Below are 57,671 nucleotides of genomic sequence, written 5' to 3' on the forward strand. Positions count from 1 at the left end.
CCAGATGAAGGAGATATTATTGCTCCAATTGGGCGTTCAAAAGATAGTATTATTACCAGGGCAGTTGACCCTATGGGCAAATATGCCAAGACTAGCTATAAGGTTGTGGCGCGCTATTCAGAAAATGTGCATTTAGTGGATATCAAATTGCATACAGGACGTACCCATCAAATCAGAGTTCATTTTGCCCATATTGGTTTTCCACTTTTAGGGGATGACCTTTACGGAGGTCGTTTGGACTTAGGAATAACAAGGCAAGCTTTACATTGTCATTATTTGAATTTCAAAGATCCATTTACAGAAAGTGATTGTAGCTATGCAATACACTTGACAGATGACTTTGATAGCGTTATCATAGGTTTACAGAAAAAAGATAGAGGTTATTAAAGAATGAGTATTCGTAGTTTATTCGGTGGTTTAAGAGAAAAAATTCTTGGTAAAAACATGAAGATTGTTTTCCCAGAAGGTAATGATGAGCGCGTCGTCCGTGCAGCTGCTCGTTTGAAATTTGAAGGACTCTTAGAACCGATTATCCTTGGACAGTCAGAAGAGGTACGCAACCTTTTGACAAAATTAGGTTTCGCTGATCAAGACTATACTATCATTAATCCAAATGAATATGCGGATTTTGACAAAATGAAAGAAGCTTTTGTTGAGGTCCGTAAAGGAAAAGCAACGCTTGAAGATGCAGATAAAATGCTTCGTGATGTTAATTACTTTGGTGTTATGTTGGTTAAAATGGGATTAGCAGATGGAATGGTATCAGGGGCTATTCATTCAACAGCTGACACTGTTCGTCCAGCTCTTCAAATCATCAAAACTAAACCAGGTATCTCAAGAACTTCAGGTGTCTTCTTGATGAACCGCGAAAATACGAGCGAGCGTTACGTGTTTGCTGATTGTGCTATCAATATTGACCCAACAGCACAAGAATTGGCAGAAATCGCTGTTAACACAGCTGAAACAGCTAAAATCTTTGATATTGATCCTAAAATTGCTATGTTAAGCTTCTCAACAAAAGGTTCTGGTAAAGCGCCTCAAGTTGATAAGGTAAGAGAAGCAACAGAAATTGCTACAGGGTTGAACCCTGATTTGGCACTTGATGGCGAGTTGCAATTTGATGCAGCCTTTGTTCCTGAAACAGCGGCTATCAAAGCACCAGATTCAGCGGTTGCTGGTCAAGCTAATACTTTCGTTTTCCCTGACTTGCAGTCTGGAAATATTGGTTACAAAATTGCACAACGTTTAGGAATGTTTGATGCTATTGGACCAATCTTACAAGGATTGAACAAACCTGTTAATGATTTATCTCGTGGCTCAAGCGCTGAAGATATTTACAAACTAGCCATTATTACAGCAGCACAAGCTATTGAAAGCCAAGGGTAACTCAAGACCCCTTGATATAGGATTCTAACTGCTAAGTGATGTGTTAGAATTTGTCCTAAGACTAATTGACATTATTAAAAACGAGTTGGCCAGACCATCTCGTTTTTTTTGAAGGTGAGGAAATGTATGGGAAATATTGCCTTAGTAACAGGGGCTTCAGCCGGTTTTGGCAGAGCCATTGTCGAACACTTAATTGCAGATGGGATAAAGGTTATTGGTGCTTCTCGTCGTCTTGAGAAACTCAAGGCCTTAGAAACGAGCTTTGGGTCGGACAACTTTTACCCTTTGCAGATGGATGTCACAGATACCAAAGCGATTGATGATGCTTTGACAAGTCTACCAAATCAGTGGCAAGATATTACTATTTTAGTGAATAATGCAGGCTTGGCATTAGGACTTGATAAGGCTTATGAAGCCGATTTTGAGAATTGGATGACGATGATTAATACCAATATTGTTGGGTTGATTTATCTCACACGTCAATTATTACCACATATGGTCTCCAAAGATGATGGTATTATTATTAATTTAGGGTCAACCGCAGGGACAATTCCCTATCCGGGAGCTAATATTTATGGGGCTAGCAAGGCTTTTGTTAAGCAGTTCTCACTCAATTTACGAGCTGATTTAGCAGGTAGCCATATACGTGTGACCAATATTGAACCCGGTCTATGTGAAGGGACAGAATTTTCAAAGGGACAGAATTTTCAAAGGTCCGCTTTAATGGTGATGAGGAACGGGTGAAGGCCATTTATCAAGGAGCACATGCCATTCAACCTCAAAATATTGCGTCGACCGTATCATGGGTGATTCATCAGCCCCCTCATGTTAATGTTAATCGTATTGAGCTGATGCCAGTGTCGCAAAGTTATGGACCGCAACCAGTTACTCGTGACTAGCAAGGGATGAGTCCATAAGAATAATAATCTTTAGAAAAATGGTTTACTGGGATGGCTTATTCTTTATAAGTGAGACTTACCGATTCAGTCATCAAAAAAAGCAGTCAAGAAGAAGGTTTTGAGGTCTTCAAGCGTTCATGATTGCTTCTTGTGCGTTGATGATTTAGGCTGAACTCCCTATTTAAAATCAAGTTTAGTGATCTAAAATGGAAGGGCCTGATGTGACATCGGACCAGCCAACAATGGCTTGTCCAGTTTCTTCTAAATACTGGTTTAATAACGGTTTAATGTCTTGAACGGTATCCAAAACTCCCACCAGCTGACCTTGAGGATTTTTAAGAGCTTGATAATGCTGCATGTAAATATGATCCAATGAACCCGAAGGAAGTAGGAAGGTTTTACAAGGGTTATCTGATAAACGCAATTCAGCAAGAATCCAATCTTCTATTTCTTTATCAGTAGTTGGCAAAAAACTTCCATTAAAAGCATGATTATCGACTATGATGTTTCCATTTGCATCAGATAACCTTGCTTGCAAAGGAAGGTACTGTAAAAAATGTCCATCAAATTTTTGGTAAAATCCAGTGAGGTATTGGCTTAACGATAAGACTGCTGTTGCTTGATCAAAGACACTTTCTGTCACTAAAAAGCCCTGACCATGTTGAGAAGTTTTGAAATAGAGTGTAGGCAAGTCAATGTCATGCTCATGGAAACTGAAAATTCCTTGGAAAGTCGACAATTGATTTGACTGAATGTTGGCTTTGCTAGTGAGAATAGTCACCTCAAAAAGGTGTGAGAAGTGGTGGGAAAGCTCTCTAATAAACGTCTCTTCAAGTTGGTTTTCAGGTGTTAAGAGCGCTAAAATGGAAATGGCATTTTTCATAATTGTATGATAGCTGTATTTTCTAGAAAAGACAATTAATCTGCTTATCTATCATCATAGGCAAGTCTAGGATTTTTGATAAGGTAATTTTGGAGAGATAGGCTGACCCAGTGACCTGTTTTTCTATAAGGGGGTAATAGTCTCATTATTTGACTTATAGTGGGAAACTTTTTATAATGGTCAACAACAAACGACAAGAAAATAATGAGAGAAAAAGTTTTTGAGAATTGGTAGTTTCTACCTTACTGAGGATACCTAAGAGTCCCTTTAATTAGTAGATGCGTTTGTCTAAAAATGGTAGGGCATGCAGTGATTCCTTGTAGTTACTCAGAACGTTTTGAGAAAAAATGACAGAGAGACAGGTTGAATGAACTCATCAGCTTTTATGCTGTTACTTTAACCAATGAATTGGAGAAATAATGATACGTTTTAATAATGTTTCTAAAACTTTTGGTCAGACAAAGGTTTTGCAAGAGCAGACCTTTCAAATTAATGATCGTGAATTTTTTGTGCTGGTTGGCCCCAGCGGATCGGGCAAGACCACACTTTTAAAAATGATTAATTGCCTTATTGAACCAAGCTCTGGAGATATTTTACTAAATAACGTCCCACAGACAGAGTTAGATTTACGTGAGATGAGGCTATCTATTGGATACGTATTGCAGCAAATTGCTCTGTTCCCCAATCTCACAGTAGCTGAAAATATTGCGATTATCCCTGAGATGAAGCAATGGTCAGCTGAAGAAATTAGACAAAAAACTGAAGAATTATTGGATAAGGTGGGCCTACCTGCTAAAGATTATCTTGATCGTTACCCAAGTGATTTATCGGGAGGTGAACAGCAACGTATTGGTATTGTACGTGCTATCATTTCTCATCCTAAAATTCTATTGATGGATGAACCATTTTCAGCCTTAGATCCTATTTCACGTAAACAATTGCAAGAGTTAATGTTGAGTCTTCACAAGGAATTTGACATGACGATTGTATTTGTGACACATGATATTGATGAGGCCATTAAATTAGGAGACCGCGTAGCTATTTTAAATGAGGGAGAAATTGTGCAACTGGATCGCCCAGAAATGATTAAGACCCACCCTGCTAATGCTTTTGTGGTCAATTTATTTGGAGGTGATGAGCATGCCTAGTTTGTTTGTAACTTTCCAAAACCGTTTTAATGAATGGCTGGCGGCTCTGGGGGAACACCTGCAAATTTCCCTTTTATCTCTTATGATCGCCTTGCTAATAGGTGTGCCTTTAGCAGCCCTTCTCAGTCGCAGCAAACGTTGGTCAGACATTATGTTACAGGTAACAGGTGTTTTTCAAACCATTCCCTCACTGGCTTTGCTTGGTCTTTTCATCCCTTTAATGGGAATTGGAACGTTGCCTGCAGTGACAGCTTTAGTTATCTATGCGATTTTTCCGATTTTACAAAACACCATCACAGGATTAAATGGTATTGACCCAAGTCTCGTGGAAGCAGGAATAGCTTTTGGGATGACCAAATGGGAGCGATTGAAAACATTTGAGATTCCAATTGCCATGCCTGTTATTATGTCAGGTGTGCGGACGTCAGCAGTCATGATTATCGGCACAGCTACTTTAGCTTCCTTGATAGGAGCCGGTGGACTTGGCTCTTTCATCTTATTAGGGATTGATCGTAATAATGCTAACCTGATTCTGATAGGGGCTATTTCTTCAGCTCTGCTAGCTATTATTTTCAATAGTTTGTTACAGTACCTTGAGAAAGCTTCCTTGCGACGGATTATGATTAGTTTTGGAATTACCTTACTTGCACTGCTAGCATCGTATACTCCTATGGCGCTTAGTCAGTTTTCAAAAGGAAAAGATACAGTGGTTATTGCCGGTAAATTGGGAGCAGAGCCCGATATTCTGATTAATCTCTATAAGGAATTAATTGAAGACCAATCAGATATAAGTGTTGAGTTGAAATCTAATTTTGGGAAAACTAGCTTCTTATATGAAGCCCTTAAATCTGGAGATATTGATATGTATCCTGAATTTACAGGAACCATAACATCAAGTCTTTTACGCGACAAACCACCTTTGTCTAATGACCCTAAGCAGGTCTATGAGGATGCTAAAAAAGGCATTGCTAAGCAAGATAAACTGACCCTTCTCAAGCCATTTGCTTACCAAAATACGTATGCTGTTGCTATGCCAGAAAAATTGGCTAAGGAATATCAGATTGAAACCATTTCTGATTTAAAAGCGCATGCTGATACTTTAAAGGCCGGTTTTACTTTGGAATTTAAGGACAGAGCAGATGGCTATAAGGGAATGCAATCTCAATATGGATTACAGCTATCTGTGGCGACGATGGAGCCAGCTCTTCGTTATCAAGCAATTCAATCAGGAGATATCCAAGTAACAGATGCTTACTCTACGGATGCTGAAATTACGAAATACCATTTGAAAGTTTTAAAGGATGATAAACAGTTGTTTCCACCTTATCAGGGAGCTCCTTTGATGAAAACTTCCTTATTAACAAAACATCCAGAATTAAAAGGCATTCTTAATCAATTAGCGGGAAAAATTACTGAAAAAGAGATGCAGGACATGAACTACGAGGTATCTGTTAAAGGAGCAGATGCTAATAAGGTCGCTCGAGATTATCTGTTGAAAACAGGCTTAATCCAGAAATAAACAGAAATGTTGGTCCGTAGGACTGGCATTTTTTCGTCTCTTAAGTTCAAGAAGTAACAATTCATAAACACAAAAACCGAACTTTAAAATTAAAAATAGCATATAAATTTGACAAAACATAAACAAATAAGTAATCTATAAAATGAAAGGTAAGTTTTTACCTAAAGATACCTCTAATCATCAGAGGTCATAGGAAGATTATTTTGTATAGAGGACTTAGAGAAGAAGGTGAGAACTAACTTGTTTTTCTTAATCTATGTTAAAAGAGGAGAAACTTATGTTTAATGACATCCCTGTATTTGATTATGAAGATATTCAACTGATTCCTAACAAGTGCATTATTACTAGTCGTTCACAAGCAGATACAAGTGTGACACTCGGAAAATACCAGTTCAAGCTACCAGTTATCCCAGCAAATATGCAAACCATTATTGATGAAACAATTGCTGAGCAGTTGGCAAAAGAGGGTTATTTTTATATTATGCATCGTTTTGATGAAGATAGCCGCAAACCTTTTATCAAACGCATGCATGAACAAGGCTTGATTGCATCAATCTCTGTTGGGGTTAAAGCTTGTGAATATGAATTTGTGACCTCTTTGAAAGAGGATGCTCCTGAGTTTATCACCATTGATATTGCTCATGGTCATGCTAACAGTGTTATTGATATGATTAAGCATATCAAGACTGAATTACCAGAAACATTTGTCATTGCTGGAAATGTTGGTACGCCAGAAGCTGTACGAGAACTCGAAAATGCAGGTGCTGATGCTACTAAAGTAGGCATCGGTCCAGGCAAAGTATGTATCACTAAAGTTAAAACCGGTTTCGGTACAGGTGGTTGGCAGCTAGCAGCACTGCGCTGGTGCGCAAAGGCAGCTCGTAAACCTATCATTGCTGATGGTGGGATTCGCACACATGGTGATATTGCTAAATCCATCCGCTTTGGAGCTAGTATGGTCATGATTGGATCGCTTTTTGCAGGACATTTTGAAAGTCCTGGAAAAACGGTAGAAGTGGATGGTGAAACGTTTAAAGAATATTATGGCTCGGCGTCAGAATATCAAAAAGGCGAGCATAAAAATGTAGAAGGCAAAAAAATCTTATTGCCTACAAAAGGTCACTTATCAGATACCCTGACCGAAATGCAACAGGATTTGCAATCGTCCATTTCTTACGCGGGTGGTAAAGATTTAGACAGTTTGCGTCATGTTGATTATGTTATCGTCAAAAATTCTATTTGGAATGGTGATTCCATTTAAATGATATGGAGTTAGCTAGGACCAGTAAAGAATTTTTTAGCTTAATGCTGGAGATGCTTTTATCATATCTCTGTAGGTATTGAAAAAAATAAGAAACATGGTAAAATAGTAAATTATTATAATGAATTCAATAATGACATACTTATTTATGCTGTGAATTGGCGCAGCGTCTCTACAAGACACCTTAATGTCTAACAATAAGTAAGCTTTTAGGCTTGCTTGGTTTTTAACCTTGCAAAGTGAGAAACTCTTATAGTTTCTGGCTTTGCGGCAGGCTTTTTCTATTTGAATCAAAAGGAGATTTATGCAGTTACTTGAAGAACGCATCTTAACAGATGGCAATATTCTAGGAGAGAATATTCTAAAGGTAGATAATTTTTTAACTCATCAAGTTGATTACCGGTTGATGAAAGCAATTGGTAAAGTGTTTGCTCAAAAATATGCTGAGGCTGGCATTACAAAAGTGGTTACAATCGAAGCTTCAGGTATTGCACCAGCCGTATACGCTGCAGAAGCAATGGATGTTCCTATGATTTTTGCGAAAAAACATAAAAACATTACCATGACAGAAGGCATTTTGACAGCAGAAGTTTATTCTTTCACTAAACAAGTGACGAGCACGGTGTCTATCGCTGGTAAATTCCTATCTAAAGAAGACAAGGTTTTGATTATTGATGACTTTTTAGCTAATGGTCAGGCAGCCAAAGGCTTGATTGAGATTATTGGTCAAGCAGGGGCACAAGTCGTCGGCGTTGGTATTGTGATTGAGAAATCTTTCCAAGATGGTCGTCGATTGATTGAAGATATGGGCATTGAAGTGACCTCATTAGCCCGTATTAAAAACTTTGAAAATGGTAATCTAAACTTCTTGGAGGCTGACGCATAATGACACATTCAACAAAGCAGGAACATTCTCACTCGCAATCAGCTGTCCTTGGCTTACAGCATGTGCTTTCGATGTATGCCGGATCTATTTTAGTACCAATTATGATCGCAGGTGCTTTAGGTTATTCCGCTAGAGAGTTGACCTACCTGATTTCGACAGATATTTTCATGTGTGGTGTGGCTACTTTCTTACAGTTAAAGTTAACCAAGCATACGGGAGTGGGATTACCAGTTGTTTTAGGATGTGCTTTTCAATCAGTGGCACCTCTATCCATTATTGGAGCGCAACAAGGTTCAGGTGCCATGTTTGGAGCCCTCATTGCGTCAGGAATTTATGTCATTTTAGTGGCAGGTATTTTTTCTAAGATTGCTCGTTTCTTCCCACCAATTGTTACAGGATCGGTCATTACCGTTATTGGCTTAAGTCTCGTAGGTGTTGCTATGGGGAATATGGGAGATAACGTCAAAGAGCCTACGGCACAAAGCATGATGTTATCATTGTTGACGATTGTCATTATTCTTTTAGTCCAAAAATTTACCAAAGGTTTTGTGAAATCCATTTCCATTTTGATTGGGCTTGTAGCGGGAACTTTGGTTTCAGCTATGATGGGATTAGTAGATACAACTCCTGTTGTAGAGGCTTCTTGGATTCATGTGCCAACCCCATTTTATTTTGGCATGCCAACTTTTGAAATCACTTCTATTGTGATGATGTGTATCATCGCAACGGTTTCTATGGTTGAATCAACAGGTGTCTACTTAGCGCTTTCAGATTTGACTAATGATCAATTAGATGAAAAACGTTTGCGCAATGGTTATCGCTCAGAAGGGATCGCAGTCTTTCTCGGTGGGTTATTTAACACCTTCCCTTACACTGGTTTTTCTCAAAACGTTGGACTTGTCCAAATCTCAGGTATTAAAACCCGTCGTCCGATTTACTACGCAGCAGGTATCCTTGTGGTCATTGGCCTACTCCCTAAATTTGGAGCAATGGCACAAATGATTCCAAGCCCAGTTCTTGGTGGAGCCATGCTTGTTCTCTTTGGTATGGTTGCTCTTCAAGGAATGCAAATGCTTAATCGTGTTGATTTCCAAAAGAACGAGTATAATTTTATTATTGCTGCCGTTTCCATCTCAGCAGGTTTAGGCTTTAATGGCACTAATCTTTTTGCCAGCTTACCAGAGACAGCTCAAATGTTCTTAACGAATGGTATTGTGATTGCCACTTTGACATCTGTTGTCTTAAATTTAGTTTTAAATGGCAAAGACAAACAAGATGAATAATTAAAAAACGGCTAATTGAGCCGTTTTTTCTGTGATCAGTTTTGAGCAAACCGTTAACCCCTTTTAATGATAGTATGGTTGAAAATAGTGTCTCAAACCATTTGACATAAGGACATGGTGCTTTCTTGTTACTAGAAGACCTTCAATATTATCAAAGGTATTTAAAAGTGTGATAATCATTGAGCTATCAAGACCAAATAAACGGGTAGTCCATATGTCACAATAAAAAGAAGAAGGAGCCATGATCGTTAAGCTAAGCATATCTGTTTCTATAGGGTAGCCTGTCTGACGATCTAAGATATGATGATACTGTTTCCCTTTGGATGTAAACTGCCTTTCATAAATTCCAGAAGTCACAACAGAGTGATTGTTAACCTTGATGACACCAAGATGTTGCCCACGTTTAGCATCTGGTTTTTGAATGCCAATTCGAAAAGTCTTGTCAGGGCTTTTCGGATTAGGTCCATGAACGCGTACATTTCCACCTAAATTAATAAGGGCAGAGTCAATACCATCTTCAATCAGGTAGGCCATAATCTTATCAGTAATATAACCTTTTGCTAAGGCTCCTAAGTCTAAAGCCATTCCTACTTGTTGTAAAAAGACAGTCTGTTTTTTGTCATCTATAAGAACCTGTCTAGGATCTGTTAGAGCTAACTGTTGTGAGATAAGGTTATGACTAGGCACTCTAGCATCTTCAAATCCAATTCGCCAGGCTTGAACAAGTGGCCCAATGGCGATATTAAGATTACTTGGTGTTGACAAGCTATGAGCTTTACCAATTTGGATTAGGTTAAATAAATCAGAGTGAACGCTGACGGGTTTAACACCAGCCGCCTGATTAATAGCCATCAATTCAGAGTTTGAATCATTAGCTGAAAAACGATTTTTGTAAGTATATAATAAGTCAATGACTCTACTTAGTTGTTGGCAAGCTTTGTCAGATTCGATCTGAATATCAATAACTGTTCCCATTAGCTTTAATTGTTGCGTAACAAACATAATTAGTCCTCTTTTTAGCAGAATACCCCCACTAAGGAGTGGGGGAAGGTCATTATGATTTTTGTTTCATTTCACCTTGAGGATAGTAAGTTCCTTCAGGCATATCGTTGATAAAAACATGGATATTTTCTTTAGGTGCTTTTGCAATGCGTGAGACTACTTCGGTAACCTCGCGAGCTAATTGATTTTTTTGTTCTTGTGAGCGTCCCTCAAACAAGTCAATTGTTACAAATGGCATAATGTTACTCCTTTATGTTATTGGGCATCATTGTAACATAATGCTGTGAAAAAGTATACACTGTTTTCAATGGCTGGGAAAACTTCAGCCTTTGTGGTAAAATAGGTAGAATACTATAGAAAGTAGGATTTTCCGCTTTGGCTCAACTCTATTATAAATATGGGACAATGAATTCTGGTAAAACCATTGAAATTTTAAAAGTTGCTCATAACTATGAAGAACAAGGCAAACCTGTTGTCATTATGACAAGTGCTCTTGATACACGTGATGGTTTTGGCATCGTCTCAAGCCGTATTGGTATGCGACGAGAAGCTATCCCCATTTCAAATGACATGGATATTTTCACATTTATTGCCCAATTGGAGGAAAAACCTTATTGTGTCCTGATTGACGAAAGCCAATTTTTAAGCAAGCAAAATGTTTATGATTTGGCGCGTGTGGTGGATGAGCTAAATGTTCCTGTCATGGCTTTTGGTTTGAAAAATGATTTCCAAAACAATCTTTTTGAAGGTTCAAAACATTTGCTATTATTGGCCGATAAGATTGATGAAATCAAAACAATTTGCCAATACTGTAGTAAGAAAGCAACCATGGTTTTAAGGACAGAAAACGGAAAACCTGTCTATGAAGGTGATCAGATACAAATTGGTGGTAATGAAACATATATCCCAGTTTGTCGAAAACATTATTTTAATCCAGATATTTAAAAGGTAATCGGTTTTAAAGGAGATACAAAGAAAAATGAATATTTATGATCAATTGCAGGCAGTTGAAGATCGTTATGAAGAGTTAGGTGAGTTACTTAGTGATCCAGATGTTGTTTCAGATACAAAGCGATTTATGGAATTATCACGTGAAGAAGCTAATACTCGAGAAACTGTCACAGCTTATAGAGAATATAAGCAAGTCATTCAAACCATTTCAGATGCTGAAGAAATGATCAAAGATGCCAGTGGTGATCCTGAATTAGAAGAAATGGCTAAAGAAGAACTTAAAGAATCAAAAGCAGCTAAAGAAGAGTATGAAGAAAAATTAAAAATCCTTCTATTACCTAAAGATCCTAACGATGATAAAAACATTATTTTAGAAATTCGTGGTGCTGCTGGTGGCGATGAAGCAGCGCTTTTTGCTGGTGATCTTTTAACAATGTATCAAAAATATGCTGAAACTCAAGGATGGCGTTTTGAAGTTATGGAATCATCCGTTAATGGTGTTGGTGGTATTAAAGAAGTGGTTGCCATGGTTTCTGGTCAGTCAGTTTATTCTAAGCTTAAATATGAATCAGGAGCTCATCGTGTTCAACGTGTCCCAGTGACAGAGAGTCAGGGTCGTGTTCATACTTCAACTGCAACTGTTTTGGTAATGCCAGAAGTTGAAGAAGTAGAATACGACATTGATCCTAAAGACCTTCGCGTCGATATTTACCACGCGTCTGGTGCTGGTGGTCAGAATGTCAATAAAGTTGCTACTGCAGTTCGTATGGTACACATTCCTACAGGAATCAAAGTTGAAATGCAAGAAGAGCGTACTCAGCAAAAAAACCGTGATAAAGCGATGAAAATCATTCGTGCTCGTGTTGCTGACCATTTTGCGCAAATTGCTCAAGATGAACAAGATGCTGAACGTAAATCAACAGTTGGTACTGGTGATCGTTCAGAACGTATTCGTACTTATAATTTCCCGCAAAATCGTGTAACAGATCATCGTATTGGTTTGACACTTCAAAAATTAGATACTATTTTATCTGGAAAAATGGATGAAGTTATTGATGCACTCGTTATGTATGATCAGACAAAGAAATTAGAATCTCTCAATAACTAATGAACTATGCTACATTAATCAGAACTTATGAAGATAAACTAGAACAAATAGATGAGGATCGCGAAAATCTCGCCTATGTTTTTAGAGAAATCAAAGAATGGTCAAGTCTAGATATGTTGATTCACCAAAATCAAGCTGTGACTCCTGAAGATGCTGTTCTTTTGGAACATATTTTCTGTTCTCTAAGTCAGCATTTATCTCCTCAATATATTACAGGTAATGCTTATTTTCGTGATTTGAAGCTTGCAGTCGACAAGCGTGTATTAATTCCAAGGCCAGAAACAGAAGAATTAGTTGACATGATTTTAGCTGAAAATCTTGATGCACCGTTGAATGTTTTAGATATTGGTACAGGTAGTGGAGCGATTGCTATTTCTCTCAAAAAAGAAAGGCCTAACTGGCAAGTAACGGCATCTGATATTTCTAGAGCTGCTCTTGACTTGGCAAAAGCCAATGCTGATGCTTACCAGCTTGATATAACGTTTATTGAATCAGATGTTTTTAGTCTCATTTCAGAAACATTTGATATTATTGTGTCAAATCCTCCCTACATATCCTACGAGGATAAGGAAGAAGTCAGTCTAAATGTTTTGCAATCAGAGCCTCATTTGGCACTTTTTGCTAAAGAAAATGGCTATGCTATTTACCGTAAGATTATTGAACAAGCTGACAATTACTTAACTAAGGAGGGGAAGCTTTACTTTGAAATTGGTTATAAGCAAGCTGAAGGTATAAAAGATATGTTACAAGCCTATTTTCCTCAAAGACATATACGAGCCGTAACGGATATATTTGGCAAAGAAAGGATGGTGGTTGTTGATTATGGAGTATCTAGCTAGTATCATTGAATCAGGTGATGCCCTTGTTTTACCAACAGAAACGGTTTATGGTCTTTTTGCCAAGGCTTTAGATGAAAAAGCAGTAAATGCTGTTTATGACTTAAAACAAAGACCCCGAGATAAAGCAATGAACCTTAATGTGGCTGATTTTAATAGTATCTTAGCCTTTTCAAAAGAACAGCCGAGATACCTCAAGAAATTATACCAAGCCTTTTTACCAGGTCCGTTAACGATTATTTTAAAAGCTAATGACCAGGTTCCTTATTGGATTAATTCGGGACTTTCAACGGTTGGTTTTCGCTTACCCAGTCATCCAATTACCGCAGCTTTAATTCAAAAAACAGGCCCTTTAATTGGTCCTTCTGCAAACTTATCTGGCAAAGCTAGTGGTCGAGTTTTTGATCATATTATGCAAGATTTTGACTTTCAAGTGTTTGGTTATGCAGATGATCCTTTTCTAACAGGTAAGGATTCAACCATCTTAGACTTATCAGGTGAGCGTGCTGTGATTTTACGTCAAGGTGCTATCACCAAAGAAGAATTATTAGCTAACGTGCCTGAACTTCGCTTTTAAGAGAGGAGCCGCTTGGAATGTTGAGACCATTAAGTAAAACGGACTGTCCTATGCTACAAGAAATTAATGCCAAAGCCCTTGGCTATTTAGTTTCGCTTGACTTGTTAGAAAGGCAATATGAACGATTGATTGAGGATTGCCATCACTATTTTTTAGCTTATGCCGACAAGGATACCAATCAATTATTAGGCTATGTTCACGCTGAACGGTATGAAACCCTTTATGCTTCTGATGGTCTTAATCTCTTGGGCTTGGCTGTTTTACCAGCCTATCAGAGAAGGGGAATTGGGAGTGCCTTACTAAGGGCCCTGGAATCCCAAGCTAGGCAGGAAGGCATTGCCTTTATTCGCCTCAATTCTGCCAGTCATCGTAAAGAAGCGCATGCTTTTTACCGAAACCTCGACTATGCAGATGATAAAACACAATTACGATTCATCAAAAACTTACAAGGAGATGACAATGATTTTTGATAAAGGTAATGTTGAAGACTTTGATAAAGAGCTTTGGGATGCCATTCATGCTGAAGAAGAAAGACAAGAACATCATATCGAATTGATTGCATCTGAAAACATGGTTTCAAAAGCTGTCATGGCAGCTCAAGGTTCTGTTTTAACCAATAAGTATGCAGAAGGCTATCCAGGTAATCGCTATTATGGTGGAACAGAATGTGTGGATATTGTCGAAACGCTTGCTATTGAACGTGCTAAGAAACTTTTCGGTGCCGCATTTGCCAATGTTCAAGCCCATTCCGGAAGTCAAGCCAATGCAGCAGCTTATATGGCCTTGATTGAGGCTGGTGACACCGTATTAGGAATGGATTTGGCTGCAGGTGGTCATCTCACGCATGGCTCTCCAGTAAATTTTTCTGGAAAAACCTACCATTTTGTGGGTTACTCAGTAGATACTGATACTGAAATGTTAAATTATGAGGCGATTTTAGAACAAGCAAAGGCGGTCCAACCAAAGCTTATCGTTGCAGGGGCTTCGGCCTACTCTAGAAGCATTGATTTTGAAAAGTTTCGTGCCATTGCTGATCACGTAGGTGCTTACTTAATGGTGGACATGGCTCACATCGCTGGCCTTGTAGCAGCAGGTGTGCACCCGAGTCCTGTCCCTTATGCGCATATTGTGACATCAACAACCCATAAAACCTTACGTGGTCCTCGTGGAGGCTTGATATTAACCAATGACGAAGCTCTTGCTAAAAAGATTAATTCGGCCGTTTTCCCTGGTTTACAAGGAGGACCTCTGGAACACGTGATTGCTGCCAAAGCGGTTGCCTTCAAAGAAGCCTTGGATCCAGCCTTTAAAGACTATGCACAAGCTATTATTGATAATACTGCGGCTATGGCAGCAGTTTTTGCACAAGATGATCGTTTCCGTCTGATCTCAGGTGGTACAGATAATCATGTCTTTTTAGTAGATGTCACTAAGGTTATTGCTAATGGTAAACTAGCGCAAAATCTTCTGGATGAGGTTAATATTACCCTTAATAAAAATGCCATTCCTTTTGAAACCTTGTCGCCATTTAAAACCTCAGGTATTCGCATTGGTTGTGCTGCCATAACCAGCCGTGGTATGGGTGTTAAAGAGAGTCAGACCATTGCCCGTCTTATCATCAAAGCCTTGGTTAATCATGATCAAGAAACTATTCTTGAAGAAGTCCGTCAGGAAGTGCGTCAGTTAACCGATGCCTTCCCACTCTATAAAAAGTAAGGAATCATGTTAGATAGTTATATAAAACGTATTGTCATTCATCAATTTTCTCCCAATGACACTGAGTTACTGTTATCAGATCGTTTAGTGAGCATTACACCGCGAATTGATGAATATTTCCGAAAAAAATTGGCCAAAGTGTTCTCGGACGAAGCCAAACGTGGTCAGTTTGAGGCTAATAATACCTTTTTTACAACCATTGGTGATGATTTGTTGGAAACGTCTGTTACCATTGCCCAGTTATGGAAGGAAGCCTTTGTTATTTCAGAGGATCAAAAAACCAATGACTTAGTCTTTGTTCAGTTTGATAAGGATGGCGAACCCTTTTTTGCTTTCTTGCGAATTGCTTTGAAAGAACAGTTTGCTCACCTTTCTGACAATTATGAACATCCATTTACGGTGACGCAGAATAATCTGCCGAGTCCCACCCAGACACCAGATGAAGCACTAGTCATTAATCTCAAATCTGGTCAGTACTACTTGATTGAAAAGCGTGTGAAGCATAATGGCAGTTTTGCTAATTATTTTTCAGAACACCTCTTGAAAGTTACACCTGAGCAATCTGTTAAAAAGTCTATCAAAATGATAGAACAAACCGCTCAAAAAATTGCAGAGCATTTTAATCAAGATGATTTTACTTTTCAGTCAAAGATGAAATCCACTCTTTTTAAGCAGTTAGAAGCAGACGACGTTTTATCACCAGAAAAATTAGCTGACCAACTCTTTGATGATAATTTAACAGCCCGTTTAACCTTTGTGGATCAAGTCAAAGATGTCATTCCAGAACCTATAAAAATTAGCGATATTGAACATTCTAGACAGATAAAAAAACTAGAAAATCAAAAGCTATCGTTATCAAACGGGATAGAATTAACAGTACCAAATGCCATTTATCAGGATGCTGAAGCGGTTGAATTTTTGTTAAATGATGATGGGACTTATTCAATCTTGATTAAAAATATAGAGGATATTAAAACCAAATAGATGTTTAGACTTTTAAAGCGTGCCTGCAGTTTTCTTCTTCTTTTTGTCATTTATCAATCCTTTGTTATTCATCACAATGTTCAACGTGTTTTGGCATATAAGCCTATGGTTGAGAAAACATTAGCAGAAAATGATACAAAGGCAAATGTAGACTTAGTCTTAGCTATGATATACACCGAGACAAAAGGAGGAGAAGCAGATGTCATGCAATCCAGTGAAAGCAGTTCAGGACAAAAAAACTCGATTACAGATAGTCAGGCCAGTATTGAGCACGGGGTGAATTTACTGTCTCATAATCTTGCTCTAGCTGAGGAAGCAGGAGTAGATTCTTGGACGGCTGTTCAGGCCTATAATTTTGGAACAGCTTATATTGATTATATTGCTGAACATGGAGGTCAAAATACCGTTGATTTAGCGACTACCTATTCCAAAACCGTTGTGGCGCCAAGCCTAGGCAACACTAGTGGTCAAACCTATTTTTATTACCACCCCCTCGCCTTGATTTCTGGAGGTAAGCTTTATAAGAATGGCGGCAATATCTATTACTCACGAGAAGTTCATTTCAATCTTTATTTAATTGAACTGATGAGCCTTTTTTAGAAAGTTATCATGAAACGATTACGTCCATATGTGAAAGGGTACCTAAAAGAAAGTATCTTAGGTCCTCTTTTTAAATTATTAGAAGCTTTATTTGAATTATTAGTCCCTTTGTTAATTGCTAACATGATTGATATATCGATTAGTCAACACAACAGCCAGGGAATTTTGAGGGTTGTTTTAACATTATTTGGTTTAGCAACCATTGGCTTATTGCTTTCCGTTACAGCCCAGTATTTTTCTTCGAAAGCAGCTGTTGGTTTTACAAGACAAATGACAGATGACTTGTTTAAAAAAATCATGTTTTTGAGCAAGGAGGACCAAGACCATCTTGGTTATGCTAGTCTGTTATCACGATTGACCAGTGATAGTTTTCAAATTCAAACTGGTATCAATCAATTTTTGCGTCTTTTTCTAAGGGCCCCTATTATCGTATGTGGTGCTATGGTAATGGCTTATTGGATTAGTCCAAGTCTAACCCTATGGTTTGTGATGATGGTGATTGTCTTACTAACACTTGTTTTTGTTATGTCACATTTATTAGGTCCCCTTTATCTCTTAATCCGCCGAGAAACAGATCACTTGGTTCGTTTGACTAGCCAACAGTTACAAGGAATCCGAGTAATTAAGGCTTTTAATCAAACCCAAAAAGAACTCCAAGCATTTAAGCAGCAAAATATGCTCTTAAGTCGCCACCAATATCAAGCTGCTACCCTAGCCAATGTCTTGAATCCTATGACTTTTTTAGTGGTCAATCTTACCCTGTTAATCTTGATTTGGCAAGGAAGTTGGCAAGTAGCTCATAGATCGCTTAGTCAGGGCATGTTGGTTGCTTTAATTAATTACCTCTTGCAGATTTTGGCAGAACTTTTGAAAATGACCATGTTGATGGGAACCATCAATCAAAGTGTAACAGCCGCAAAACGGATTAATCAGGTGTTTGTTTTAGCTGATGAAGCGCCTTTGCCCTTACTTAAAGATGGTCCTATTTCAACTCATCTGTTGACCATCCGGCACTTGACCTTTACTTATCCAGGAGCAGCAGAGCCAAGTCTGTATGATATTCAGTTAAGTGCTGATCAGGGAGAATGGATTGGCATCATTGGTGGTACTGGAGCAGGCAAAACGACTTTGATTGACTTGATCTGCCAAACTTATTCACAATATAGTGGTGAGATTAGTCTTAATTGGCAAGGAGAAGTGCCAAAAACACTAACCGAGTGGCGAAATGTGATTGCTCTTGTTCCTCAAAAAGCTCAATTATTTAAAGGAACGATTAGAAGTAACCTCCTACTGGGACAATCAATGCCTATTAGTGATGAGGAACTGTGGCGGGCTCTTGAATTGGCTCAAGCAAAAGAGTTTGTCGCTGCCTTACCAGAACAATTAGAGGCACCTGTTGAAGCCTTCGGCCGTCATTTTTCAGGAGGGCAACGGCAACGTCTAGCTATTGCCAGAGCACTTCTGAAGCCAAAACCCATTTTGATTTTGGATGATGCCAGTTCCGCCTTAGACAATGAGACTCGAGGACGACTTTTTAAAGCTCTAAAAGAAGAGTTATCAGATGTTTTAGTGATTCTAGTCACGCAATCTATTAAGAATTTGCAGTTTGCTGATAAGATTTTAGTGTTGGAACAGGGCCATCAATTGGATTTTGCCAGTCATGACCAGTTAAAAGTAAGCAATGCACTTTATCAAGAAATGCTAGCGCTTTACGTGAAGGGGGAGCAAAAATGATTAAAACAGATCATCACCTCCTAAAGCGAGTGCTTCAGGATTTGTTAAAAAAACCTCTACCTGTTTGTATTCTCGTGATCGCTAGTTTTGTACAAGTTGGTTTAAGTGTTTACTTGCCTGTTCTTATCGGTAAAGCCGTTGATATGAGTTTGTCAGTCAATTCTTGGCAAACTTTAAAATGGCTGTTGGGGCAAATGTTAGTTATTATTGTGGTCAACACATTGATTCAATGGGTGATGCCTCTTGTCTATAGTCGTTTGCTATATCAATATAGCCAGCAATTGAAAGATAAGCTTTTGGAAAAAATTCATCGTCTTCCTTTTGCATATCTAGATCGTCAAACCATTGGAGATTTGGTTAGTCGAGTGATAACCGACACTGAGCAACTGATCAATGGTCTACAAATGGTTTTTAACCAGTTTATACTTGGACTATTGACGATTCTGTGTACCATTATAGCTATGGCACAGATTGACTGGCTCATGTTAATCTTGGTTTTGGTGTTAACACCAAGCTCCCTCTTTTTAGCTCGTTTTATTGCTCAAAAGAGTTTTCATTATGCACAAGCACAGACCAAAAGCAGAGGAAATTTAGCTCAGTTTACTGAAGAAATCCTTCGTCAAGAAGGTTTGGTTCAACTGTTTAATGCTCAAGAGCAGTCTATCTGTGATTATCATGTTTTAAATAAAACCTATTGCGAGGCTTCACAAAAAGCCATTTTTTACGCCTCAACAGTCAATCCAGCCACTCGCTTTATTAATAGTGTCATTTATGCTTTACTGGCAGGTTTAGGGGCTGTTCGTATCATGGCTGGACTTTTTTCAGTAGGTCAGCTAACCACTTTTTTAAATGTTGTTGTCCAATATACCAAACCTTTCAACGATATTTCATCTGTCTTGGCAGAGATACAGAGTTCTTTAGCTTGTGCGCAAAGGCTTTATGACCTTTTAGATATTGAAATAAAAGAGCAAGAGCACTTTCTAACATTTAAGGCATCAGCGGTTAAGGGGCAAATTGACTTTGAAGAAGTAAGTTTTTCTTATCAAAAAGACAGGCCCTTACTGAAAGATATTAATTTTTCTGTTCCTGCGGGTTCCAAGGTAGCGATTGTAGGGCCTACAGGTGCAGGTAAATCAACTTTAATCAATTTACTCATGCGCTTTTATGAACTTGATGCTGGTAGCATCAAGTTAGATAAAGTTCCTATTAAGTGTTATGCTAAGGAAGAACTTAGGTCCATTACTGGCATAGTATTGCAAGAAACCTGGTTGAAAGATGCGACTGTTCATGAGTTGATTGCTTACGGCAGTGAAGAGGCTAGCCGTGATGAAGTAGTGGCAGCAGCCAAAGCAGCTCATGCACACTTCTTTATTATGCAACTTCCTAAGACTTATGATACTTACTTAAGTGCTTCTGATGATGCTTTGTCCCAAGGGCAGCTCCAGTTATTAGCTATTGCCAGAATGTTTTTGAAAAAACCAAAAGTCTTGGTTCTAGATGAAGCCACCTCCTCTATTGATATTAGAACAGAAGCTGTTATTCAAGAGGCACTAAAAGAACTCATGAGAGGAAGGACCAGCTTTATCATTGCCCATCGTTTATCAACGATTCAATCAGCTGATTTGATTCTTGTTATGGATCAAGGTCGATTGGTTGAGTGGGGAACACATGCCAGCTTAATGTCAAAAAACGGCTGTTATGCTAGATTACAAAAGATAGAATAAAGTTCGTCTTTTAACAAAGGTTAACTTTTTAAGCCTTCCTAAAGTTAGTTAATTAACAAACTTTAAGCTGTTATATAAAAAAATAACAGCGAAAAAGCGGACGATCTTTTTTTATAAGTGAGAAAAAACAGTTGACTAAAGAAGAAATAACTCAAAAAAGTGAGCAATATATTTGGAAGCGTTTTTTGACTGTGGTATAATAGAGCCCTATATAATATTGTGAAATGAGGAACAAAATATATGAGTAAAATCGTTGTTGTTGGTGCAAACCATGCTGGTACGGCCTGTATCAAGACTATGTTAACAAACTACGGTGATGCTAATGAGATTGTTGTATTTGACCAAAACTCAAATATTTCATTTTTAGGCTGTGGTATGGCACTTTGGATTGGTGAGCAAATTGCTGGACCAGAAGGACTTTTCTATTCAGATAAAGAAGAATTAGAGTCTTTAGGGGCTAAAGTTTACATGGAATCACCTGTTCAATCAATCGACTACGATGCCAAAACAGTGACAGCGCTTGTTGATGGTAAAAACCACGTGGAAACTTACGACAAGTTGATTTTTGCAACTGGCTCACAACCTATCTTACCACCGATTAAAGGTGCCGAAATCAAAGAAGGATCACTTGAATTTGAAGCAACTCTTGAAAATCTTCAATTTGTGAAGTTATACCAAAACTCAGCTGATGTGATTGCAAAGCTTGAAAACAAAGACATTAAACGTGTAGCCGTAGTTGGTGCTGGTTACATTGGTGTTGAGTTAGCTGAAGCTTTCCAACGCAAAGGCAAAGAAGTGGTTCTGATTGATGTCGTGGACACTTGCTTGGCAGGTTATTACGACCGTGATTTGACTGACTTAATGGCTAAAAACATGGAAGAACATGGTATTCAACTAGCCTTTGGTGAAACAGTTAAAGAAGTAGCTGGTAATGGTAAGGTTGAAAAGATCATTACTGACAAAAATGAGTACGATGTGGATATGGTTATCCTCGCCGTTGGTTTCCGTCCAAACACAACTCTTGGAAATGGTAAGATTGATCTTTTCCGTAATGGTGCTTTCCTTGTCAATAAACGCCAAGAAACTTCTATTCCAGGTGTTTATGCTATCGGTGACTGTGCAACTATCTACGATAATGCTACTCGCGATACAAACTACATTGCTTTAGCTTCAAATGCCGTCCGTACAGGAATTGTAGCAGCACATAACGCTTGTGGTACAGACCTTGAAGGTATTGGCGTTCAAGGCTCAAACGGTATTTCCATTTACGGATTGCACATGGTTTCAACTGGTTTGACACTTGAAAAAGCAAAACGTCTTGGTTTTGATGCTGCAGTGACTGAGTATACTGATAACCAAAAACCTGAATTTATCGAACACGGTAACTTCCCAGTAACCATTAAGATTGTTTACGATAAAGACTCACGTCGTATCTTGGGTGCTCAAATGGCAGCCCGTGAAGATGTGTCAATGGGAATTCACATGTTCTCACTTGCTATCCAAGAAGGCGTAACCATTGAAAAGTTGGCATTAACTGATATTTTCTTCTTACCACATTTCAACAAACCTTACAACTACATCACAATGGCAGCACTTGGTGCCAAAGACTAGTATCTGATAGGAAAAAGCCAGAGCAGTTCAGCAGCACTGGCTTTTTTGCTTTTTAATTGTTGCAACCTGAAAAGTTCTAAACTTATGATTATCCTCTTATAGCACGTTGGAAAAGGAATATCAGGCAAAACAAAAAGAGACCGAAGTCTCTTTTGTGATTAGTTTTTAGCAGCAGAAGCAAATTCTTCCTTAGCAAAGGCTTCATCAATGATAGCTTTCAATTGATTTGCAGAGGCTTGCATTTTTTGTAATTCAGCATCGTTAAGTGGAATGTTTACTGGACGAACAATTCCATACGCTCCAACGATAGCTGGTTGACCAATATAGCAATCTTCAACACCTTCGTATTGACCTTCTTGGAAAACAGAAAGCGGAAGAACAGCATTTTCATCATCAAGAATAGCTTTTGTAATACGAGCTAGGGCAACTGCAATACCGTAGAAAGTAGCACCTTTTTTATTGATGATTGAGTAAGCAGCATCACGTACAGAAATGAAAAGATCAACTAGGCCTTGCTCATCAATGTCACGATTAGCTTGGAGCCAGTCGTAAAGACCTACACCAGCAACGTTAGCGTGTGACCAAACAGCAAATTCAGAGTCACCGTGTTCTCCCATGATGTAAGCGTGAACCGAACGCGCATCAACACCGATTTTAGCAGCCAGAGCTTGACGGAAACGGGCTGAATCTAGAGATGTACCTGAACCAATGACACGCTCTTTAGGGAAACCTGAGAATTTCCATGTTGAGTAAGTCAAAACGTCAACTGGGTTAGCAGCAACAAGAAAGATTCCTTTGAAACCAGATGCAACGATTTGTGTAACAACCTCTTTATTGATACGAAGGTTTTTTTCAACAAGGTCAAGGCGTGTTTCACCTGGTTTTTGAGGAGCACCAGCTGTTAAGACAACAAGATCAGCATCATGACAGTCTGAGTAGTCAGCTGCATAGATTTTTTTAGGTGATGTAAAAGCTAGAGCGTGGCTTAAATCTTCTGCATCTCCTTGAGTTTTTTCTTTAAAAATATCAATAATACCAAGTTCTTGAGCAATATTTTGTGTTACCAATGCAAAAGCGTATGATGAACCGACGGCACCATCACCGACCAAGATTACTTTTTTGTGTTGTTTAGTTGCAGTCATTTCTAAACATCTCCTTAATTTTATTAGAGCAAAAGCTCATACGGTCTTATTTTAACATATTGATAATTGTTTGTCATTGAATTCAGAAAAATAATGAAAATAGTTTACTGATAACGCTTCCAATAAGAAAAAATAAGGAATTTATGGTATAATGAAATCTAGTATTGACTAGAAAAGGAGCATTCCTTAAATGCAAGATCGAAATTTAATTGACGTCAATCTGACAAGTGAAATGAAAACGAGTTTCATTGACTATGCCATGAGTGTCATTGTGGCAAGAGCTTTGCCAGATGTGCGTGATGGTCTGAAACCTGTGCATCGTCGTATTCTCTATGGGATGAATGAACTCGGTGTGACACCTGATAAACCGCATAAAAAATCTGCTCGTATTACGGGTGATGTCATGGGTAAATATCACCCGCATGGGGATTCTTCTATTTATGAAGCTATGGTTCGTATGGCTCAGTGGTGGAGTTATCGCCATATGCTTGTTGATGGGCATGGCAATTTTGGTTCTATGGATGGTGATGGTGCTGCCGCTCAACGTTATACTGAAGCGCGCATGAGTAAAATTGCGCTTGAATTATTAAGGGATATCAATAAAAATACCGTTAATTTTCAAGATAACTACGATGGAAGCGAAAGAGAACCAGTAGTATTACCAGCTCGCTTTCCTAATTTATTAGTCAATGGAGCGACAGGGATTGCCGTTGGGATGGCAACTAACATTCCGCCTCATAATTTGGCAGAGTCTATTGATGCTGTCAAGATGGTAATGGAACATCCAGACTGTACAACAAGAGAGTTGATGGAAGTGATCCCTGGACCTGACTTTCCGACTGGTGCCCTTGTTATGGGGCGCTCAGGTATTCATAGGGCTTATGATACTGGTAAAGGTTCTATCGTTTTACGCTCTCGAACAGAAATTGAAACAACTCAAACAGGTCGGGAACGTATTGTGGTTACTGAATTTCCCTATGGCGTCAATAAAACGAAAGTGCATGAACACATTGTTCGTTTAGCACAAGAAAAAAGACTAGAAGGTATTACAGCAGTTCGTGACGAATCTAGCCGTGAAGGAGTGCGTTTTGTTATCGAGATTCGTCGAGAGGCATCCGCGACAGTTATCTTAAATAACCTCTTTAAATTAACAAGTCTTCAGACGAATTTCAGTTTTAATATGTTGGCTATTGAAAATGGTGTGCCTAAAATATTGTCACTCAGACAAATCATTGATAATTACATTAGTCATCAAAAAGAAGTTATTATACGTCGCACCCGATTTGATAAAGATAAAGCTGAAGCCAGAGCTCATATTTTAGAAGGCTTACTGATTGCCCTTGATCATTTAGACGAAGTGATTGCTATTATTCGTAACAGCGAGACAGATGTCATTGCTCAGACAGAATTGATGTCACGTTTCGACTTGTCTGAACGCCAAAGCCAAGCTATTTTGGATATGCGTTTGCGTCGTTTGACTGGTTTGGAACGTGATAAGATTCAATCAGAATATGATGATTTGTTGGCCTTGATTGCTGACTTATCTGATATTTTAGCCAAACCAGAACGTATTATCACTATCATCAAAGAAGAAATGGATGAGATCAAGCGTAAATACGCTAACCCGCGCCGTACAGAATTAATGGTCGGTGAAGTCCTTTCTCTAGAAGATGAAGATCTAATTGAAGAAGAAGATGTTTTGATTACCTTGTCAAATAAAGGTTATATCAAGCGTCTTGCTCAAGATGAATTTCGTGCCCAGAAGCGTGGTGGACGTGGCGTCCAAGGAACTGGAGTCAACAATGACGACTTTGTACGTGAATTGATATCAACAAGTACCCATGATACTTTGCTCTTCTTTACGAATTTTGGGCGTGTCTATCGGTTGAAAGCTTACGAAATTCCAGAATATGGTCGTACAGCAAAAGGTCTTCCAATTGTTAATCTATTGAAATTAGAAGATGGTGAAACCATTCAAACTATTATCAACGCACGTAAGGAAGAAACAGCAGGTAAATCCTTCTTCTTTACAACGAAACAAGGCATTGTCAAACGTACAGAAGTTTCAGAATTTAATAATATCCGTCAAAACGGTCTCCGTGCTCTTAAGTTGAAAGAGGGAGATCAGCTGATTAACGTCCTTTTGACAAGCGGTCAGGATGACATTATCATTGGAACTCATTCCGGATATTCTGTTCGTTTTAATGAAGCAAGCATCCGCAACATGGGCCGATCAGCTACGGGTGTTCGCGGGGTTAAGCTTCGTGAAGATGATCGCGTTGTTGGCGCGTCACGTATTCAAGATAACCAAGAAGTTCTTGTAATTACCGAAAATGGCTTTGGTAAGAGAACAAGTGCTACAGACTATCCTACAAAAGGTAGGGGGGGAAAAGGAATAAAAACAGCTAATATTACCCCTAAAAATGGTCAATTGGCTGGATTGGTTACCGTAGATGGTACAGAAGATATCATGGTGATTACAAATAAAGGTGTCATTATTCGCACAAATGTTGCAAATATTTCGCAAACAGGTCGTGCTACTTTGGGTGTTAAAATTATGAAACTAGATGCTGATGCTAAGATTGTAACATTTACCTTGGTTCAGCCTGAAGACAGTAGTATCGCTGAAATCAATACTGATCGTGAAAATAGTATTTCAAAAAATAAAGATAATTAATCATAATAAGGAGTAAAAAATGGTAAAAAAACAAAAGCGTCGAAAAATAAAATCCATGTCTTGGGCAAGAAAACTACTAATAGCTGTACTTTTAATTCTAGGTTTAGCATTGCTTTTTAACAAACCTATCCGAAATACATTAATTGCTCGAAACTCTAATAAATATCAAGTAACGAAAGTTTCGAAAAAACAAATCAAAAAGAATAAAGAGGCTAAGTCAACATTTGATTTCCAAGCCGTAGAGCCAGTTAGTACAGAGAGTGTCTTGCAAGCACAAATGGCGGCTCAGCAACTTCCTGTTATAGGGGGCATTGCCATACCAGAGCTTGGCATTAATTTACCAATTTTTAAAGGTTTAGGAAATACTGAGCTTATTTATGGCGCAGGAACGATGAAAGAAGAACAAGTTATGGGAGGAGAAAATAATTATTCTCTTGCCAGTCATCATATTTTTGGAATTACAGGTTCATCTCAAATGCTCTTTTCGCCGCTTGAAAGAGCACAAAATGGGATGTCCATCTATTTAACAGATAAAGAAAAAATTTACGAATACATCATAAAAGATGTTTTCACGGTAGCTCCTGAACGCGTTGATGTTATCGATGATACAGCTGGTCTCAAAGAAGTGACTTTAGTGACTTGTACAGATATCGAAGCAACAGAACGTATTATTGTCAAAGGAGAACTAAAAACAGAATACGATTTTGATAAAGCGCCCGCCGATGTATTGAAAGCTTTTAATCATTCTTATAACCAAGTATCTACCTAGATATATCTTAAATATAATATTTAAAAAGTAGGACCATAGAGAAAATTTATCTCATCCTACTTTTTTTGAAAGGAGAAATATGATGAAACTAAATGCCATTCATCACGTTGCTATTATTGTATCTGATTATCATCTGTCAAAAGATTTTTATGTGAATAAACTCGGATTTGAAATTATCAGAGAAAATTATCGTCCTGACAAGCATGATTACAAATTAGATTTATCTTGTGGTCGTATTGAATTGGAGATTTTTGGTAAGGTGACAAGTGACCCCAACTATCAAGCTCCTCCTAAACGTGTAAGTGAACCAGAATTTAAAAGTGAGGCCTGTGGTTTGAGGCACCTTGCATTTCGTGTTACCAACATTGAGAGTTATGTAGATGATCTAAAGAGCTTAGGAATTCCAGTGGAGCCTATCAGGCATGATGATTACACAGGTGAGAAAATGACTTTCTTTTTTGATCCGGATGGTTTGCCTTTAGAATTACATGAATAGACTTATTAGGTTAACGACTGGATCGTGCTATAAAACTCGTTAAAAATAGTTATTTGTTGTATCTTCATTTGCTTGATTAATCTCTTTTGATCGTTAAATGATTTGGTTAACTTTCAAAGTGAAGAGCAATTTTTGGAGTAATCTTGTCGAAGTTTTTTAATAGAATAACTATAGGAAAAGCAAAATATTTGACGATAAACTCTTACAGTGTTATAATGACAATATAAGTTAATAACTGTGTTGTCACTTTGTTGAAATGTTTTCGTATTAATGTTTTTTTATCTATTGCGATAGATAATTTTACTTCAATTTTTGATTGAAAATACTAAAATAAGTGATGTGGTCACTTTGACAACCATTTATTGGTCCTTTTAGATAAGACAATTTTGTGGCTCTTCAGTTGAAAGGATGTGTTGTTGATGTTAGAGGAAACAATCATGTTAAATTAACTCAGGCTTAAAGACCAAAAAAGGAGTGAAGTCTATTATGAAAAAAAGAAATTTTAAACTTACAGAAATGTTACAATTGGTTTTATTAGTGGTTCCTGCTGTAAAACTTGCTAAAAAAATGTTTAACGATAGTAAAACACCGTCTAAAAGAAAGTAGGTCTACAATGACTAAAAAAAATCATGGCGTTTTTTGGGGGTTGTTGCTTGGATCAGCAGCAGCTAGCATTGCTTACTTAAGTTTATCGTCTTCCAAAAAAGATCAACTCTTGAAAGATAGTGCTAAAAAAATAGATGATCTCAACGCTTACTTGCAAGATAAAAGTAAGCAAGTTCTGGATGCAGTATCGGAAAAAGTCCAAGAATCCAAAGATGCTGTTGAAGTTTACGGTGGTATCGCCGCAGAAACAGTTGAAGAATCTTTGGGACAGGCTAAAGAAAAGGTAGAAGGAATTGGCGAAGCTACTAGCCAAACTATCCAATCTAAAATGGAAAAACTCACTAGCGATAAGACAGATGCTGATGATGAAAAATAGGTTTTAAAATACCTTTAAGATAAGACAAAAAGTGCCATTAGGCACTTTTTTAATCTTCTGTTGGAACAATAATCGAAACGGCTTTTGGAATGATATCTAATTGAATGGGCAGATAGTCACTTTTATCCCCATCAATCCTGGTACGTGGTAATATCGCTTGTTTTTTAGCTTGTGGTAGTAAGCTAAGCGTATTGGCTTGAAAATGACTGATTTCCTCTGCTTTGGAAAAATCACCCTGTTTAAAATCATTAATATGCCATAAAAATTTAAAGAAAGAGACTTTTTTCATGGTATAAACTTGGAAATAGCCATCGTCAGCTTGAGCACCAGGAGAAAAAGAAGGAAAACCAGCAATGGTATTTGTCATCGTGATTAAGAGAAACTTCGTTTTCAGGTGAATACGATGGTTGTGGCTAATTAAAGAGATGGCATAGCTGCGATTTCGTTTCAGTATTCGAATACTATCTTTTAAAAATGCTAGAGGACCAAAGCGTCGTTTTTCCTCAGCCGTTACGTCGGCAGCAATATCAGCCAGTAATCCTAAAGTTAAACTGGAAATCATGTATTGCTGGTTAGCTTTGCAAATATCAACTTGCTTGATTTGTCCAGTCAAGATAGTATCCAACGCCTCAGTAATTTGTAAAGGGATATGCATAGCCTTGGCAAAATTATTGACTGTCCCTGAGGGCACTAAGCCTATTAAACAATGAGCTCCTCCTTCATAGATGCCACCGATGATTTTATTTAGTGTCCCATCGCCACCAAGAGGGATAACCAAGTCAATCTTGTCCTTAGCAGCTTGTTTTGCTAATTGAAAAGCCTGGTCAGCATCTTTAGGGGTAATAACTTTTACAGAATCTTCGGAAAAACCATGTTGGCAAAAATAGTCTTTGACTTGCCTAGCAAGTTGGCTTTCTTTCTTTCCAGAATTAGGATTGTAAAAAATCCGAACGGTTTTCATCAGGTCTCTCCTTTGACAGCTTATTACTTGCTATCCATTATACCACTTCTAAGAATTGATGTCTTACATCAAATCATCACATTAAGCCTCTCAATCAGTCTGAGCATCTATTTGTCTTAAAGCATAAAGAAAGTGATAGCGATAAATTGGAGGGCAGAGGCCAATAAAATAAAGAGATGCCAAATCATGTGGAAGTAGGGTCTTTTTTTGGCATAAAATACCGCTCCAATGGTATAAGACAAGCCACCAAATAACATGAGAAGACCAAAAGCAAGACTAGTTTTTTGAATGATGACTGGCAAGATAAACACAACGAGCCAGCCCATAACGATATAAAGCATCAAACTGAATTTTTCATTGATACGTTTGGCAAAAATTTTGTATAAAATCCCAAAAAGCGTAATGCCCCACTGCAAAACAATAATGATATAGCCTAGCCAACCAGAAACAAGGGATAAGGCAACAGGTGTATAACTTCCTGCGATAGCAATATAAATCATACTGTGATCAATAATGCGTAGAATGTATTTGTGAACCGAACCATAAGCCATGGAGTGGTAAATCGTAGAGGACAAAAACATCAAAAAGAGACTGATGACAAAGATGGAGATACCAATAGCGGCTTTAAGGTCATAAGTTTGATAAGCATAGCTGGCTGAAATAGGAAGTAGAATGAGCATAGCAAATGCTCCGATAGCGTGTGTCACGCTGTTTGCTACTTCCTCACTAAAAGATAAGGGTAAACTTTGTTTAAAGGTTTGGTTCATTGGGTCACCTCCTGTAATAAATAAATAGTTTTGTGGTAATCTTTGACCGTTTGACAGGCAACCTGCACAATCGGTGGAATGTCCTCCTCAATGGGAGCCTTCTGATTCCAACAGGTTACAAAAGTATTGTAAAGACTTTCAGAATCAGCCTGTGCCTGAAGTTCCTCCAATACGCGACTAATATCTTGAATAGGAAATACCGTTTTAAACAAACTGATGGCAATTAAGCGCGCTAGTTGTTGCTTTTGGTATTTTTTCTTGATAGGTTTAGTCACATACCCATGCTTGACGTAATTATTAATCATAGATGCCGTTAGTGATTTATTATCTGACACTTCTGAAAAATCAGTGCACTGGTTGACATAAAGTAACACTTGATCCAAATATAAGTCTAAATCAGGGAGGTCCTTCCAATAAGGTAATGATGGAAAAATCATAGTTTCGTCTCTCTATCTAGTTTTGATAACTAGATTATATGATTAATGAAAACTTATTGCAAGCAAAAACTGTAAAGACTTAAAAGAGGAAAGTAGAAATGGCGAAGTGAAGCTAATCATGCTATAATGTTAAAGAATTGATTGGGATAGATGCCTTCTGTCGCAATCAGACTATTTTATCACGAAGAAGATGATGCTACGAAAGGAATGATACACTCATGGCAATGATTCAATGGTTTCCTGGGCACATGTCCAAAGCCAGAAGACAGGTTCAGGAAAATGTAAAGCATGTTGACTTTGTAACTATTTTAGTGGATGCACGCTTACCACTTTCTAGTCAAAATCCCATGCTTACAAAAATTGTTGGTGATAAACCTAAATTAATGATTTTAAATAAAGCTGACTTGGCCGATGCCACTCGTACGAAAGAGTGGAAGGCTTATTATGAAAGTCAAGGTATTAAAACATTAGCCATCAATTCCAAAGAACAATCAACGGTTAAAAAAGTAACAGAAGCAGCCAAGGAACTCATGGCTGATAAAATTCAACGCTTGCGAGAGCGCGGCATTCAAAAAGAAACCTTGCGAACCATGATTATTGGCATTCCAAATGCTGGTAAATCTACCTTGATGAATCGCTTGGCTGGTAAGAAAATTGCTGTAGTTGGCAATAAACCTGGTGTGACTAAAGGACAACAATGGTTGAAGTCCAATAAGGAATTGGAAATTCTAGACACTCCTGGTATTTTATGGCCAAAATTTGAGGACGAATTGGTGGGCTTAAAATTAGCTTTAACAGGTGCTATCAAGGACCAATTACTACCAATGGATGAAGTGACTATCTTTGGCTTGAATTACTTTAGGGAATACTACCCTAATCGTTTAACCAAACGTTTTAAGAATATTCCTCTTGAGGAAGAAGCTCCTGAAATCATTATGACCTTGACACGCCAACTTGGATTTAAAGACGATTATGACCGTTTTTACACTTTATTCGTTAAGGAAGTTCGTGATGGTAAATTAGGTCAATACACCTTAGATCAGGTGGGAGATATGGATGCCGACTAGTATTAAAGCTATTAAAGAAAGCTTAGAGGCCGTTACTAGCCTCTTGGACCCCCTCTTTCAAGAATTGGCAACCGACACTAGGTCAGGCGTCCAAAAAGCTCTAAAAAGCCGACAAAAGGTTATTCAGGCCGAGTTAGCAGAAGAAGAACGATTAGAAGCCATGCTTTCTTATGAAAAAGCTCTTTATAAAAAAGGTTATAAAGCCATTGCAGGTATTGATGAGGTGGGACGTGGTCCCTTAGCAGGTCCCGTTGTGGCAGCTTGTGTGATTTTACCTAAGTATTGTAAAATTAAAGGCCTTAATGATTCTAAAAAAATCCCTAAAGCTAAGCATGAGACCATTTATCAGGCAGTGAAAGAAAAGGCTTTGGCTATCGGTATCGGTATTATTGACAATCAGCTTATTGATGAGGTCAATATTTATGAAGCAACCAAACTGGCCATGCTAGAAGCCATTAAACAGTTGGAGGGCCAACTCACACAACCAGATTATCTCTTGATTGATGCCATGACATTGGATATTGCTATTTCGCAGCAGTCTATTCTTAAAGGCGATGCCAATTCCTTGTCTATTGCAGCAGCATCAATTGTAGCTAAGGTCACCAGAGATCAGATGATGGCTAACTATGATCGCATTTTTCCTGGTTATGGCTTTGCTAAAAATGCAGGCTATGGCACCAAAGAACATTTACAGGGATTAAAAGCTTACGGCATAACGCCTATCCATCGTAAAAGTTTTGAACCTGTTAAATCCATGTGCTGCGATTCAACTAATCCTTAAAAAGTTCTGTTTTTAGCAGAATTTTTTTCTTTTTTACGAATAAATGAAGTAAGGAGGTAACTTAGTGAATCATTTTGAACTTTATAAGCTAAAGAAAGCTGGACTGACTAATAAAAACATTCTCAATATTCTTGACTACCAAAAACACCAGGAAAAATCGTTGTCACTTCGAGATATGGCCGTTGTTTCTGGTTGTAAGCATCCGTCTCACTTTATAGAAGCCTATAAGCAGTTAGATATTCAAAATTTAAAAATGGAATTTAAACAATTTCCTAGTATTTCTATCTTAGATAAGCATTACCCAATGGCATTGAAAGAAATATACAATCCACCTGTCCTCTTGTTTTTTCAGGGAAATTTAGACCTTCTTGAGAAACCTAAATTAGCCATTGTCGGCTCCAGACGCTCAAGCGATACCGGAGTAAAGTCTGTCCGTAAAATTCTTAAAGAACTCGGGAACCGTTTTGTGATTGTTAGCGGACTTGCTCGAGGTATCGACACTAGTGCTCATTTAGCCTGCCTTAAAAATGGGGGACAAACTATCGCTATTATTGGAACAGGATTGGATCGCTTTTACCCTAAAGAAAATAGGGAGTTGCAAACTTTCTTAGGGAAAAATCATCTTGTGCTAACAGAATACGGTCCAGGAGAAGAAGCTTTATCTTATCACTTTCCAGAACGGAATCGTATTATCGCAGGCCTTAGCCGAGGTATTCTTGTCGTTGAAGCAAAAAATCGTTCAGGTTCCTTGATTACTTGTCAAATTGGGATAGAAGAAGGCCGAGACATTTTTGCTGTCCCAGGAAACATTTTGGACGGGAAATCCGAAGGTTGCCTTCAGTTAATTAAAGAGGGAGCAACATGCGTCACATCGGGCATGGATATCCTTTCAGAGTACTAAAAAAGTTAAAGTTTCTTCCTATATAGCATTTTTTTATTGACAGTTTCTTAAAAATGGGATATTATGCTATAAGCTTTAAACAAACTGTTATAGGAAGTGTGTCGAATTGGGAACAAAAACTACAACTAAGCCAAAAACGGGTACTAAAAAGTCCACCACTAAAAAGAAATCAACAGCGAAAAAAAATCTCGTTATTGTTGAATCACCTGCCAAAGCTAAGACTATTGAAAAATATCTTGGACGCAGTTATAAAGTTGTTGCTTCGGTAGGACATATTCGTGACTTAAAAAAATCGTCTATGTCTATTGATTTTGATAATAATTATGAGCCACAATACATTAATATCCGTGGTAAGGGACCCCTTATCAATTCTTTAAAAAAAGAAGCCAAAGCTGCTAAAAAAGTTTATTTAGCTAGTGACCCGGATCGTGAGGGAGAGGCTATTTCTTGGCATTTGTCACATATCTTAGGACTTGATCCTCAAGATAATAACCGAGTGGTTTTTAATGAAATTACGAAAGATGCAGTTAAACATGCCTTTGTGGAGCCTCGTCAGATTGATATGGACTTGGTAGATTCTCAACAAGCACGTCGTGTTTTGGACCGTATTGTGGGATATTCCATTTCACCAATTCTTTGGAAAAAGGTCAAAAAAGGACTTTCAGCAGGACGTGTCCAGTCGGTTGCTTTAAAACTCATCATTGACCGTGAAAATGACATCAAAGCATTTGTTCCAAAGGAATACTGGTCTATTGATGGTCTTTTTAAAAAAGGAACTAAAAAGTTTCAAGCGACTTTTTACGGTATTAATGGCAAAAAAACAAAGCTTGACAATAACAACGATGTCAAAGAGGTATTAGCAAAGCTAACAAATGAAGATTTTCTTGTCAGCAAGGTTGACAAGAAAGAGCGACGTCGTAATGCTCCCTTACCTTACACAACATCATCTCTTCAACAAGATGCTGCTAATAAAATCAATTTCAGAACGCGTAAAACCATGATGGTAGCCCAACAACTGTATGAGGGGATTCATTTAGGAGAAAATGGAACTCAAGGTTTAATTACCTATATGCGTACGGATTCTACTCGTATCAGTCCAGTAGCACAAAACGATGCTGCTCAATTTATTATCAATCGCTTTGGAGCTAATTATTCAAAACATGGTAATCGTGTCAAAAATACCAGTGGTGTCCAAGATGCTCACGAGGCGATTCGTCCATCTAGTGTTAATCATACGCCAGACTCTATTGCCAAATACCTTAACAAGGATCAGTTAAAACTTTATACGCTTATTTGGAATCGTTTTGTGGCTAGCCAAATGACAGCAGCTGTTTTTGATACCGTAAAGGTGAACTTGGAGCAAAATGGCGTGATTTTTGTTGCCAATGGTAGCCAAATGAAGTTTGATGGTTACATGGCTGTTTACAATGATTCCGATAAAAACAAAATGTTACCTGAGATGGCAGAAGGAGAAACGGTTAAAAAAATATCGACCTCTCCAGAACAGCACTTTACGCAGCCACCAGCTCGTTATTCTGAAGCAACTCTAATTAAAACGCTAGAAGAAAATGGTGTTGGACGTCCATCAACTTACGCTCCAACCTTAGAAGTCATTCAACGCAGATACTATGTTAAATTGTCTGCTAAGCGCTTTGAGCCAACTGAGCTTGGGGAAATTGTCAACAAGCTTATTGTCGAATTTTTCCCAGATATTGTCGATGTTGCCTTTACTGCCGAGATGGAAGGTAAGCTAGATCAAGTTGAAATCGGAGAAGAACAATGGCAACATGTTATCGATCAATTCTATCAACCCTTTGTCAAAGAATTGAATAAGGCTGAGTCTGAAATTGAAAAGATTCAAATCAAAGATGAACCAGCTGGCTTCGACTGTGATGTTTGTGGTCACCCAATGGTCATTAAGTTAGGACGTTTTGGGAAATTTTACGCGTGTAGCAACTTCCCAGAGTGCCGTAATACAAAAGCCATCACTAAAGAAATTGGTGTTACTTGTCCGGTTTGTCATAAAGGACAAGTTATCGAGCGTAAAACCAAAAAAAATAGGATATTTTATGGTTGTGATCAGTATCCAGATTGTGAGTTTATCTCGTGGGATTTACCTATTGGACGTGCTTGCCCTAAGTCAGGTGACTATCTTATTGAGAAAAAAGTTCGTGGTGGCAAACAAGTAATGTGTAGCAATGAGACCTGTGATTACAAGGAAGAAAAAATTAAATAAAAAAAGAATTGGAACTCCTTGTCTTGTTCCAATTCTTTTTTTATTTACAAAGGTATTTTTAACTACAAAAATCGCTAGTTCGTTTTTAAAAGGCTTAAAAATTCCTCAATAACTGGACTGAAACTCGCATCATCTCGGTAAGCAATCCCAATAGGGTAAAAATTATTTTTATCTTGCAAAGGAATCCAAACTAAGTTATCTACCTGATTAAGACTCTCAAAATCACTCGGGAGGATAGTCAAGGTATTTAAATCGTGCAAACTATGAATAAGAACTTCCCAATCATTGTGTTTAAAGACAATATCTGGTTCAAAACCGAGAGCTCGGCATTTTCTAGGAAGCATTTCGCCTAACATGTAGTGATCGTTTAAAGAAGCAATCTTATAGCCTTTTAAATCTTTAAGTTTTAACTGAGGATGTTGCGCCAAAGGGTGCTGTTTGAGGAGAACGATACTGACCTTATAGCCTTTTGTGGACGTTTGTAATAGCTCAATGGTAATATCCTTTCGAATACTTAGAAAGGAGAGGAGACCAATATCGATTTTTCCTTGGGACAATAATTCTTATAATTTGCGAGAACCATCCTGTATAAGCGATAATTCAACATTTGAGTGAGTAGCCATAAAGATTGAAATTTGTTTCATGAATTGTATAGCAAACAGTGATGTTAATTCAACACGAATCATCTCTTTTTTTCTTGATTTAATTGCTGAATATCCGCAACAATTTGATTAAAGTCATCCACAAGGTCTTTGCCTTTGTGATAAAATATCTCCAGCTTCGGTTAGTAGTAGCTGTCAATCACTTTGTGTAAAAAGCGTCGTGTTCAAACTAGGACTCTAGCCTTTTAATTGATTGAGAAAGAGTAGGTTGCGTTACAAACAAACTTTTAGCAGCGTGGGAATGATTTTTTGTTTCAGCAACTGCAATAAAATAGGTTAATTGTCTAATATCCATAGTAGATCCTTCATGATTGGTCAAGGAATAGCGTCTCTACTTGGTTTACAACCTATTTTGATGTCTCTCCTTATTGCCATGATTTTCTGCTTCCTTATTGTTTCTCCAATTACAACGGTAGGAATTGCTCTTGCGATTAACTTATCTGGTATTGGTTCAGGTGCCGCAAGCTTTGGACTTTGCTTAGCAGGTTGGGCTGTTAATTCAAAAGGAACTTCACTTGCTCACGTCTTGAGATCACCGAAAATTTCAATGGCCAACGTTTTATCAAAACCAAAAATCATGTTGCCAATGTTATGTTCTGCAGCTGTACTTGGTGTTATTGGTGCTATCTTTAATATTCAAGGAACACCTGCTAGTGCAGGCTTTGGAATTAGTGGTTTGATCGGACCTATCAATGCCCTTAATTTAGCTAAAGGCGGATGGTGTCCAGTAAATATTCTACTTATCATTATCATTTTTGTAGGGGCACCAATTGTTCTCAATATGATCTTTAACTACCTTTTTATCAAGGTGCTTAAAGTGATTGATCCAATGGATTACAAACTTGATATCTAAGAAAGGAACTTTTGATGAAATTAAAATTATATAATGTTAGAGGCGAAGAAGCAGTCTTAGCAAAAAAATGGGCTGATGACAATGGGATTGAGATTTCCTTGACGGAGTCTCCCTTAACTCCTGAAACGGTTAAAGAAGCTGAAGGCTTTGACGGGATTGCCAATGCCCAAATTGGTCCTTTAGATGATGCGATTTATCCTCTCTTAAAGGAAATGGGGATTAAACAAATCGCTCAGCACAGTGCTAGTGTCGATATGTATAACCTTGATTTGGCCACCGAAAATGACATTATTATCACAAATGTTCCTAGCTATTCTCCAGAATCCATTGCAGAATTTACGGTTACTATTGTCCTTAATTTAATTCGTCATGTGGAGTTGATTCGTGAAAATGTTAAAAAACAAAATTTCACTTGGGGACTCCCTATCCGCGGCCGTGTTTTAGGTGATATGACAGTTGCGATTATCGGAACTGGACGTATTGGTCTAGCTACTGCTAAAATCTTTAAAGGTTTTGGCTGCAAGGTCGTTGGATATGATATTTACCAAAGCGATGCTGCCAAAGCTGTCTTGGACTATAAGGAATCTGTAGAAGAAGCGATTAAAGATGCTGATCTTGTTTCCTTACACATGCCACCAACTGCAGAGAACACACACCTTTTCAATTCTGATTTATTTAAATCATTCAAAAAAGGGGCTATTTTGATGAATATGGCGCGTGGTGCCGTCATTGAGACGCAAGATTTACTGGATGCTTTGGATGCAGGCTTACTGAGCGGAGCTGGTATTGACACTTACGAATTTGAAGGACCTTATATACCTAAGAATTTTGAAGGTCAAGAAATTACAGATTCACTATTTAAAGCTTTGATTAACCATCCTAAGGTTATTTATACACCTCATGCAGCTTATTATACTGATGAAGCCGTTAAAAACCTAGTTGAAGGTGCCCTTAATGCTACAGTAGAGATTATCAAAACTGGGACAACGACAACTCGTGTTAACTAACAACTGATTTGACGTCCATTATAAAGGAATAATTCTAAAAATTCCTTTATAATGGACTTTTTTGTATTAGTCCGTTATAATAGACTGTAAGAAAGGGGGCTCTTATGACATATATAGCGCTTATTGGAGATATTATCCAGTCCAAACAATTGACGGATCGTTCCAAAGTTCAAAAAACTTTAGCAGCTTATTTAGACGACCTCAACAAAACCTTTGCTCCTTATATTATTTCTAAATTATCCCTAACGTTGGGAGATGAATTTCAAGGACTTTTTCAGGTGGATACTCCTATTTTCCATCTGATTGATTTGATTAATCATCACATGGATATCCCTATTCGATTTGGAGTAGGAGTAGGTTCTATTCTAACAGACATCAATCCTGATATTAGTATTGGGGCTGATGGACCTGCTTATTGGCATGCTCGTGAGGCTATTCGTTATATTCATCAAAAAAATGATTATGGTAATACTACATTAGCTCTTCGGACTGGTCATCACAACCAGGATGATGTATTAAACAGTTTACTAGCAGCTGGAGATGCTATTAAAGCCAACTGGCGAGCTAGTCAATGGGAAATTTTTGACACGCTTTTAGATTTGGGCATTTATGAGGAATACTTTGATCAACAACGACTAGGAAAGCAATTATCTCTTAGCTCTAGCGCTTTGTCAAAACGTCTAAAAAGTAGTCATGTTAAAATTTATCTGAGAACACGGCAGAGTGCGCTAAACTGTCTCAAACAAATCAAGGAGGAAACTGATGATTAATGGTGTCTCTCACTACCTAGCTCAAACCCCTACACTTACCCTGTTTCTCATTTGTCATGTGTTATCAGACTACCAGTTACAAAGTCAGCAAGTAGCTGATTTAAAAGAAAAACATTTGACTTATTTAGGTTACCACTTGATTGGAGTTAGCATTCCCCTAATTTGTTTAACCCTCATTATCCCACAAGCATGGTTGATGAGCCTATTGGTTATGATAAGTCACGCGCTTATTGACTGGCTAAAGCCAAAGATGGCTAACTCTCTAAAATGGAAAAGAGAGTGGATTTTTCTGCTGGATCAATGCTTACATATCGCTATTAGTTCATTTGCTGGGCTAAGGTTAGCAGGGGTGACCTTGCCTAATTGGCTTCCGATATCTATTTTGATGACCGTTTTATTTATCCTACTCATTACCAAACCAACTAATATTGTCTTTAAACTCTTTTTCAGCAAATACCAGCCTGACCAAGGAGAAAAAATGGACACGATCATAGGAGCGGGGGCTACCATAGGAATTCTAGAGAGAATTGTTATTGGGGTGTGTATGATCATGGGGCAATTTGCTTCAATAGGTCTGGTCTTTACCGCTAAATCTATTGCTCGCTATAATAAAATTTCGGAAAGTCCAGCTTTTGCAGAATACTACCTAATTGGTTCTTTATTTAGTATTCTCAGTGTTTTTATCGCAGCATGGATTTGTTTCTTCTAGTTGAAAAGGGTTCCCGTAGAAAGAGACTAACGCTTAGTCTCTTTCTTTTTCTTTCTTCTTATTTCTGTTATAATAAGTCAGGTAACTACATTAGAAAGATTTGTGGGTCTGTCATCTAAGAGATGTCATTCCCGAAGAGGTATTAGTGACTTGTCTCAATCAACTGCAACTTATATTAATGTTATTGGAGCTGGGCTAGCTGGTTCTGAAGCTGCCTATCAGATTGCTAAGCGCGGTATCCCCGTTAAATTGTATGAAATGCGTGGTGTCAAAGCAACACCGCAACATAAAACCACTAATTTTGCCGAATTGGTCTGTTCCAACTCATTTCGTGGTGATAGCTTAACCAATGCAGTCGGTCTTCTCAAAGAAGAAATGCGGCGATTAGACTCCATTATTATGCGTAATGGTGAAGCTAACCGCGTACCTGCTGGGGGAGCAATGGCTGTTGACCGTGAGGGGTATGCAGAGAGTGTCACTGCAGAGTTGGAAAATCATCCTCTCATTGAGGTCATTCGTGGTGAAATTACAGAAATCCCTGACGATGCTATCACGGTTATCGCGACGGGACCGCTGACTTCGGATGCCCTGGCAGAAAAAATTCACGCGCTAAATGGTGGCGACGGATTCTATTTTTACGATGCAGCAGCGCCTATCATTGATAAATCTACCATTGATATGAGCAAGGTTTACCTTAAATCTCGCTACGATAAAGGCGAAGCTGCTTACCTCAACTGCCCTATGACCAAAGAAGAATTCATGGCTTTCCATGAAGCTCTGACAACCGCAGAAGAAGCCCCGCTGAATGCCTTTGAAAAAGAAAAGTATTTTGAAGGCTGTATGCCGATTGAAGTTATGGCTAAACGTGGCATTAAAACCATGCTTTATGGACCTATGAAACCCGTTGGATTGGAATATCCAGATGACTATACAGGTCCTCGCGATGGAGAATTTAAAACGCCATATGCCGTCGTGCAATTGCGTCAAGATAATGCAGCTGGAAGCCTTTATAATATCGTTGGTTTCCAAACCCATCTCAAATGGGGTGAGCAAAAACGCGTTTTCCAAATGATTCCAGGGCTTGAAAATGCTGAGTTTGTCCGCTACGGCGTCATGCATCGCAATTCCTATATGGATTCACCAAATCTTTTAACCGAAACCTTCCAATCTCGGAGCAATCCAAACCTTTTCTTTGCAGGTCAGATGACTGGAGTTGAAGGTTATGTCGAATCAGCTGCTTCAGGTTTAGTAGCAGGAATCAATGCTGCTCGTTTGTTCAAAAGAGAAGAAGCACTTATTTTTCCTCAGACAACAGCTATTGGGAGTTTGCCTCATTATGTGACTCATGCCGACAGTAAGCATTTCCAACCAATGAACGTCAACTTTGGCATCATCAAAGAGTTAGAAGGCCCACGCATTCGTGACAAAAAAGAACGTTATGAAGCTATTGCTAGTCGTGCTTTGGCAGATTTAGACACCTGCTTAGCGTCGCTTTAACACTAAAAAAGAGTTCCTTTTCAGTTGAGTTGCTGAAGAGGACTTTTTTACTTGCTGATTTGAGCGCTAGCTATGCAAAAGAATGCACAAAAAATACATGAATAGACTATGGTCACTAGAAGCAATATTATATAATGAATAGTACTCATTAGTTGATTCAGTTTGGAGGTTTTAGCATGCAGCAGCAAGTCGCAATAACAGAAACAGTTTTACGGGACGGTCATCAAAGTTTGATGGCAACGCGTTTATCTATTGAAGATATGCTTCCTGTCCTTACCATCTTAGACAAGATTGGTTATTATTCCCTAGAGTGTTGGGGAGGAGCAACCTTTGATGCCTGTATTCGTTTTTTGAACGAAGACCCTTGGGAAAGGCTGCGCACGTTAAAAAAAGGCTTACCTAATACCCGTTTACAAATGTTATTAAGAGGCCAAAACCTTTTAGGCTACCGTCATTATGCAGATGACATCGTTGACAAATTCATTAGTTTATCAGCTCAAAATGGGATTGATGTTTTCCGCATTTTTGATGCCCTAAATGACCCACGAAATATCCAGCAAGCCTTAAGAGCTGTGAAAAAGACGGGTAAAGAGGCTCAACTGTGTATTGCCTATACAACTAGCCCAGTGCACACGCTTAACTATTACCTTTCTTTAGTGAAAGAATTGGTTGAGATGGGAGCTGATTCTATCTGCATCAAAGATATGGCTGGTATTCTAACTCCCAAAGCGGCTAAAGAGTTGGTATCTGGTATCAAAGCCATGACTAACTTACCTCTTATTGTGCATACCCATGCAACTAGTGGCATTTCTCAGATGACCTATCTAGCAGCAGTAGAAGCTGGTGCTGATAGAATTGATACGGCTTTGTCACCTTTTAGCGAAGGCACTTCACAACCTGCTACAGAATCCATGTATTTAGCCTTAAAAGAAGCAAGTTATGATATCACATTAGATGAAACGCTACTGGAACAGGCTGCTAATCACCTTCGACAAGCCCGTCAAAAGTACTTAGCAGATGGCATTCTGGATCCCAGTCTTCTCTTTCCAGACCCAAGGACACTACAATACCAAGTTCCTGGAGGCATGTTGTCTAATATGCTATCTCAGCTGAAACAAGCCAATGCCGAATCAAAATTAGAAGAAGTTTTAGCAGAAGTTCCTCGGGTAAGAAAAGACTTGGGTTATCCTCCCTTAGTAACACCGCTTAGCCAAATGGTCGGGACTCAAGCTGCTATGAATGTGATTTTAGGAAAACCTTACCAGATGGTGTCTAAGGAAATTAAACAATACTTGGCAGGCGACTATGGCAAAACACCAGCACCAGTCAACGAAGACTTAAAACGAAGTCAAATTGGCTCAGCTCCTGTCACCACAAATCGTCCTGCAGATCAACTAAGTCCTGAATTCGAGGTGTTAAAAGCAGAAGTAGCAGATTTAGCCCAAACGGACGAAGATGTGCTGACTTATGCCCTCTTCCCAAGCGTAGCAAAACCGTTTTTAACAACCAAATACCAAACTGATGACGTCATTAAAGTGACTGCCTTTATCAAAGCATAATAGGCTATCTTAATCAGATAGAAACAAAAATATGGAGATCAAATGACCTATTCCTTTATTGATATCTTACAAGTTACCTTAGTATCCTTGTTCTTAGTGTTAACCTGTTTAACAGGGATTATGGGATTAATGATGCTAAGTGGTAAATTATTGTCACAAGAAAAAAAAACTCTCTCTCAACAAGCTTCCAGCATTCCTCAAGAGCAAGAAGCTGACAAGTTGAGTGGAGAAGCTCTCGAAACTCTTTTAGCCAAAGACGAATTGGCTAGAATTGCTGTTATGACTAGTCTTGCTTATGCTAGCCAAGAAGAGTCAGGAAAACGGTTTGAAGTTATTGCCGTGGAAAGGAAATCCTAATGAAAAGATATGAAGTGACTGTCAATGGACAGGTTTATGAAGTGAGTTTACGTGAACTAGTTGATGGAGAAACTGTTGAAGTTAGCCAGCCAGCAGCACCCGCTACTGAGAAAGAAATGAATGCCAACGCTGCTGGCGGTGGCATTCAGGTAAAGGCTCCAATGTCTGGAACAGTCTTGTCTATCTTTGCTACAGAAGGAAAAGCTGTTAAAAAAGGAGAAGCTGTTCTGGTCTTAGAGGCCATGAAAATGGAGAATGAAATTCTAGCACCTGCAGATGGTCTGGTTTCAAAAATTCATGTTGTGGCTAACCAAACGGTCGAGTCTGAACAAGTTTTGATTTCATTCTAGGAGGAAACCATGCTAGACGTACTCAATCAAATGGTCCAATCGTCAGGATTGGCTCATCTAACTGTTAATAATCTTATCATGATTTGCTTGGCCAGTTTCTTTTTATACCTTGGTATCAAAAAGGAATATGAGCCTTACCTTATGGTACCAATCGCCTTTGGGATTTTACTCGTTAATTTGCCTATGGCGGGATTGATGGACCACCCTGCCAATGGTAATCCTGGTGGCCTTCTTTATTACCTATATAAGGGAACTAGCCTAGGGATTTACCCACCTTTAATTTTTCTTTGTTTGGGGGCATCAACTGACTTTGGTCCCTTGATTGCCAATCCTAAAACCATTTTACTAGGAGGCGCAGCACAAGTTGGGATTTTCTTAGCCTTTTTCCTTGCTATTATGTTAGGCATGACACCTCAAGAAGCGGCTTCTGTCGGGATTATTGGTGGTGCCGATGGACCAACAGCTATTTATGTGACGACAAAGTTGGCGCCTGATTTACTCTCTACTATCGCCCTAGCAGCTTATTCTTACATGGCTCTGGTACCTATTATTCAACCTCCCATCATTAAACTCTTGACTACCAAGGCGGAACGCCAAGTGAAAATGACTCAAGCAAGAACTGTTTCACAAAAAGAAAAAATCATTTTCCCGATTATGGTAACAATCTTTGTCAGCCTTTTGGTTCCAAGTGCTACAACCTTGGTTGGCTGTTTGATGCTGGGAAATCTGGTCAGAGAAATTAAAATTGTTCCTAAAATTGTAGAGAATCTCCAACAAGTGGTTATGTTTTGCATTACTATCATTTTAGGGTTAACCGTTGGTGCTAAGGCCAATGGAGATCTCTTTTTATCAGCCACAACCTTGAAAATTATTGCCCTTGGGCTAATCGCCTTTGCTGCTGGGACAGCAGGGGGTGTCTTGATGGGGAAGGTCATGTACTATTTATCTGGTAACAAAGTGAACCCTATGATAGGAGCAGCAGGTGTTTCAGCTGTTCCGATGGCAGCACGAGTGGTCCAAAAGATCGGACAAGAAGAAGATCCAAGTAATTTCTTACTCATGCACGCCATGGGGCCCAATGTAGCTGGCGTTATTGGCTCAGCCATTGCCTCAGGTGCCTTGCTGGCCTTCTTTGGCTAATTGTGAAAAAGGATTAGTAAATTAATCTTAATAAATCATTATCAGGAGTTGGAAGCAATCTAGCTCCTTTTTTAGTAGAAAGCTCGAGTGATAAACTATTCCAAAATAATTATAAAAAAGACTGTCCTGATTGTACGGACTATATCAGTTGACTTTTATAGTCTAGCTGAAATAGCAGTGCAAAACTAAGACACTCGTTTTAAAGTAGTTTTTCTAAAAAAGCAAAATAAAAGGTCAGAGCCAATAAATCTGCCGCGCCCCCAGGGCTTAAATGCTGATTAATGAGGCATTGATTGTAGGAGGACAAAGCCAATCTTAGGTCAGTTGTTGATAAATCTTGTTGCAGGAGTAGTCGCATATCTGCCTTAACGCCTTTCCATGCTTCAATCCCTCCACGATGAATCAGATTTCCATCTTCAACAATAGACATCAAATAAACAAGAAGACGAAGCTGACTGGTTTCGGGGTCATTTTGACTTATCATCTGACGAAAGTAGGGCAAGGCATGGTCTGTTAAGGTCGTGAATCCCTCGCTTGCCTCACCCCGAGGTCCTTTGATGCCATAAGTTACAAAGAGTTGCTCCCCATAAGTGAACTCTTTTTTAGTGTTCAAATGACCAAGGTCTGTTTGAATCAAATGTGCCGTCATAGGTTTTACTAAACGACAGATAGCTAGAGTATCTTCCTTGCTAAAACGCCCTAAATCAGTCATTAAGTGAGGTGTTCTTGCTAGATAGGCCCCAGTTGCACCAAGAAGTAAAGCCATGGAAAAATTCAGGCCTTTATGAGTGTTAATTCCCTGAGTAGCACAAAACATGGTTTCCTCGGCCTTTTGACCTAGTTGTCTAAGACGGTTAAACAGAAGAAGTGGCTCTTCTTTTGCATAAGCAAAACCTGTTTCGATATAAGCCTGAAAAAAAGGAGAGAGTGCTATCATACTGTCGATAAAGGTTATAAAGGACATGTCATCATGGGCACCGTTATCAAATCGATCAACTAAACCAGGTTTTGGAGATAGTGAGACTTCATAAAGCAAAGCTTTTAAGGCCAGTTGACTAATACTTGTTAGAACTGCCTTAGTCATTTTGCTCAGGCCTCATTTCTTTTAAGATAAATTCAAGTGAGCTATTCAAGTGTTCATGTGTAATCAACGTAATTTGCTCATGATCTTTGTTCTTCATACCTCGGTAAATCATCCAGTGTTCAGATAGAGCTCGTTTACGGCGTTCAACTGAAGAAATCGAAATTTTTCTAAAGTAGACCAAATAAGCTTGCAATTCTGTCACAATTTCTTTTAAGCGGACCATTTGGCTATAGCTGTAAATCAAATTGTTAAAGGCATTAAAATTATCCAAAATACGATTGGTGTCATCCTCTGCGATAAAGGTTTCACAGTCTTCCAACAAGTTATGCATGACTTTAAAATCTTCTTCTGTCATTAAATGCATCGCTTGCACTGTTGCGAGAGTCTCTAGAGCTTTTCGAATTTCAAAAATTTCACAGGCATCCTTGATACTAACTCCTTTGACAATAATGCCTTTTTTAGGAATGTGCTCTACAAGGTGTTCTTCAGACAATAATCCCAAAGCGTAGCGAATAGGTGTCCTGCTAATATTAAGCGCAATGGAAAACTCTTTTTCATTAATGCGGCTTCCAACAGGAATTTGTCGCAAAATAATGGTCTTTTTAAGAGCGTTATAAAAGGCTATTTTCAAAGGGATATTTCTTGATAGGTCAAGATTTTGTTTAACGGCTTCGATAATAGGATTCATGTCATCTCCTTAATGCTAGTGTCCTCACTTTATTATACTTAAATTTGTGAAACATTCCAATAGGACTAGATGAGTTCTGAAAAATTAAAGCCATGCTCACAAAAGGACATGACTTTAATCATCTCATAAGGAATAAGGTAGTAGTGTTATCGTTGGTTTATTGTGGAATGTAAAGTGGCATTTGTCCCATGGCAATAATGGTTACCACAAAGATAACAAAGATGATAAGGGCATATTTAGCAGCCTCTTTTTGCCATTCCCCCATGTCAAGACCTGTCAAGCGAAGAAGAAGATAAATGAAGGCAACTAATGGACTAAGTAAGTGGAAGGCTTGTCCCATGAGGGAAGCAAGTGCCATAGCCATGTTACTGAAACCATATTCAGCACCAGCTTCTGCAAGAACAGGCAAGATACCATAGTAAAAACCATCATTGGAGATAAAGAAGGTACCAGGTGCAGAAACTAAGGCAATAACGAGACCCCAGAAACCTGCCAGTTGTTTTGGAATAATGGTTGCAAAACTTTGTGCAAGAGCGCTAGCCATACCAGAACCTTGAAAAAGACCCATAAAGATACCAGCAGCAAAGACGAGAATAACCACTTGAACCGCATCACCAGCATTGTCACCAATGCGTTTTGATTGATCTTTAAGCACTGGGTAATTGACCATCAAGGCGATACAAGTTCCCACCGCAAAAAGAAGAAGCGGTGCCATAGCAATAGATTTGTTGAAAGAGCCAGCAACTAACCAAGTGATTAATCCAATGGTTAAGATAGCATTGAAAACAAAGTTTTTAGGACGACGAATAAAAAGGGTATCTGGGTCAGTAATGTCTGTGAGTTGACGCATGTCTTCTTCAGACAAGTCAATAACACCAAGTCTTGCACGTTCTTTACGCCCCATGCTTGGAGCAACCCAACAAATCACATAAAGAAGAGATAAAATCATACCCGGTGCAAGATAGCCAAGAATTTCAGGACCGACACCAAGAACAGACATCGCACGAGCAGTAGGGCCACCCCATGGCAGTAAGTTCATAATAGTATTTTGAAGAATAATCAAGACACCTAGGTTCATGATTTTCATGTCCAATTTTTTATAGATAGGTAAGAAAGCAGAGCAACAAATTAAAGTAGTGGTTGTTCCATCACCATTAAGAGATACTGCAGCAGCAACGACAGCTGTTGCGATAAGCACCTTCATTGGATCACCTTTAGCAAAGCGAATCATCTTTTCAGTAATCGGATCAAACAATCCTGCATCTAACATGACAGAGAAGAACAAAATGGCAAATAGCAACATGATACCTGTTTTAGCAGTATTGTTGATACCATACATAACCATTGGTCCGATAGCTGTTAGGTCTTTAGCAATTCCACCGTCACCAACAAAGGCAACAAATTTGGCATCTGCATTGAAGTCAGCTGAACCAGTCAGTATAACAGCAATCGTCATGATTAATGGAATCATGACCAAAGCAGTAAAAGGGGTCATTTTTTTCTTCATTACCACGTACATAAAGACAATAATCATGGCATAAGCCAGCATTGTTAATAACATCATTGTTATCTCCTTTTTCAAGTTATGATTTCAGTATAGATGAAAGCGCTTATAAAATAAATACTTCTTTGTGCAGAAAGACACAAAAAAAACAATTTGAAAATTAATTTTGAAAACCATTTTTATTACATCAGGTGACTTTAAATTTTCTATAATAATGATGAACCTAGTTAGATCAAGCTTTTCTTGCTATCAGTATCTTGATCTCAGTTTTTCAACAGTTACCTAAAAATAAAATAAAAGGTAACTGTTGAAAAACTTTATGAAACATTGAAAGCGCTCTTAGAAAGAACACAAAAAAGCCATCTCAAAAAAGATTGGTAGTATATAATAAACTTACTAGTTCCTTAAATAGGTAAATGTGAAAAAGAGGTAGCTCATGCAGTTTTTACAAAAATGGTTTAAACACTCTAAAAAAGAGAAGTTGAAAGAATCCTCGTCCCTTAGTACAGAAATAGAACCTTCTGAAAACTGGGCAAAGATTCCCGCTTATATTCCTGCAGACAAAAGTGATTACAAAAAGGTTACTTTAATTACCAGTGTTATTGCTGCTGGCGATAGACCTAATAGTCAATTCAAGGTTAAACGCATTCTCAAGCGCAATCCTGAGGCAATCACTGTTTCTTTAATTGCTTCAAGTATCGCTGCAGGTGTTTACCCAGAAAGTCAGTTTCGGGTGACATCCATCTATTGCAAAAGGTAGTCGGTGAACGATACTTTAGACGAACTCATGACACAATAACATATAGGAGAAAAATGATGTTACGAAAATTTAAAATTACCATTGACGGTAAAGAGTATCTTGTAGAAATGGAAGAAATCGGTGCTCCTGCCCAAGCAGCTGCCCCCGCTCAACCAATATCCACTCCAGTACCTGTCCCTACTGAAGCAAGCCCACAAGTGGAGGAAGCGCAAGCACCACAGCCAGTAGCTGCAGCGGGAGCGGATGCCATTCCATCACCAATGCCTGGAACCATCTTAAAAGTCTTAGTAGCAGTGGGAGACCAAGTAACTGAAAATCAGCCACTATTGATTTTAGAAGCCATGAAGATGGAAAATGAGATTGTGGCCTCATCAGCAGGAACCATTACAGCTATCCACGTCGGTCCAGGTCAAGTGGTCAATCCTGGTGATGGTCTCATTACAATTGGTTAATAGTACTATAACTAGAATAAATAGACAGAAAAGGAAGTGAATTTGTGGACACTTTAATCGCAGGAATAACCTCCATCACCATTCCTCAAATTGTTATGATGGTCATTGGTGCCCTCTTAATGTATCTAGGAATTAAAAAAGAATACGAACCAACCTTACTTGTCCCCATGGGACTTGGAACCATTCTCGTTAACTTCCCTGGTTCAGGAGTTTTAACACAAGTGGTTAACGGAGTCGAGCAAGAAGGGGTTTTTGAGGCTCTCTTCAATTTTGGGATTGGAACAGAACTTTTCCCACTGTTGATTTTCATTGGTATAGGAGCCATGATTGACTTTGGCCCCTTGCTTCAAAACCCATTCATGCTCTTGTTTGGTGCTGCAGCTCAATTCGGAATTTTCTTTGTTGTGGTTGTTGCCGTACTGGCTGGCTTTGACATTAAAGAAGCAGCTTCAATCGGCATTATCGGAGCAGCAGACGGACCGACTTCTATCTTTGTTGCCAACCAACTGGCCAAGGATTTACTGGGTCCAATTACGGTTGCAGCCTATTCTTACATGGCTCTGGTTCCTATTATCCAACCATTTGCCATTAAATTAGTGACAACGAAAAAAGAGCGCCGTATCCGTATGACTTACAAAGCTGAGAATGTATCTCAAATGACTAAAATCTTATTCCCAATCATCATTACCTTAGTAGCAGGGTTCATCGCCCCAATTTCTCTACCTTTAGTTGGCTTTTTGATGTTCGGTAACTTATTACGGGAGTGTGGTGTGCTCGATCGCCTGTCACAAACTGCTCAAAATGAATTGGTAAACATTATTAGTATCTTGCTTGGATTGACCATCTCTATTAAAATGCAGGCAGACCTGTTCTTAAATGTACAGACACTCTTAATCATCGTCTTTGGTTTACTTGCTTTTATCATGGATTCTATCGGTGGGGTCATGTTTGCCAAATTTCTCAATCTCTTCCGAAAAGAGAAGATTAATCCAATGATTGGCGCTGCGGGTATTTCAGCTTTTCCAATGTCAAGTCGTGTCATTCAAAAAATGGCAACAGATGAAGACCCGCAAAACTTTATCCTCATGTATGCTGTAGGTGCCAATGTCTCTGGCCAAATCGCCTCTGTTATCGCAGGTGGTTTGTTGCTAGCTTACTTTAGCTAAGAAAGGAAGGAAACCTTATGACAATTAATATGGACCATTTGATTAGTTCCTTTGAGCTAATGGCGCTTGGTATGGCAGGTGTCTTTATCGTGTTAGGCATTCTCTATCTTGTCGCAGAGATCCTGATCAAACTTTTCCCAGTTAGTAAATAACAATATCATTTAAGAAAATCAAGGAGGTAAACGCAATGGATATTAAACAAACTGCCGTTGCTGGTTCACTTGAATCAAGTGACCTAATGATTACAGTATCCCCTAATGACGAGCAAACCATTACAATAACCCTAGACAGTAGTGTTGAAAAACAATTTGGCAATCACATTCGTCAACTCATTCATCAAACCCTAGTGAATTTGAAGGTGACGGCTGCTAAAGTAGAGGCTGTTGATAAAGGTGCATTAGATTGCACCATTCAAGCGAGAACCATCGCAGCTGTTCATCGCGCTGCTGGTATTGACCAATACGATTGGAAGGAGATTGACTCATGGAACGTTTAAGAAGAACAATGATGTTTGTGCCTGGTGCCAATGCAGCCATGCTTCGAGATGCTCCTTTATTTGGCGCTGATTCAATCATGTTTGACTTGGAAGATTCTGTTTCACTCAAAGAAAAAGACACCTCTAGAGCTCTCGTTCATTTTGCGCTTAAAACTTTTGATTATTCAAGCGTTGAAACGGTTGTTCGTGTGAATGGTCTTGATTCTTGTGGGGCTTTAGACATCGAAGCTGTTGTTTTGGCAGGTGTCAACGTGATTCGTCTTCCAAAAACAGAGACTGCTCAAGATATTATTGATGTGGAGGCTGTTATTGAACGTGTCGAACGCGAGAACAGCATTGAAGTTGGTCGCACACGTATGATGGCAGCCATTGAATCAGCCGAAGGTGTCCTAAATGCTCGTGAGATTGCCAAAGCTTCTAAGCGCTTGATTGGTATTGCTCTTGGAGCAGAAGACTATGTCACGAATATGAAAACGCGTCGTTACCCAGATGGTCAAGAATTATTCTTTGCTCGTAGCATGATTTTACACGCTGCTCGTGCTGCTGGAATTGCTGCCATTGATACTGTTTATTCTGATGTCAATAATACCGAAGGGTTCCAAAACGAAGTTCGCATGATCAAACAGTTAGGATTTGATGGTAAATCGGTCATCAACCCTCGCCAAATTCCTCTGGTCAATGAGATTTATACCCCAACAAAAAAAGAAATTGACCATGCCAAACAAGTCATCTGGGCAATTCGTGAAGCTGAAAGCAAAGGCTCTGGCGTTATTTCCTTAAATGGAAAAATGGTTGATAAACCAATCGTTGAACGTGCAGAACGTGTGATTGCCCTAGCAACAGCAGCAGGTGTTTTATCTGAGGAGGATATTTAAAGATGGTAACAAATAAACTCGGTAGAGATATTCCTCAACCATACGCCGACCAATACGGTGTCTTTGAAGGAGAACTCGCAAATATCAAACAGTATGACGAATCAAGTCGCCGTATTAAACCAGTTAAGCCTGGAGATTCTAAATTACTAGGATCTGTTCGTGAAGCGATTGAAAAAACAGGTTTAACAGATGGCATGACCATTTCTTTCCACCACCATTTCCGTGAAGGGGATTTCATTATGAATATGGTCTTGGAGGAAATTGCCAAAATGGGCATTAAAAACCTGTCTATTGCCCCAAGTTCCATCGCTAATGTACATGAGCCTTTGATTGATCACATCAAAAATGGTGTGGTCACTAACATCACTTCATCTGGTCTTCGTGACAAAGTAGGGGCAGCCATCTCAGAAGGACTAATGGAAAATCCTGTGGTTATTCGCTCCCATGGTGGTCGCGCTCGTGCCATTGCTAGTGGGGATATCCATATTGATGTTGCCTTTCTGGGCGCCCCAAGTTCAGATGCTTACGGAAATGTTAATGGGACAAAAGGGAAAGCAACCTGTGGTTCTTTGGGCTATGCCATGATTGATGCCAAATATGCGGATCAGGTGGTTATCTTGACAGATAATTTGGTTCCTTATCCTAATACCCCAATCAGCATTCCTCAAACAGATGTTGACTATGTGGTAACAGTGGATGCTATCGGAGATCCTCAAGGAATCGCCAAAGGGGCAACTCGTTTTACGAAAAATCCTAAAGAACTCTTAATTGCAGAATACGCCGCTAAAGTAATCACCAACTCTCCTTATTTTAAAGAAGGATTCTCTTTCCAAACTGGAACAGGTGGCGCTTCTTTGGCAGTAACCCGTTTCATGCGTGAAGCTATGATTAAAGAAAATATCAAAGCTAGCTTTGCTCTTGGTGGTATTACCAATGCTATGGTGGAGTTGCTCGAAGAAGAACTGGTTGAAAAAATTCTTGATGTCCAAGACTTTGATCACCCATCAGCTGTTTCTCTTGGTAAGCATGCTGAACATTATGAAATTGATGCCAACATGTATGCCTCACCTTTGAGCAAGGGTGCTGTTATCAATCAATTAGACACTTGTATTTTATCAGCCCTTGAAGTTGATACTAACTTCAATGTTAATGTGATGACAGGATCTGACGGCGTGATTCGTGGCGCTTCTGGAGGACACTGCGACACTGCCTTTGCGGCTAAGATGAGTTTGGTTATTTCACCACTTATCCGCGGACGCATCCCAACTTTTGTAGATGAGGTTAATACGGTCATTACACCAGGAACAAGTGTCGATGTGATCGTCACAGAAGTGGGAATTGCCATTAACCCAAATCGTCAAGACTTAGTAGACCATTTCAAATCCCTCAATGTGCCACAATTTAGTATTGAGGAGCTAAAAGAGAAGGCTTACGCCATCGTTGGCACACCTGAGCGTATTCAATATGGTGATAAGGTTGTTGCTCTTATTGAATACCGTGACGGTAGCCTCATGGATGTGGTTTACAATGTGTAAAGACACTTATTTTTCAGGCGAAGCTATCCAACTTAGTGATATGTTAAGAGCCCGCGAAGAAAGAGCTCTGCGTCAGCTGCATTTATTAAAGGAGTACCCAGAAGGTAGCTTATTATCGGTCACCATGAATATCCCTGGACCAATTAAAACCTCTCCTAAACTTCTTGAAGCTTTTGATATAGTGATTAAGGCCATTCAAACTGCCTTAGCTGACGATAAGATTTGTTACCAGTTGCGATTACTGCCTACAACGGGTTATGAGTATTACCTCATCACAAGTCTACCTAGCCGCGACCTGAAGTTAAAAATGATAGCCTTAGAGACAGAGTTGCCAATAGGTCGTCTCATGGATTTAGATGTCTTGGTCTTGCAAAATGATCTGCCTCATTCAATTAGCAGAACCGTATTAGGAGGCTCCCCTAGGCAATGTTTTATCTGTTCTAAAGAGGCCAAAGTCTGCGGTCGCCTACGTAAGCACAGTGTCGAGGAGATGCAGACTGCTATTTCAAAATTACTCCATTCATTTTTCAATAAAGACAACCAATCATCGTCATCAGATAAGACAGGTTGATGAGGAGAACAATTATGACGAAAATCCGTATAACGGAAACAGTTTTACGTGATGGTCAACAAAGTCAGATTGCCACACGTATGACAACCAAGGAAATGATTCCTATTCTCGAAACGCTAGACAATGCTGGTTATCATGCCCTTGAAATGTGGGGAGGAGCAACCTTTGATTCCTGCCTACGCTTTTTAAATGAAGACCCTTGGGAACGGCTAAGAGCCATCCGTAAAGCAGTGAAAAAGACTAAACTTCAGATGCTCTTACGCGGACAAAACCTTCTTGGATATCGCAATTATGCTGACGATGTGGTCAGATCCTTTATTCAAAAATCCATTGAAAATGGGATTGATATTGTCCGTATTTTCGATGCTTTAAACGACCCACGCAACTTGCAAACAGCTGTTTCAGCGACTAAAAAATTTGGAGGGCATGCTCAAGTTGCCATTTCTTACACGACAAGTCCGGTACATACCATTGACTACTTTGTTGAATTGGCGAAAGCTTACCAAGCTATCGGAGCGGACTCCATTTGTATCAAAGACATGGCTGGTGTCTTAACTCCTGAAATAGGTTACCAATTGGTCAAATGTATCAAGGAGAATACAACTATCCCTCTTGAGGTTCATACCCATGCTACCAGTGGTATTTCAGAAATGACTTACTTAAAAGTAGCAGAAGCAGGAGCTGATATTATTGATACGGCGATTTCCTCTTTTTCAGGGGGAACCAGTCAGCCTGCCACAGAGTCAATGGCGATTGCCTTGACGGATTTAGGCTTTGACACAGGCTTGGATATGCAAGAGGTGGCCAAAGTTGCAGAATATTTCAACACTATTCGTGACCACTATCGAGAAATAGGGATTTTAAATCCTAAAGTCAAAGATACTGAGCCAAAAACATTGATTTACCAAGTTCCAGGTGGCATGCTATCAAACCTATTGAGCCAATTAACCGAGCAAGGCCTAACTGATAAATACGAAGAAGTCTTAGCAGAAGTACCTAAAGTAAGGGCTGATCTTGGGTATCCGCCACTCGTAACGCCATTATCACAAATGGTTGGCACACAGGCCTTGATGAATATCATCTCAGGGGAACGTTACAAGGTAGTTCCAAATGAAATCAAAGACTATGTTCGAGGGCTATACGGTCAATCACCAGCGCCATTAGCAGAAGGTATCAAAGAGAAAATCATTGGTGACGAAGCAGTTATTACTTGCAGACCAGCCGACCTAATCGAGCCTCAAATGATTTATCTACGTGACGAGATTGCTCCATACGCTCATTCAGAAGAAGACGTGTTAAGCTATGCAAGCTTCCCGCAACAAGCTAGAGATTTCTTGGGACGCCGTGAAGATCCTTTCTATGATGTTCCGGTTCAAGAAGTTACTGTACAACTGGACATTCAAGACTAACAGAGAATGACTAATCCTCTTAACCATTAATCTCCTTGGTGAAACGCATTTGCTGTAAGAACAATACCAAAAACCTACCTGATTTTGATAATCAGATAGGTTTTTTATCTTAGTAATGTTTGACAGATGAAGTGGCTTGTATCTTTTTAATAATGGGTTGGGCTTCTAGCGAACAAAAATAATCTAAAGACGTTTTGGGAAGGAGTTTTGCCAGAAGGTCCCAATCATTATCTTTCAATGCCTGCCTAGCCGTTGAGGCACTGATAGGATCTTGCTGCTGATTGATAGCTTTCCTTGGCAAAATATCTAGGAGGATACCAGCTTGCTGCAACTGCTCTGCCATAATTTCATTGTAAATAGCAGTTACTCGGCTGGTTGGCTCTTCTCCAACGTATCTTTTTGTAATCTGTAAGGTTTGAGCAATCTTTAGAAAAATAGCAGTATCCAGCAAAGCTTGGCTCTTAATCACGTCATTGTCTTCTTTTTGGAAATAGGCTGGGAAAGTCGCTTGGCTAATCAAATAAGGACCTGTTTCATGATATATGACATTATCAAGATGAGCTAGACCTTCTTGAATCAACCTCTTTCTCACCGAAAAAGGAATTAGACTGCGGTCTTCACTGACCATAAACAGATGAACCCAATCATTTTCTCTTGCAGCTTTCTCTACTAAAAATTGATGCCCTAAGGTAAAGGGGTTAGCGTTGATAACAATAGCAGCGACTTTACCAGGTGTTTGCTCAGGCTTATTAAGTGTCATCAGATAATCTTGAAAACCAGTTTTTTTATTTTCCAAGAAACTGATGTGATTGTCGATATGGACAATTTCAGTAAAACCAAGATCTTTGAAAAAAGCAGCAGAAGAGGTCTTCGTATAAACAAAAAGATGATAGTTGCCAAGGGCATATTCTTCATCAATGAGATGACTCACAATCCTATTAAGAAGTCCTTCACCTTGATAGGCACTGGATACGCAAAGACAGCGCAAGCTATTTCCAAAGTAAGAACCGGTAGCAATCACATCATTTTGCGCATTCATGATGGCACAAGTATAATCTAAATGAGCATCCAAACGAATACCTTCTTGATGAAGCAGGTTCTTTACACTAGCCATTGTCGTTTTATCTGAAGGAAAGACTTTTGAAATAGTGTAGTAAGGCATTTCTTCTCCTTATCTTTAATTTTATTGAATCATAACATAACTTAGTACCAAAACAGGCTGATCTATCTAAAGGCAACTCTGTTTTTTATCAACGCCATTTTTTAAAAGGAAATCGAATGTGTTTGACAGACTCAAAAGTATCAGCGATTTTTTGATTGCGTTCCACAGTCCGCAAGTTTTCTTGGTCTAATAAGTCTTGACTTTTTTCCAAAACATCAACAGTAATGTAGTAGAGTTTGATCAGGCTTCCTATCTTATATTTACCAGATTTTGGAGACATAGCAACCACTTCATTGAGATTACTATGAAGCCATTTTTTATGAGGCTTAGCAGGTATAGTGGCTACTACAAAGCCAAGTTGTTCCAAATGAGCTTGTGCCTGATCAACAGGAAGATTAATCACATCATTTATCGTGCGTAATTGCATCTCTTTTTCATGTTTTTGTTCCATACGTTTTTCGATAATTGGTCGACTGTTATCAATCGTTTTTCCAATAATTTCAGTAGTGTCAGGAACAATTGACATCAGTTTCCCAACTACTCCTAGAGCTTTTCTTATTCTCTTTGGCATCTTTTATCTCCTCAAGTCGTTTCTTTTTATTATAACAAAATGTCTAAAAATAGTATGCGATAAACCTTGTTCTAAAAGGTTAAATAGATCAATTCAAGGAAAAAATAGGAGGGGATCCGACAAAAAAACACAAAGATTCTAAAAAAGTCAAGCTATTTTAGTTTAGCCTTTGTCAATCGTATCAGTTCAAATAGAAAATACAAGTTTTGACAAGAATTTATTTATGTAACAAACTGTGTTTTTGATTCTTTAGTCTATCTAACGATAATGTTATCTGATTCTTGTTTTCAACCAATTGATGTTAAAGAAGCTGTCTTCATGATTCTCTAATATTCCTTCAATTTTAGCTTTATATTACTCTAAGTTATCAGTAATGACATTAAGTAGTTTAACAAGAATAATCCTAAAAGCTACTTTACAAAATAACGTATTATCATACTAAATAAAAGTACTGACATACTAAAAACAGGCTTATCTCATCTTTTTGATGAGAACCCTACTAGATTTAATCTATAAACATCACAAAAAAGTCATTCAAAGAAGGGACAAAGTTAGCAGTAATATTCCTTTTTCTAAGTGGCTTGAGTAGTTTGGAAAACGGCCTGACACCAAACTGTCACGGTTAATAGTAGCCATCTATTAAAGTTAATTTTGAAGCTATTTTTATCTTTAATGTTACATAAAAACAATTATGTAACATTAAAGGTTATCTAAAGCATTTTTTTGCTCATCATTGACAATATGGGTATAAAGATCCGTGACTTGAGTAGAGGAATGGCCTAATTGATGACTAACTAACACCTGAGATTTAGTAGCATCATATAGTCTTGTCGCTAGCGTATGACGCAATTTGTGAGGAGTCACACGAATTTTAAAATCCTCAGAGTACTTGCCAACCATCTTTTCTATACTAGAAGCATCCATTCGATTTGGAACGCCACGGTATTCTGTTAAAAAGAAAGCAAGATCCTGTTTTTCAGCCTTGTAACGTCTCTGACGAACAGCTAAATAAGACTCCAAATAACCTTTCGCAAAACCTGCTACATTGACTGAATCACGTTTTCCGCCTTTGCGAATAACTTCGATAATCATCATATTTAGATTGACATCTTTTAAATCAAGATTCACTGCTTCAGACAAACGAACACCAGAAGCAAGTAGTAGAGCAAT

Annotated in this window: 56 protein-coding genes, 3 pseudogenes and 1 riboswitch (2 of these 60 cut by a window edge); of the genes and pseudogenes, 45 read left to right on the plus strand and 14 right to left on the minus strand. The window is 38.7% G+C overall.

Translation table 11 applies throughout. From position 1 onward, the window contains the following. The 3 genes and pseudogenes from B6D67_RS04940 to B6D67_RS04950 form a co-directional block, all read left to right on the plus strand. On the plus strand, nucleotides 1-387 hold the final stretch of the coding sequence (locus B6D67_RS04940) for an RluA family pseudouridine synthase (protein WP_010922295.1). It extends 519 nt beyond the left edge of the window; only the last 387 of its 906 coding nucleotides appear in the window; its start codon lies off the left edge, out of view; its stop codon occupies nucleotides 385-387. Between the two features lie 3 nt (nucleotides 388-390). After that, nucleotides 391-1,386, plus strand: a complete 996-nt coding sequence (gene pta / locus B6D67_RS04945) for a phosphate acetyltransferase (protein ID WP_010922296.1) — start codon at nucleotides 391-393, stop codon at nucleotides 1,384-1,386. Between the two features lie 126 nt (nucleotides 1,387-1,512). Next, nucleotides 1,513-2,285 (plus strand): annotated as a pseudogene (locus B6D67_RS04950) (SDR family NAD(P)-dependent oxidoreductase). Between the two features lie 193 nt (nucleotides 2,286-2,478). Here the strand turns inward: B6D67_RS04950 and B6D67_RS04955 are convergent. Beyond that, on the minus strand, nucleotides 2,479-3,168 hold the full coding sequence (locus B6D67_RS04955; RefSeq protein WP_002984687.1) for a hypothetical protein: 690 nt from the start codon (nucleotides 3,166-3,168) through the stop codon (nucleotides 2,479-2,481). A gap of 419 nt (nucleotides 3,169-3,587) precedes the next feature. On the opposite strand from B6D67_RS04955, the gene B6D67_RS04960 reads away from it, so the two are divergent. The 5 genes from B6D67_RS04960 (at nucleotide 3,588) to B6D67_RS04980 (ending at nucleotide 9,265) form a co-directional block, all read left to right on the plus strand. Further along, the gene (locus tag B6D67_RS04960; RefSeq protein ID WP_010922297.1) at nucleotides 3,588-4,316 is read left to right on the plus strand and encodes an ABC transporter ATP-binding protein; all 729 of its coding nucleotides are present in this window, start codon (nucleotides 3,588-3,590) and stop codon (nucleotides 4,314-4,316) included. Further along, on the plus strand, nucleotides 4,309-5,835 hold the full coding sequence (locus tag B6D67_RS04965) for an ABC transporter permease/substrate-binding protein (RefSeq protein WP_002989810.1): 1,527 nt from the start codon (nucleotides 4,309-4,311) through the stop codon (nucleotides 5,833-5,835). The genes B6D67_RS04960 and B6D67_RS04965 overlap by 8 nt, the downstream gene beginning before the upstream one ends. Nucleotides 5,836-6,112: 277 nt before the next feature. Continuing rightward, nucleotides 6,113-7,096 (plus strand): GMP reductase, encoded by a 984-nt coding sequence (guaC, locus tag B6D67_RS04970; RefSeq protein ID WP_010922299.1) that lies wholly within the window; start codon nucleotides 6,113-6,115, stop codon nucleotides 7,094-7,096. A gap of 122 nt (nucleotides 7,097-7,218) precedes the next feature. Further along, nucleotides 7,219-7,314: riboswitch (purine riboswitch) on the plus strand. Nucleotides 7,315-7,400: 86 nt separating this feature from the next. Next, nucleotides 7,401-7,982: a xanthine phosphoribosyltransferase gene (locus tag B6D67_RS04975; protein WP_002984677.1), complete on the plus strand. Its 582-nt coding sequence runs from the start codon at nucleotides 7,401-7,403 to the stop codon at nucleotides 7,980-7,982. Continuing rightward, nucleotides 7,982-9,265, plus strand: coding sequence for a nucleobase:cation symporter-2 family protein (locus tag B6D67_RS04980; protein ID WP_002984674.1), 1,284 nt, complete (start codon nucleotides 7,982-7,984; stop codon nucleotides 9,263-9,265). Before B6D67_RS04975 ends, B6D67_RS04980 begins: the two co-directional genes overlap by 1 nt. Nucleotides 9,266-9,328: 63 nt before the next feature. Here the strand turns inward: B6D67_RS04980 and B6D67_RS04985 are convergent, their stop codons facing one another. Both B6D67_RS04985 and B6D67_RS04990 read right to left on the minus strand, forming a co-directional pair. Further along, nucleotides 9,329-10,267, minus strand: a complete 939-nt coding sequence (locus B6D67_RS04985) for an FAD:protein FMN transferase (RefSeq protein WP_010922301.1) — start codon at nucleotides 10,265-10,267, stop codon at nucleotides 9,329-9,331. 52 nt (nucleotides 10,268-10,319) lie between these two features. Next, complete coding sequence (locus B6D67_RS04990; RefSeq protein ID WP_002984671.1) at nucleotides 10,320-10,505, minus strand: 4-oxalocrotonate tautomerase; 186 nt, start codon at nucleotides 10,503-10,505, stop codon at nucleotides 10,320-10,322. Nucleotides 10,506-10,642: 137 nt separating this feature from the next. Between B6D67_RS04990 and B6D67_RS04995 the strand changes: the two genes are divergently transcribed. The 11 genes from B6D67_RS04995 (at nucleotide 10,643) to nox (ending at nucleotide 22,108) form a co-directional block, all read left to right on the plus strand. After that, a complete protein-coding gene (locus B6D67_RS04995) occupies nucleotides 10,643-11,212 on the plus strand; it encodes a thymidine kinase (protein ID WP_002994966.1) in 570 nt (189 codons plus the stop codon). 34 nt (nucleotides 11,213-11,246) lie between these two features. Next, entirely contained in the window at nucleotides 11,247-12,326 is a 1,080-nt protein-coding gene (gene prfA, locus B6D67_RS05000; RefSeq protein ID WP_002994969.1) for a peptide chain release factor 1, read from the plus strand. Then, nucleotides 12,326-13,165 (plus strand): peptide chain release factor N(5)-glutamine methyltransferase, encoded by an 840-nt coding sequence (gene prmC, locus B6D67_RS05005; protein WP_010922303.1) that lies wholly within the window; start codon nucleotides 12,326-12,328, stop codon nucleotides 13,163-13,165. Before prfA ends, prmC begins: the two co-directional genes overlap by 1 nt. After that, nucleotides 13,149-13,739: an L-threonylcarbamoyladenylate synthase gene (locus B6D67_RS05010; protein ID WP_002984663.1), complete on the plus strand. Its 591-nt coding sequence runs from the start codon at nucleotides 13,149-13,151 to the stop codon at nucleotides 13,737-13,739. Before prmC ends, B6D67_RS05010 begins: the two co-directional genes overlap by 17 nt. Nucleotides 13,740-13,756: 17 nt before the next feature. Beyond that, a complete protein-coding gene (locus tag B6D67_RS05015) occupies nucleotides 13,757-14,209 on the plus strand; it encodes a GNAT family N-acetyltransferase (protein ID WP_002984660.1) in 453 nt (150 codons plus the stop codon). After that, on the plus strand, nucleotides 14,199-15,455 hold the full coding sequence (gene glyA, locus B6D67_RS05020) for a serine hydroxymethyltransferase (protein ID WP_010922304.1): 1,257 nt from the start codon (nucleotides 14,199-14,201) through the stop codon (nucleotides 15,453-15,455). The genes B6D67_RS05015 and glyA overlap by 11 nt, the downstream gene beginning before the upstream one ends. 6 nt (nucleotides 15,456-15,461) lie before the next feature. Then, a complete protein-coding gene (locus B6D67_RS05025) occupies nucleotides 15,462-16,439 on the plus strand; it encodes a nucleoid-associated protein (RefSeq protein ID WP_010922305.1) in 978 nt (325 codons plus the stop codon). Then, nucleotides 16,440-17,039, plus strand: coding sequence for a lysozyme family protein (locus tag B6D67_RS05030; RefSeq protein WP_002994981.1), 600 nt, complete (start codon nucleotides 16,440-16,442; stop codon nucleotides 17,037-17,039). A gap of 9 nt (nucleotides 17,040-17,048) precedes the next feature. Then, complete coding sequence (locus B6D67_RS05035) at nucleotides 17,049-18,773, plus strand: ABC transporter ATP-binding protein (RefSeq protein ID WP_010922306.1); 1,725 nt, start codon at nucleotides 17,049-17,051, stop codon at nucleotides 18,771-18,773. Continuing rightward, entirely contained in the window at nucleotides 18,770-20,497 is a 1,728-nt protein-coding gene (locus tag B6D67_RS05040) for an ABC transporter ATP-binding protein (protein WP_011285531.1), read from the plus strand. Before B6D67_RS05035 ends, B6D67_RS05040 begins: the two co-directional genes overlap by 4 nt. A 240-nt stretch (nucleotides 20,498-20,737) precedes the next feature. Continuing rightward, nucleotides 20,738-22,108: a H2O-forming NADH oxidase gene (nox, locus tag B6D67_RS05045; protein ID WP_002989788.1), complete on the plus strand. Its 1,371-nt coding sequence runs from the start codon at nucleotides 20,738-20,740 to the stop codon at nucleotides 22,106-22,108. 158 nt (nucleotides 22,109-22,266) lie between these two features. On the opposite strand, the gene B6D67_RS05050 is transcribed toward nox, so the two are convergent. Next, on the minus strand, nucleotides 22,267-23,250 hold the full coding sequence (locus tag B6D67_RS05050) for an L-lactate dehydrogenase (protein WP_002984645.1): 984 nt from the start codon (nucleotides 23,248-23,250) through the stop codon (nucleotides 22,267-22,269). A gap of 190 nt (nucleotides 23,251-23,440) precedes the next feature. Here B6D67_RS05050 and gyrA point away from each other — a divergent pair, with 190 nt between their 5' ends. The 4 genes from gyrA (at nucleotide 23,441) to B6D67_RS05075 (ending at nucleotide 28,174) form a co-directional block, all read left to right on the plus strand. Next, entirely contained in the window at nucleotides 23,441-25,927 is a 2,487-nt protein-coding gene (gene gyrA / locus B6D67_RS05055; protein WP_010922308.1) for a DNA gyrase subunit A, read from the plus strand. A gap of 19 nt (nucleotides 25,928-25,946) precedes the next feature. After that, nucleotides 25,947-26,696 (plus strand): class A sortase, encoded by a 750-nt coding sequence (locus tag B6D67_RS05060; protein ID WP_002984641.1) that lies wholly within the window; start codon nucleotides 25,947-25,949, stop codon nucleotides 26,694-26,696. Nucleotides 26,697-26,778: 82 nt separating this feature from the next. After that, a complete protein-coding gene (gloA2, locus tag B6D67_RS05065; RefSeq protein WP_010922309.1) occupies nucleotides 26,779-27,192 on the plus strand; it encodes an SMU1112c/YaeR family gloxylase I-like metalloprotein in 414 nt (137 codons plus the stop codon). 613 nt (nucleotides 27,193-27,805) lie between these two features. Next, nucleotides 27,806-28,174 carry a hypothetical protein gene (locus B6D67_RS05075; RefSeq protein ID WP_010922310.1) on the plus strand — a complete coding sequence of 123 codons (369 nt, stop codon included), beginning with the start codon at nucleotides 27,806-27,808 and terminating at the stop codon, nucleotides 28,172-28,174. 49 nt (nucleotides 28,175-28,223) lie between these two features. On the opposite strand, the gene B6D67_RS05080 is transcribed toward B6D67_RS05075, so the two are convergent. The 3 genes from B6D67_RS05080 to B6D67_RS05090 form a co-directional block, all read right to left on the minus strand. Further along, nucleotides 28,224-29,135 (minus strand): diacylglycerol/lipid kinase family protein, encoded by a 912-nt coding sequence (locus B6D67_RS05080; RefSeq protein WP_010922311.1) that lies wholly within the window; start codon nucleotides 29,133-29,135, stop codon nucleotides 28,224-28,226. A gap of 116 nt (nucleotides 29,136-29,251) precedes the next feature. Continuing rightward, on the minus strand, nucleotides 29,252-29,902 hold the full coding sequence (gene trhA, locus B6D67_RS05085; RefSeq protein ID WP_002984629.1) for a PAQR family membrane homeostasis protein TrhA: 651 nt from the start codon (nucleotides 29,900-29,902) through the stop codon (nucleotides 29,252-29,254). Continuing rightward, entirely contained in the window at nucleotides 29,899-30,339 is a 441-nt protein-coding gene (locus B6D67_RS05090) for a DUF1836 domain-containing protein (RefSeq protein WP_002989774.1), read from the minus strand. The genes trhA and B6D67_RS05090 overlap by 4 nt, the downstream gene beginning before the upstream one ends. Nucleotides 30,340-30,557: 218 nt before the next feature. On the opposite strand from B6D67_RS05090, the gene ylqF reads away from it, so the two are divergent. From ylqF to topA, 4 genes are all read left to right on the plus strand, one after another. Next, complete coding sequence (gene ylqF / locus B6D67_RS05095; RefSeq protein ID WP_010922312.1) at nucleotides 30,558-31,406, plus strand: ribosome biogenesis GTPase YlqF; 849 nt, start codon at nucleotides 30,558-30,560, stop codon at nucleotides 31,404-31,406. Further along, the gene (locus B6D67_RS05100; protein WP_011285534.1) at nucleotides 31,396-32,187 is read left to right on the plus strand and encodes a ribonuclease HII; all 792 of its coding nucleotides are present in this window, start codon (nucleotides 31,396-31,398) and stop codon (nucleotides 32,185-32,187) included. Before ylqF ends, B6D67_RS05100 begins: the two co-directional genes overlap by 11 nt. A gap of 64 nt (nucleotides 32,188-32,251) precedes the next feature. Next, on the plus strand, nucleotides 32,252-33,088 hold the full coding sequence (dprA, locus tag B6D67_RS05105; protein ID WP_010922314.1) for a DNA-processing protein DprA: 837 nt from the start codon (nucleotides 32,252-32,254) through the stop codon (nucleotides 33,086-33,088). Between the two features lie 106 nt (nucleotides 33,089-33,194). Further along, entirely contained in the window at nucleotides 33,195-35,324 is a 2,130-nt protein-coding gene (gene topA, locus B6D67_RS05110; RefSeq protein ID WP_010922315.1) for a type I DNA topoisomerase, read from the plus strand. A 74-nt stretch (nucleotides 35,325-35,398) separates the two neighbouring features. On the opposite strand, the pseudogene B6D67_RS10255 reads toward topA, so the two are convergent. After that, nucleotides 35,399-36,281: pseudogene (locus B6D67_RS10255) on the minus strand (LysR family transcriptional regulator). Between the two features lie 12 nt (nucleotides 36,282-36,293). Between B6D67_RS10255 and B6D67_RS05130 the strand changes: the two are divergent. From B6D67_RS05130 to B6D67_RS05170, 9 genes and pseudogenes are all read left to right on the plus strand, one after another. After that, a pseudogene (locus B6D67_RS05130) lies at nucleotides 36,294-36,839 on the plus strand (PTS sugar transporter subunit IIC); the annotation flags it as partial. 14 nt (nucleotides 36,840-36,853) lie between these two features. Further along, nucleotides 36,854-37,846: a D-lactate dehydrogenase gene (locus B6D67_RS05135; protein ID WP_010922317.1), complete on the plus strand. Its 993-nt coding sequence runs from the start codon at nucleotides 36,854-36,856 to the stop codon at nucleotides 37,844-37,846. A gap of 104 nt (nucleotides 37,847-37,950) precedes the next feature. Beyond that, a complete protein-coding gene (locus B6D67_RS05140) occupies nucleotides 37,951-38,616 on the plus strand; it encodes a SatD family protein (RefSeq protein WP_002989760.1) in 666 nt (221 codons plus the stop codon). Then, nucleotides 38,609-39,325: a DUF3307 domain-containing protein gene (locus B6D67_RS05145; RefSeq protein WP_009880716.1), complete on the plus strand. Its 717-nt coding sequence runs from the start codon at nucleotides 38,609-38,611 to the stop codon at nucleotides 39,323-39,325. The genes B6D67_RS05140 and B6D67_RS05145 overlap by 8 nt, the downstream gene beginning before the upstream one ends. A gap of 150 nt (nucleotides 39,326-39,475) precedes the next feature. Further along, complete coding sequence (trmFO, locus tag B6D67_RS05150) at nucleotides 39,476-40,822, plus strand: methylenetetrahydrofolate--tRNA-(uracil(54)-C(5))-methyltransferase (FADH(2)-oxidizing) TrmFO (protein ID WP_010922319.1); 1,347 nt, start codon at nucleotides 39,476-39,478, stop codon at nucleotides 40,820-40,822. A gap of 155 nt (nucleotides 40,823-40,977) precedes the next feature. Next, a complete protein-coding gene (locus B6D67_RS05155; RefSeq protein ID WP_282097740.1) occupies nucleotides 40,978-42,381 on the plus strand; it encodes a pyruvate carboxylase subunit B in 1,404 nt (467 codons plus the stop codon). A 42-nt stretch (nucleotides 42,382-42,423) separates the two neighbouring features. After that, a complete protein-coding gene (locus B6D67_RS05160) occupies nucleotides 42,424-42,738 on the plus strand; it encodes a membrane protein (RefSeq protein WP_009881173.1) in 315 nt (104 codons plus the stop codon). Further along, nucleotides 42,738-43,088 carry a biotin/lipoyl-containing protein gene (locus tag B6D67_RS05165; protein WP_010922321.1) on the plus strand — a complete coding sequence of 117 codons (351 nt, stop codon included), beginning with the start codon at nucleotides 42,738-42,740 and terminating at the stop codon, nucleotides 43,086-43,088. Before B6D67_RS05160 ends, B6D67_RS05165 begins: the two co-directional genes overlap by 1 nt. A 9-nt stretch (nucleotides 43,089-43,097) precedes the next feature. After that, nucleotides 43,098-44,228, plus strand: coding sequence for a sodium ion-translocating decarboxylase subunit beta (locus B6D67_RS05170; protein ID WP_010922322.1), 1,131 nt, complete (start codon nucleotides 43,098-43,100; stop codon nucleotides 44,226-44,228). Nucleotides 44,229-44,427: 199 nt separating this feature from the next. On the opposite strand, the gene citG is transcribed toward B6D67_RS05170, so the two are convergent. The 3 genes from citG to B6D67_RS05185 form a co-directional block, all read right to left on the minus strand. Beyond that, a complete protein-coding gene (gene citG / locus B6D67_RS05175; RefSeq protein WP_010922323.1) occupies nucleotides 44,428-45,312 on the minus strand; it encodes a triphosphoribosyl-dephospho-CoA synthase CitG in 885 nt (294 codons plus the stop codon). Beyond that, nucleotides 45,305-46,000 carry a GntR family transcriptional regulator gene (locus B6D67_RS05180; RefSeq protein WP_002995032.1) on the minus strand — a complete coding sequence of 232 codons (696 nt, stop codon included), beginning with the start codon at nucleotides 45,998-46,000 and terminating at the stop codon, nucleotides 45,305-45,307. The genes citG and B6D67_RS05180 overlap by 8 nt, the downstream gene beginning before the upstream one ends. Nucleotides 46,001-46,157: 157 nt before the next feature. Next, nucleotides 46,158-47,561 carry a CitMHS family transporter gene (locus tag B6D67_RS05185; RefSeq protein WP_014635470.1) on the minus strand — a complete coding sequence of 468 codons (1,404 nt, stop codon included), beginning with the start codon at nucleotides 47,559-47,561 and terminating at the stop codon, nucleotides 46,158-46,160. A gap of 379 nt (nucleotides 47,562-47,940) precedes the next feature. Between B6D67_RS05185 and B6D67_RS05190 the strand changes: the two genes are divergently transcribed. Genes B6D67_RS05190 through B6D67_RS05225 form a run of 9 tightly spaced genes read left to right on the plus strand, consistent with a single transcriptional unit; the run spans nucleotide 47,941 to nucleotide 54,768 of the window. Then, a complete protein-coding gene (locus tag B6D67_RS05190) occupies nucleotides 47,941-48,264 on the plus strand; it encodes a hypothetical protein (protein ID WP_011285538.1) in 324 nt (107 codons plus the stop codon). A gap of 56 nt (nucleotides 48,265-48,320) precedes the next feature. Next, nucleotides 48,321-48,716: an acetyl-CoA carboxylase biotin carboxyl carrier protein subunit gene (locus tag B6D67_RS05195; RefSeq protein WP_002991764.1), complete on the plus strand. Its 396-nt coding sequence runs from the start codon at nucleotides 48,321-48,323 to the stop codon at nucleotides 48,714-48,716. A 44-nt stretch (nucleotides 48,717-48,760) separates the two neighbouring features. Continuing rightward, nucleotides 48,761-49,882 carry a sodium ion-translocating decarboxylase subunit beta gene (locus B6D67_RS05200; RefSeq protein ID WP_002991766.1) on the plus strand — a complete coding sequence of 374 codons (1,122 nt, stop codon included), beginning with the start codon at nucleotides 48,761-48,763 and terminating at the stop codon, nucleotides 49,880-49,882. 17 nt (nucleotides 49,883-49,899) lie between these two features. Then, nucleotides 49,900-50,034, plus strand: coding sequence for an OadG-related small transporter subunit (locus B6D67_RS10505; RefSeq protein ID WP_003050685.1), 135 nt, complete (start codon nucleotides 49,900-49,902; stop codon nucleotides 50,032-50,034). Nucleotides 50,035-50,069: 35 nt separating this feature from the next. Continuing rightward, nucleotides 50,070-50,378 (plus strand): citrate lyase acyl carrier protein, encoded by a 309-nt coding sequence (citD, locus tag B6D67_RS05205; RefSeq protein WP_010922328.1) that lies wholly within the window; start codon nucleotides 50,070-50,072, stop codon nucleotides 50,376-50,378. Then, on the plus strand, nucleotides 50,366-51,253 hold the full coding sequence (gene citE, locus B6D67_RS05210; RefSeq protein WP_010922329.1) for a citrate (pro-3S)-lyase subunit beta: 888 nt from the start codon (nucleotides 50,366-50,368) through the stop codon (nucleotides 51,251-51,253). Before citD ends, citE begins: the two co-directional genes overlap by 13 nt. Nucleotides 51,254-51,255: 2 nt before the next feature. After that, a complete protein-coding gene (gene citF, locus B6D67_RS05215) occupies nucleotides 51,256-52,788 on the plus strand; it encodes a citrate lyase subunit alpha (protein ID WP_010922330.1) in 1,533 nt (510 codons plus the stop codon). Next, nucleotides 52,781-53,359 (plus strand): citrate lyase holo-[acyl-carrier protein] synthase, encoded by a 579-nt coding sequence (gene citX / locus B6D67_RS05220; protein WP_010922331.1) that lies wholly within the window; start codon nucleotides 52,781-52,783, stop codon nucleotides 53,357-53,359. Before citF ends, citX begins: the two co-directional genes overlap by 8 nt. Nucleotides 53,360-53,373: 14 nt before the next feature. Beyond that, nucleotides 53,374-54,768 carry an oxaloacetate decarboxylase subunit alpha gene (locus B6D67_RS05225; protein WP_011285541.1) on the plus strand — a complete coding sequence of 465 codons (1,395 nt, stop codon included), beginning with the start codon at nucleotides 53,374-53,376 and terminating at the stop codon, nucleotides 54,766-54,768. Nucleotides 54,769-54,877: 109 nt separating this feature from the next. Here B6D67_RS05225 and citC read toward each other — a convergent pair whose 3' ends face one another. From citC to xerS, 3 genes are all read right to left on the minus strand, one after another. Continuing rightward, nucleotides 54,878-55,930 carry a [citrate (pro-3S)-lyase] ligase gene (gene citC / locus B6D67_RS05230; protein ID WP_011017789.1) on the minus strand — a complete coding sequence of 351 codons (1,053 nt, stop codon included), beginning with the start codon at nucleotides 55,928-55,930 and terminating at the stop codon, nucleotides 54,878-54,880. Between the two features lie 88 nt (nucleotides 55,931-56,018). Beyond that, the gene (locus B6D67_RS05235) at nucleotides 56,019-56,501 is read right to left on the minus strand and encodes a PASTA domain-containing protein (protein WP_010922334.1); all 483 of its coding nucleotides are present in this window, start codon (nucleotides 56,499-56,501) and stop codon (nucleotides 56,019-56,021) included. A gap of 699 nt (nucleotides 56,502-57,200) precedes the next feature. Continuing rightward, nucleotides 57,201-57,671 carry the 3' end of a tyrosine recombinase XerS gene (gene xerS, locus B6D67_RS05240; RefSeq protein WP_002984598.1) on the minus strand. Its footprint extends 600 nt past the window's final position, so 471 of the gene's 1,071 nt are visible here — the last part of the coding sequence; its start codon lies off the right edge, out of view — the gene reads right to left on this strand; its stop codon occupies nucleotides 57,201-57,203.

Origin of the sequence: Streptococcus pyogenes (genome assembly GCF_002055535.1) — a bacterium.
GTDB lineage: Bacteria > Bacillota > Bacilli > Lactobacillales > Streptococcaceae > Streptococcus > Streptococcus pyogenes.

What these genes read in the sequence shown, in the direction of transcription:
- gyrA (WP_010922308.1), top strand. Translation starts at nt 23,441, where the DNA reads ATGCAAGATCGAAATTTAATTGACGTCAATCTGACAAGTGAAATGAAA.
- prmC (WP_010922303.1), top strand. Translation starts at nt 12,326, where the DNA reads ATGAACTATGCTACATTAATCAGAACTTATGAAGATAAACTAGAACAA.
- B6D67_RS05025 (WP_010922305.1), top strand. Translation starts at nt 15,462, where the DNA reads ATGTTAGATAGTTATATAAAACGTATTGTCATTCATCAATTTTCTCCC.
- B6D67_RS04980 (WP_002984674.1), top strand. Translation starts at nt 7,982, where the DNA reads ATGACACATTCAACAAAGCAGGAACATTCTCACTCGCAATCAGCTGTC.
- B6D67_RS05040 (WP_011285531.1), top strand. Translation starts at nt 18,770, where the DNA reads ATGATTAAAACAGATCATCACCTCCTAAAGCGAGTGCTTCAGGATTTG.
- citC (WP_011017789.1), bottom strand. Translation starts at nt 55,930, where the DNA reads ATGCCTTACTACACTATTTCAAAAGTCTTTCCTTCAGATAAAACGACA.
- B6D67_RS10505 (WP_003050685.1), top strand. Translation starts at nt 49,900, where the DNA reads ATGACAATTAATATGGACCATTTGATTAGTTCCTTTGAGCTAATGGCG.
- B6D67_RS04965 (WP_002989810.1), top strand. Translation starts at nt 4,309, where the DNA reads ATGCCTAGTTTGTTTGTAACTTTCCAAAACCGTTTTAATGAATGGCTG.
- gloA2 (WP_010922309.1), top strand. Translation starts at nt 26,779, where the DNA reads ATGAAACTAAATGCCATTCATCACGTTGCTATTATTGTATCTGATTAT.
- B6D67_RS05170 (WP_010922322.1), top strand. Translation starts at nt 43,098, where the DNA reads ATGCTAGACGTACTCAATCAAATGGTCCAATCGTCAGGATTGGCTCAT.
- B6D67_RS05080 (WP_010922311.1), bottom strand. Translation starts at nt 29,135, where the DNA reads ATGAAAACCGTTCGGATTTTTTACAATCCTAATTCTGGAAAGAAAGAA.
- B6D67_RS05225 (WP_011285541.1), top strand. Translation starts at nt 53,374, where the DNA reads ATGACGAAAATCCGTATAACGGAAACAGTTTTACGTGATGGTCAACAA.
- B6D67_RS04955 (WP_002984687.1), bottom strand. Translation starts at nt 3,168, where the DNA reads ATGAAAAATGCCATTTCCATTTTAGCGCTCTTAACACCTGAAAACCAA.
- B6D67_RS05180 (WP_002995032.1), bottom strand. Translation starts at nt 46,000, where the DNA reads ATGAATCCTATTATCGAAGCCGTTAAACAAAATCTTGACCTATCAAGA.
- citX (WP_010922331.1), top strand. Translation starts at nt 52,781, where the DNA reads ATGTGTAAAGACACTTATTTTTCAGGCGAAGCTATCCAACTTAGTGAT.
- glyA (WP_010922304.1), top strand. Translation starts at nt 14,199, where the DNA reads ATGATTTTTGATAAAGGTAATGTTGAAGACTTTGATAAAGAGCTTTGG.
- B6D67_RS05195 (WP_002991764.1), top strand. Translation starts at nt 48,321, where the DNA reads ATGTTACGAAAATTTAAAATTACCATTGACGGTAAAGAGTATCTTGTA.
- B6D67_RS05140 (WP_002989760.1), top strand. Translation starts at nt 37,951, where the DNA reads ATGACATATATAGCGCTTATTGGAGATATTATCCAGTCCAAACAATTG.
- B6D67_RS05090 (WP_002989774.1), bottom strand. Translation starts at nt 30,339, where the DNA reads ATGATTTTTCCATCATTACCTTATTGGAAGGACCTCCCTGATTTAGAC.
- citF (WP_010922330.1), top strand. Translation starts at nt 51,256, where the DNA reads ATGGTAACAAATAAACTCGGTAGAGATATTCCTCAACCATACGCCGAC.
- B6D67_RS05190 (WP_011285538.1), top strand. Translation starts at nt 47,941, where the DNA reads ATGCAGTTTTTACAAAAATGGTTTAAACACTCTAAAAAAGAGAAGTTG.
- B6D67_RS05035 (WP_010922306.1), top strand. Translation starts at nt 17,049, where the DNA reads ATGAAACGATTACGTCCATATGTGAAAGGGTACCTAAAAGAAAGTATC.
- B6D67_RS05075 (WP_010922310.1), top strand. Translation starts at nt 27,806, where the DNA reads ATGACTAAAAAAAATCATGGCGTTTTTTGGGGGTTGTTGCTTGGATCA.
- B6D67_RS05060 (WP_002984641.1), top strand. Translation starts at nt 25,947, where the DNA reads ATGGTAAAAAAACAAAAGCGTCGAAAAATAAAATCCATGTCTTGGGCA.
- ylqF (WP_010922312.1), top strand. Translation starts at nt 30,558, where the DNA reads ATGGCAATGATTCAATGGTTTCCTGGGCACATGTCCAAAGCCAGAAGA.
- B6D67_RS05145 (WP_009880716.1), top strand. Translation starts at nt 38,609, where the DNA reads ATGATTAATGGTGTCTCTCACTACCTAGCTCAAACCCCTACACTTACC.
- B6D67_RS04975 (WP_002984677.1), top strand. Translation starts at nt 7,401, where the DNA reads ATGCAGTTACTTGAAGAACGCATCTTAACAGATGGCAATATTCTAGGA.
- trhA (WP_002984629.1), bottom strand. Translation starts at nt 29,902, where the DNA reads ATGAACCAAACCTTTAAACAAAGTTTACCCTTATCTTTTAGTGAGGAA.
- guaC (WP_010922299.1), top strand. Translation starts at nt 6,113, where the DNA reads ATGTTTAATGACATCCCTGTATTTGATTATGAAGATATTCAACTGATT.
- nox (WP_002989788.1), top strand. Translation starts at nt 20,738, where the DNA reads ATGAGTAAAATCGTTGTTGTTGGTGCAAACCATGCTGGTACGGCCTGT.
- prfA (WP_002994969.1), top strand. Translation starts at nt 11,247, where the DNA reads ATGAATATTTATGATCAATTGCAGGCAGTTGAAGATCGTTATGAAGAG.
- B6D67_RS05160 (WP_009881173.1), top strand. Translation starts at nt 42,424, where the DNA reads ATGACCTATTCCTTTATTGATATCTTACAAGTTACCTTAGTATCCTTG.
- citG (WP_010922323.1), bottom strand. Translation starts at nt 45,312, where the DNA reads ATGACTAAGGCAGTTCTAACAAGTATTAGTCAACTGGCCTTAAAAGCT.
- citD (WP_010922328.1), top strand. Translation starts at nt 50,070, where the DNA reads ATGGATATTAAACAAACTGCCGTTGCTGGTTCACTTGAATCAAGTGAC.
- B6D67_RS05185 (WP_014635470.1), bottom strand. Translation starts at nt 47,561, where the DNA reads ATGTTATTAACAATGCTGGCTTATGCCATGATTATTGTCTTTATGTAC.
- B6D67_RS05165 (WP_010922321.1), top strand. Translation starts at nt 42,738, where the DNA reads ATGAAAAGATATGAAGTGACTGTCAATGGACAGGTTTATGAAGTGAGT.
- B6D67_RS05050 (WP_002984645.1), bottom strand. Translation starts at nt 23,250, where the DNA reads ATGACTGCAACTAAACAACACAAAAAAGTAATCTTGGTCGGTGATGGT.
- B6D67_RS05030 (WP_002994981.1), top strand. Translation starts at nt 16,440, where the DNA reads ATGTTTAGACTTTTAAAGCGTGCCTGCAGTTTTCTTCTTCTTTTTGTC.
- citE (WP_010922329.1), top strand. Translation starts at nt 50,366, where the DNA reads ATGGAACGTTTAAGAAGAACAATGATGTTTGTGCCTGGTGCCAATGCA.
- B6D67_RS04990 (WP_002984671.1), bottom strand. Translation starts at nt 10,505, where the DNA reads ATGCCATTTGTAACAATTGACTTGTTTGAGGGACGCTCACAAGAACAA.
- B6D67_RS05100 (WP_011285534.1), top strand. Translation starts at nt 31,396, where the DNA reads ATGCCGACTAGTATTAAAGCTATTAAAGAAAGCTTAGAGGCCGTTACT.
- B6D67_RS04985 (WP_010922301.1), bottom strand. Translation starts at nt 10,267, where the DNA reads ATGTTTGTTACGCAACAATTAAAGCTAATGGGAACAGTTATTGATATT.
- B6D67_RS04960 (WP_010922297.1), top strand. Translation starts at nt 3,588, where the DNA reads ATGATACGTTTTAATAATGTTTCTAAAACTTTTGGTCAGACAAAGGTT.
- B6D67_RS05015 (WP_002984660.1), top strand. Translation starts at nt 13,757, where the DNA reads ATGTTGAGACCATTAAGTAAAACGGACTGTCCTATGCTACAAGAAATT.
- B6D67_RS05235 (WP_010922334.1), bottom strand. Translation starts at nt 56,501, where the DNA reads ATGCCAAAGAGAATAAGAAAAGCTCTAGGAGTAGTTGGGAAACTGATG.
- B6D67_RS05135 (WP_010922317.1), top strand. Translation starts at nt 36,854, where the DNA reads ATGAAATTAAAATTATATAATGTTAGAGGCGAAGAAGCAGTCTTAGCA.
- pta (WP_010922296.1), top strand. Translation starts at nt 391, where the DNA reads ATGAGTATTCGTAGTTTATTCGGTGGTTTAAGAGAAAAAATTCTTGGT.
- B6D67_RS05010 (WP_002984663.1), top strand. Translation starts at nt 13,149, where the DNA reads ATGGAGTATCTAGCTAGTATCATTGAATCAGGTGATGCCCTTGTTTTA.